Genomic DNA, 57,671 nt, shown 5'->3' with positions numbered 1-57,671 from the left:
AAACTTCAATCTCAGCCGACGATCGAACTCACTCCCTGTTGGTATCGTGCTTGTTAGTCAAAGCGTTCTGTCTGTCGGACTAATGTGAACTGCAATGAGTAAACCTTTCACGCGACCACTCGGATTTTGCAGAAAAGTCTCAACTAAGCTGCGACGGAGCGCCAAAATTTGGCTTCCCGCCTCTGTTATTGCAGGCTGCGTGATTGGACTCCGATTCACAGGCGCGCTCCAATCCTGGGAACTCGGCAGTCTCGACATCTTCTTTCGGTTGCGTCCGCTTGAAGCCGTAGACGATCGCATCGTCATTGTCGGCATTCGCGAAGAAGAGTTGCAGCGCTACAAATGGCCGCTGGGCGATCGCACGCTGGCAAGACTGCTGGAAAGCATTCAGTCTGCAAAGCCCCGTGCGGTCGGGCTAGATATCTATCGTGATGTCCGAGTTGATGATGGACACGCCGAACTGTTGACTACCTTTAGAGCGATGCCGAACCTGATTGGAATTCAGCAGATGCCCGATTCATCAGGACGAGGGGTTGCACCTCCGCCCGTACTGGAGGAGCTAAAACAGGTCGGTTTTAACAATGTGATCTATGATGCCGATCGCAAAATTCGGCGGTCGCTGCTGTACTGGTTTGATGCCGACAAGCGCAAGCATCGCAGCTTTGCAATGCAGTTGGCGCTGCTGTATCTCAAACAAAAGGGCATTCAAGAAGAAGGCGCAAAGCTCGATCGTAGACAGTTGCAGCTTGGACAGGCAGTATTTCAACGCTTTCAGTCTAGCGATGGCGTTTATGCGAATGCCGATGCAGGCGGGTATCAGATTTTGGCAAACTTCCGGGGTGGGGCGGGACGCTTTCGCACCGTTTGGATGCAGGACATTTTAGAAGGTAAGGTTCCGGCTGAGAAACTGCGCGATCGCATTGTGTTAATTGGTTCATTTGCCCCCAGCCTGAAGGATTTTTCCGCGACCTCGTATTCTGGCAGCATCAATCGCCCCCCGGAAGACGTGGCAGGAGTGGAGATTCAGGCGAATATTATTAGCCAGATTTTGAGTGAAACACTGGATGGGCGAACGCAGCTTAAATCCTGGAGTGAGCCGATCGATGCGATTTGGATCTGGGTCTGGTCGATCGTGGGTATCAGCGTGAGTTGGCATCTGCGGCTTCCTCAGCGAAATTTGATCGCTGTGTTTGTGATCGGTAGCGGTCTGTTTGCAATCTGCTACGGCTTATTTCTGGCAGGCTGGATTGTGCCATTAATTCCGGCAGGCATTGTACTGTCCGCCTCCACTGCTGCGGTGATTGCTGCGATCGCGCATTCTGAAGAGGAATTAAAGCGATCGAAGGAATTTTTACACTCGATTATTCAGTCAATTCCTGATCCGGTCTTTGTGAAAGATCAACAGCATCGCTGGATTGTGCTGAACGAGGCTTACTCGAAACTGCTCGGAAAGCCAATCTCCGAGGTGATTGAAAAGTCAGATTATGAAGTCTTTCCCGAACATGAAGCGGAAGTGTTTTGGCAGCAAGATGATCTTGTTTTCAAACATGGGAATGAAATAGAACACGAAGAAGAATTCACCAATGCGAACGGAATCACCTATAAAATTGCCACGAAACGATCGCTGCATAAAGATGTAGCGGGCAATTTTTTCTTAGTGGGTGTGATTCGAGATATCACACAGCGAAAAACGATCGAGGCTCAACTTAGACAAACCGCAGAAGAATTGTCTCAGTCGAACGCGCAACTCCGCTTAAGTCAAGAGCGATTAAACTATATTGCAAATCACGACGTATTAACCGGATTACCCAATCGCGCATTGCTTTACGATCGCATTAGTCAAGCTTTGGGGATTGCAAGATCAAGCCATCAAATTCTGGCATTGATGTTCATTGATTTAGATGGATTTAAACAGATTAATGATCGATTAGGTCATCCAATCGGCGATCTATTGTTGCAAGCAGTTGCGAAACGATTGACCGGATGTTTAAGAACGAGTGACACGGTTGCGCGATTGGGTGGAGATGAGTTTGTGGTGCTATTGCCCACGATTCCAGGGGTACAGGATGTCGCACAAGTTGGACGCAAAATTCTCAATACCTTATCGCAAGCCTTTGCGATTTCAGGAGAAACATTATCTGTTACGGCAAGCATTGGGATTGCCTTGTTTCCTAATCACAGCGATCGCTTAGAAGCCCTGATTGAACTGGCAGACAAAGCCATGTATGAGGCAAAAAAAACCGGAAAAGGTCGATTTGCATTTGCCGATCCGCTTCCGGTTGAAAATTCAAATGTGAGCGATCGTGATTAGCTAACGGTTCGCGTTAACAGCACCGGACAGTTTGCATACACTCGCACATAATCGGATAGCGATGTTCCCAACAGGCGATCGAGATCTGGCAGTCCTTTGGCAACCGAAGGTCTGCGATCGGGTGATCCGAGCATCAATAAATCTGCTTTTGTTTCATCAGCGACACGGCAAATTGCTTGACCTGCCTTACCGACTGCTGTAACTGTGCGATAGCTCACTCCGTACTGTTTCGCTTGAGCGATCGCTTCTGCAAAAACCGAATCTTTCTCGGCTTCGGCTCCGGTTTTTTCACTGGCTTTGGGATTAGAATCGATGTGGATGAGCGTCAACTGTCCGCCTTTGATATCCCGCAGTAGAGAGAGTGCTAAAGAGAGACATTGCTTTGAGGCTTCGGACTTGTCGATCGCCACTGCAATCCGATTGATTGCCCGCACGTAGATGTCATCTTTGACCAGCAGCATCGGACGTGACGAAAGCTGAAACACATACTGACTGACGGAATTTTCTAGGATCGAAACCAGTCGCTTGAGTCCTCGCGATCCCATAATGATCAAGTCTGCATTCACTTCGTCGGCAGCTTTTAGCACTTCCGTTTTGGGATCGCCCTGCCGCAGCATTGCCGAAACGTGATTCGGTTCTAGTTTAAGCGACTGTACCGCCTGTGCCAGCACTTTTCCGCCTTCTTCCCACTTTTCAGTCATCGCGTCTGCGCTAGTTTGCGGGGGAACGACGTGCAGCACTGTTACCATGGCTCGCTGGATCGACGGAATCGCCATCAGCGCTTTCAGCATATCCTCGGAACGTCCTGTACCCGAATCCGCTAATAAAATTTTTTCTATCATCGCTTCGCCTCGTTTCTGCGTAGACTTTAAAACTAGAGTGGTGTTTAGAGATCGAGAGTGATTTTTCTCGGTCTGCGCCTGTTTCAAGTCTAGGCGGTGGCGCTACTCTGTGTTCATTATGGTTTGTAAAGTACGATCGTGCCTCAATCTCCCCAGCTACCCCCTTCGGATCTCGTTCCTGCGTCGATCTCGCCTAATTGGTTTGATTATCCGATCACGGTCTATGCTCACCATACCGATTATGCTGGGGTTGTTTGGCACGGTAGCTATATTGCGTGGCTCGAAGAAGCGCGGATCGAGTTTCTCAAGTCGCGCGGAATTGATTTCGCGCAGCTTGTGGAAATGGGCTGCAATTTGCCTGTGATTGATCTTTCGATTCGCTATCATCAAGCGCTGCGGATGGGGATGAAAGCGATCGTGAGAACGCAATTGATGCCGATCGAGGGTGTCAAGCTTCCGGTTGGGTATGAGATTCGCTCGCTCGATCACACGGTGCTGTATGTCAGTGGTCGGGTGGTGCTGGTTGCGGTGGATATGGAAAAAGGCAAGATTTTAAGACGACTGCCGCCAACGGTTCAAAGTGCTTTAGCGATCGTGCGTTAATTTAGCATTCCTCTACTACGCTTTTACGAGGGAAGTGATGTGTCGCAGGACTTCTGGAAACTGCTATTACTCTTAACTCTGTACGGCTTGCGACTTTGAATTTTTGATAAAAAATTTTTATTATGGGCAGGTGAATGGTGATTTATAACAGTTCTTCATTCTTATAGTCAGAATCTGCGCGATGTTGGGGAAGTCTAGGGGGATACACCGGAAGTGCGTCTTTGATTTAAGAAGTTCTCATGAAGCAAGAATTCTACAGCCCTGAAGATCGTTACGCTGCGTTTCCGGCATCTGTGAATCCACCGGATGCCTTGGCTGAGTTTTGGGATGGACTCGATGAGGAGAATTTTGAAGACCCGCAGAGCAACAGAAACGAGACATTAACGATCGAGCGCGATGCTCAGGCGACGATCGAGCCACCGCCCGGACTGCCGGATGCGAAGCCCCGCTACATTCAAGGTGTTGTCATCGGGACACAAGCTCATCTTGTGACCAACTTACTAAAACAGGAATCGATCACCCTGAGACAGTCGCAGAGAGTCTGGACGATCGGGCGGAATCGATCGGCAGCGCTACCTCTGCAAGATCGCAAACTATCGCGTCGTCATGCGGTAATTCTGTATCGCGAGGGTCGGTTTTATCTAATCGATCTCAACAGTATGAATGGGTCTTACGTCAATGGTGTTCGGGTTCAACAGCGCCAGCCACTTCACGATGGAGATTGCATCTGTGTGGGAAGCACTCGATTTTTCTTTTTTGTGAGTGTTCAAGAACGGGTCGTTCAGGCGCTACATCCTGAAGTGCTGGAGCGGTTAAACAATGCAGAAGTGCGGAACGGTGCATTTATTGACTTTTCGGAACTCCAAGAAGAGATTTCGTTCAATCTGAATAAAACGGATTAGAATTGCCGCGTCCAATCTTGCCAGCGTTCGACAATCACTTTCGTTTGGGTGAAAAATTCGATCGCCTGCCAGCCCTGACCGTGGAGATCTCCGAAGAAGCTTTCTTTCCAGCCGCTAAACGGAAAGAAAGCCATCGGCGCGGCAACGCCAATATTGATGCCGATGTTTCCGGCTTCGGCTTCATAGCGGAATTTGCGGGCGGCGGCTCCGCTTGAGGTAAATAGCGATGCCATGTTGCCGTACTGACTGCGATTAATCAGGGCGATCGCGTCGTCGATCGAGTCTAAGTGAATTAGACTCAGCACCGGGCCAAAAATCTCAGTCTGAGCAATTTTCCCGGTCGGATCGATGTTTTGCAGAATGGTTGGGCGCACAAAGTAGCCGTTTTCGTAGCCGGAAATTCGCGGCGATCGACCATCGACTAGAATATTTGCGCCTTCGGTTTCAGCTTGATTGATGATTGTTTCGATGCGAGTTTTGCTTTGATCGGTGATAACAGGGCCCATTTGCACTCCCGTATCGAGTCCGAATCCGACTTGTCGAGTGGTAGCAGCTTGGGCGATCGCATCCGTAAAAGTGGTTTTGGCACTGCCGACGGTGATGGCGATCGAGGCGGCTAAACAGCGCTGACCCGCACAGCCAAAAGCGCTATCCGCCATAATTTTCGTAGTCATGGTAATGTCTGCATCGGGCAGAACAATCACCGGATTTTTGGCACCCCCTTGACACTGCGATCGTTTCCCGTTTGCGGCGGCTCGACTGTAAACATACTTCGCAACTGGGCTGGAACCGACAAAGCTAATGGCTCGAATGCTTGGATGATCGAGCAAGGCATCAACGACTTCTTTCGCACCATTGACTAAATTGATCACACCCCTGGGTAAGCCTGTTTGCTCGATCAGATTAAAAATTTTCTGCATCGTGAGCGGAACCCGTTCAGAAGGCTTGATGATGCAGGTATTGCCACAGGCGATCGCATACGGCATAAACCAGAAGGGAATCATGCCCGGAAAGTTAAACGGCGTAATGATTGCGGTGACTCCCAAAGGTTGCCGGATCATGTGTTCATCAATGCCACGGGCAATGTCTTCGGAGTTGTAGCCCTGCATCAGAATGGGAATGCCGCAAGCGACTTCAACGTTTTCGATCGCTCGTCGCATTTCGCCTTTGGATTCTGCGATCGTTTTACCGCATTCGAGGGTGATGGTTTGGGCGATGTCTTCAAAGTGTGCTTCGAGCAGTGCTTTGAGTTTGAAAAGGTACTGAACTCGCTCGGTCGCGGGGGTGCGTCTCCAGGCAGGAAAGGCAGTTTGAGCGGCGGTGGCAGCGCGATCGACTTCGCTTGCGGGAGAGAGAGGAACTTTGCTGAGGACTTCGATCGTGGCGGGATTGATCACTTCTAGATAGGTTTCGGCAGTCGGTGTAGACCATTCACCATTGATGTAGTTTTGAACGATCGAAGAAGATTGCGTCATGGTTTTTCCTCACTCTCAGCTTCGATCATAATGGGCGATCGCAATAAGCCAAAAATTGTGGATTGTTCGATGCAGTAATTCGGCGTTTCGGCGAATTCACGGTAGATTAAGAGCTTGCCCTCTCACGATGTGTTTATGCACCGAATCGCTGCGACTCCTGGAGGTTGGACTCCTGATCTCGAAGGCGTTGTTTTTATCGAGCAAGCTCCTGCCCCGATCGTGGTGATCACGGCAGCAGATACCGATATTCAAACGCTCTCCAGCGCGATTACTCAATTGCCCTCTGGATTTCCCGAAGTGCGGGGTGTGAATTTGCTTCAGCTTCAGCAGCAATTGACGATCGATACCTATGCAGAAGAGGTGTTAGAAGCAGCAAAGGTGATTGTGCTGCGGATTATTGGGGGGCGGTCGTATTGGTCGTATGGGTTGGAAGTCGTGCGCGAAACGGCAGAAAATTCGGGGGCGACTTTGATTGTGCTGCCGGGGGACGATCGACCGGATTTAGATTTGATGAGCCATTCGACGGTTCCGTTTGCTCAGGTTGAGCGAGTTTGGCGCTATTTCAACGAAGGTGGAGCCGAGAACTATCGCAATGCGCTTCAGTTTTTAGCGAAGACTTACTTAGGCGTTGAGGCTGAGTTCGCTGATCCACAGGTTGTGCCGCGTGTGGGATTGTATCGAACAGGCGAGCAGTGTAGCTATCGATCGGGTAAACGTTGCAGCGATCGCAAAGTTGGAATTTTGTTTTATCGCGCTCATTATCTTTCGGGTAATACTGCGGTGATCGATGACCTGTGTGCGGCGTTATGCGATCGTGATTTATGTCCTGTTCCCATTTTTGTTTCTTCGCTGCGTGATCCGGATGTTCAAAGTGAATTGCTGACTTATTTTCAACCGAAGGATCGATCGGGGATTGATATTCTGCTGAATACCACAAGCTTTTCGCTGGGTTCTACGATTCCGTTTGGAATGACTGCTGCTGCGGATGCACCCGAACTCTGGCAAACTTTAGATATTCCGGTGCTGCAAGTGATTTTAAGCGGTGGCACAGTGGAACAATGGCAGGCACAACTGCGGGGACTTTCGCCGCGAGATACTGCAATTAATGTGGCATTGCCGGAAGTGGATGGACGGATTATTAGTCGGGCAATTTCGTTTAAGGCGGTGCAAGCAAGACATCCGGAGTTGCAAACGGAAGTTGTAACTTATCAGGCGGTACGCGATCGAGTCGAATTTGTTGCAGCGTTAACTCGAAATTGGGTCGAATTGCGACGCAGTGAGAAGCGCGATCGTAAAGTTGCGCTGATTTTAGCGAATTACCCAACTCGCGATGGTCGCCTAGCCAATGGTGTTGGTTTGGATACACCTGCAAGCTGTATTGAAATTCTCAAAGCGCTACAACACGAAGGATATACGGTTGATAATATTCCTGAGAATGGAGATGAATTAGTTCTGCAATTAACGAGAGGTGTGACCAATGATCCAGAAGCGAGAGAATTACGCAATGTGAATCAGTCGCTATCGTTATCGGAATATCAAACATATTTTTCAACGTTACCGCCATCGGTTCAAGAATCGATCGTCGATCGCTGGAGTTCAGCCGCAGAACCGTTTGCGATTCCTGGAATTCAGTTTGGTAATGTGTTCGTTGGAATTCAGCCTGCACGCGGATATGATCTTGATCCGTCTTTGAACTATCACGCTCCAGATTTAGAACCTACGTATCAATATTTAGCGTTTTACTACTGGGTGAGAGAAACCTTTGGCGCACAAGCGATCGTTCACGTTGGCAAACACGGAAATCTCGAATGGCTTCCGGGAAAAAGTGTGGCGCTTTCTGAGAATTGTTTTCCTGAGATTGCGATCGGCGCTTTACCGCATTTCTATCCGTTTATCGTCAATGATCCGGGTGAAGGCTCCCAAGCTAAACGTCGCGCCCAAGCGGTCATTCTCGATCACCTTACGCCACCGATGACTCGTGCAGAGCTTTATGGTGGCTTGCAGAAATTAGAGGCGCTGATCGATGAATATTACGAAGCGCAAAATCTTGATCCATCCCGGTTAAATGTGGTTCGCGATCGCATTATTGATCTGGTTGAACAAGATAATCTTAAATCTGAACTTCCTAGCGATGCGGATTCGATTCTCGATTTGATTACGGATACCGATCGCTATCTCTGCGAATTAAAAGAAGCACAGATTCGAGATGGATTACATATTTTCGGAAAATGTCCAGAAGGGCGGCAATTAAGGGATTTGATTGTGGCGATCGCACGTCATCCGCAGCCCGATCGAGTTGGGTTAACCCGCGCCATTGCTGAAGAGTGGGGACTTGATTTTGATCCGTTAACGGCTGATCCGGCAGAGCGTTTAGACGAGTCGCTTGAAGTGATTCGCTGCGATGAGGAATTCGGAAAGCCCCCTAAGTCCCCCAGAATGGGGGACTTTGAGAGCGAGGAGGTTTTCCAACTGCAAGGGAATTCACGCACTTCAAAGTCCCCCACTCGTGGGGGATTTAGAGGGCAGAACTCACCCAACCGAAGCGCAAAATTCCGAACCGTCGGAGACGCGATCGCCGCGATCGAAACCGAAGCCGCAAACTTAGTCGATCGCCTACTCCAGCAAGACATCCCCCAAGACCGCGCCTACACCGCCGAACTCAACTGGATTCGATCCTTTTTGCTTCCAGCTTTGCAAAACACTCATCAAGAAATCGACTTTCTGCTGCATGGCTTAAATGGCGGTTACGTCCCCGCCGCACCATCAGGCGCACCCACGCGCGGACGACCCGAAGTTCTACCTACCGGACGGAATTTCTACTCGGTTGATATCCGATCGATCCCCACCGAAAGCGCATGGCAAGTCGGACGTAAAGCCGCAGAAGCGATCGTCGAACGCTACACCCAGGAAAACGGCGAATATCCCCGCACGATCGGGCTTTCAATCTGGGGGACTTCGACGATGCGAACAGGCGGAGACGATTTAGCAGAAGCCTTAGCATTACTCGGAGTTCAACCTGTTTGGGATGGCATTTCTCGCCGCGTGGTTGATTTTGAAATTCTGCCGTTATCGGTGCTGAGTCGTCCGCGTGTCGATGTCACTTTGAGGATTTCAGGATTTTTCCGCGATGCGTTTCCGAATTTGATTGATTTATTTGATCAAGCAGTAAGTGCGATCGCTCAACTCGATGAACCCCCCGATCAAAATCCCTTAGCGGCTCAGGTCAAGCAAGAATCAGAAGTTTGGCAAGCAGCCGGATTGAGTGCTGAACTTGCCGATCGTCGATCGCGCCATCGCATTTTCGGCTCAAAACCGGGTGCGTATGGGGCTGGACTCCAAGGATTAATTGAATCTCAGAATTGGGAAACCGATGGAGATCTCGCTCGCGCTTACATTAACTGGAGTAGTTACGCTTATAGTAGTTCCGGTGTTGCTCAATCTGCTCCTGAAGCATTCCAGAATCGATTAAACCAAATGCAAATCGTTCTGCAAAATCAGGATAACCAGGAACATGATCTACTCGATTCCGACGATTACTATCAATTTCAAGGTGGATTAACCGCAGCCGTTCGATCGACTCAAGGCAAAAATCCCACGACTTACTTTGGTGATCATTCCCTGCCTGAAAATCCGAAGATCCGATCGCTCAAACAACAAATTGCGCGAGTGTATCGATCGCGGGTGATTAACCCTAAGTGGATTGCAGGCGCGATGCGACACGGTTATAAAGGCGCATTTGAACTGGCGGCGACGATCGACTTTCTCTTTGCTTACGATGCCACGGCTCAATGCGTTGAAGACTATATGTATCAAGGGGTTGCCGAAGCGTATCTATTCGATTCGACTGTACAGAATTTTATTCAATCTAAAAATCCTTGGGCACTGCGAGATATGGCAGAACGATTGCTCGAAGCCAATCAGCGCGGATTTTGGCAACAAGCCAACGAGAAAACCCTAGAGCAACTAAGAGAGATTGTGCTTGAAGCAGAAGGCGTGATCGAAGGACAAATTTCCTAAAATCCCAGCAGCGATACCTTAATCCAACGGCGCGATCGTCCGGTTGAGGTCGCTTCTGAAACTTGCAGCGCAATCTTTAACTCGCTGAGGGGTTTAGCAGTCTGAGCGATCGGGGTATTGAAACAGAGGGCGATCGCAATCACTAACACTAATGTCCAAGACAACGGAAATTTAAACAAGGGCAAAGGGCGATCCATTATTTCAGTGCGAACAGCTTGATCATTATGGCTGAAATTCAGAATTCTGATTCACTAACCTCTTTGATCTATATGATCTATGGCACTCCTGTTTAAGTTGTGGACGCTGAAAGAATTAGGAAGTAGGGGATAAAAAGGGAACAACTCCCCACTCCACAACTGATTTAGGATCACTATAGTAAAATCGTACAGCACCGAATTCTCTTAGGCGATATGCCCGATCGCTATCTCCTGTTCTACAAACCGTACAACGTCCTGAGCCAGTTTACAGACGATTCGCCTCCTTCAGAACCCCGCCTGACACTCAAAGACTTTATTCCGGTTCCAAATGTTTATCCAGTCGGGCGGCTCGATCAAGATAGCGAAGGCTTGATGCTGTTAACAAACAATGGACAACTCCAGCATCGTCTCAGCGATCCAAAATTTCACCACACCAAAACCTACTGGGTACAGGTTGAAAACATTCCCACAGAGCGGGCGATCGCTCAACTGCGTCAAGGCGTGACGATTCAGAACTATCGCACTCGTCCGGCGATCGTCGATCGTCTCGATGAACCCGATCTACCCCCCCGCGATCCACCCATTCGATTTCGCAAAAACATTCCAACCGCTTGGCTCGAAATCACGCTAACCGAAGGAAAAAATCGTCAAGTTCGACGCATGACCGCAGCCGTGGGATTTCCCACGCTCAGACTGATCCGAGTTGCGATCGCCCAACTCCGCCTCACCAATTTATCTCCTGGACAATGGCGCGACTTAACCCCTGATGAACTGAGGTTACTCCGCACCCATTAACTTGCTCAAAAACTTGCTCAAATTTTTCTTCTAAAAGGTGTAGACAATTTGATATTACACTTGTAGTATGGAAACACAGATTTTTACTTAGGACTATGACTCGTTCCATCTCGTCATGCCATTTCAAACCGTCCGACTCGCCCAGACAAGGGTGTGCGGTATTGGCGCGGCTATGGATGATAACGGTATGGTTCAGAGTGAGTGTGCAGGCGATTCACTTCGTTAGCTTCGCTACACCAGCAGGTGTTCGTCCATTCGACCTTCACGGCAGCGAAGAACAAAAATTTAATCTATTCAACACAAAAAGCGGGTGGTGTTTCCGTCTAACACCAATCTGAGGCAGCACATCAGGATACAAAGTTCTGATAACCCCCGCTCAAACCACTGAGACGGGGGTTAATTTTTCGCCAATTTCAATGGAGCAAACGGATGTTAAAGCTCATCTACACCGAATCTGGACTGCACTTAGAGCGCGTCACGATTTCCTTAGAAGCACTGGTTTCCCAGCGAATCGTTCTGGCGCTGCGAACCGGACAAACGCTACATATCGAGCCAAGCCGAGCTGCATTTTTACTGTCGATCGCGGCTCCTGGGTTTGCAGAGTTAGAAAGGCTGGTGCGGTTAGAGCAGGTGCCAGTGTCGATCGTGCCTGTCGATGATCAGTTTGTCGAAGTTAGCGTCGAAGGAAGCTGGATTGCAACGACAGTGGAAGCACACGCCGGAATGTTTGTTACGGCGTTGAGCGATCGTACCGAGTTCTTTGTCTACAAGCTGTGGCAGGCCACTCAACTGCAAGCATCTCCGCTAGTGTAATCGGCGTGCAGGATTTGGAGATTCTCGAATCCTGCACGCCTACCGAATGTGAAATCCTTGCAGAAAGTCGATCGCCTCAGTCTGCGTTGGCGGTACAAAGGTCGCGGGCTGAGCCAGAAATGCGAACTCTGCCTCCGCTTCAGAATATTTAATTCGCCGTTTACCAAACTGTGGATTGTCATACAGCAAGATAGAGCGATTGGCTGAGTTGAATAACGTCGATCGCGTCGGAGCGCGAAAAAATCGGATTTTCTGAATCGCGATCGGAATTGCCCGTAAAAGTTTTGCGGTGTCCACTTTCTGAATCGACTGACTTAGCGTGGTTACAAGCGTCTGAAACATCTGTAAGCTTTCTGGGGTCTGGCTTACGGCTTGCATGGGAATCGATCGCACCAGCGTTGTTAATGCTTGCTGCGTCAAGTTCGCATCGGCAAACGGCAAAATAGCGATAAACGCAGTCCAAAACAGGTCTTGGTCGCGATCGAGTTGAAATCTTAGCACCGTTCTTTGTTTGTGGGTTTGGATCTGCGGCGGCACGATCGCGTTACCTCGTCGAGCGAATTGCTGATAAGCCACAGCTAACGCACAATGAGCATCCGGGCTGAGGCGATCGTCGATCACCACCTCGACGATCGGCGGCGTTTCATGAAAATACTCGCTCGGATCTTGGCTAATAAAGCGGTAGATTTGGCTTTGATCTCCGTTTTGACTCAAATCGATCCAGTGACAAGTGGCTCCAGTGGTTTTAATGCCATACGGAACAACGGCGTGAAGCTTTGCGCCTGTGAGATTTGAGCCGCTGAAATCTGCACCTGTCCAGTCAGCGAAGGCAAGGTTCGATCGGGATAGATCGACGTGAACTAAGGTAGCATCTAGCAGTGTGGCATGACTGAGATTGGCTCCCGTCAGATTCGCGCCGCTCAATTTTGCCCCACTCAAATCTGCCCAGCGCAAATCCGCCCCGCTCAAGTCTGCCCAGCGTAAATTTGCCCCTTGCAAGTTCGCACCTTGCAAATTTGCCCGATTGAGGGTCGCCTGTCGCAGTTCTGCCTGACGCAAATCGGTTCCAGACAAATCTGCACTGCTCAGGTCACAACTGCTGAGATTTGCCGAGTGTAAATTGGCAGAAATCAGCTTGGCGTACCGCACATCCGATCGATTCAGGTTGGCTCGATTGAGATTTGCGCCGCGAAGTTTGGCATCCCGCAGATCCGCGCAGCTCAAATCGGCTCCTTGTAAATTTGCAGCGCTAAAATCGGTGCGGGTCAGTTCTGCTTTGCTGAGGTCGGCTTGCTCAAGGTCAGTATGCCGGAAGTCTGCCAGGATAAGATTTGCACCATGAAATTTAGCCTTCTGGCAAATCGAGTAGCTAAAATCTGCGCTTGTGAGCTTTGCCGCTTTGAAGTTGGCATTCCGCAGGGTCGCTCGACTTAAATTCACGCCTGGAAGATGCACCCCACTCAGATTTAGCTCCGAAAATTCCCGGATATTATCAGCGTATTTTTCCAGCAGTTCCTCGACCTTCATGAGCTTGTTTTGATCCTTATCCTAGAAATTCGGGTGGCTTTAGCGTTAACGTACCCAGATGTAGGTCAGAGTAAAGCGTTAAGGAAGAGATGATGCAGATTGGAATCGTGGGACTGGGATTGATTGGTGGATCGCTGGGACTGGATTTGCGATCGCAGGGACATACGGTTCTGGGTGTGAGTCGAAGACCGAGAACCTGTGAGATTGCGGTGGCGCGGGGCGCAGTCGATACGGCGGAAACGGATGTGTCGCTGCTATCTGATACTGATGTGATTTTTATTTGTACGCCGATCGCTCAGATTGTTCCGACCGTGCAGCAATTAATTCCACATCTCACACCCAGCACCGTTCTAACCGATGTGGGTTCGGTGAAGGCTGCGATCGTGAACGAGATCGCACCGTTATGGAGCAATTTTGTCGGCGGGCATCCGATGGCAGGCACAGCAGATAGCGGAATTGAAGCGGCAGTGCATGGATTGCTTGTCGGAAATCCCTACGTTCTAACCCCGACTAACACAACACCCGAAGCCGCGATCGCACGAGTTGAATTGTTGTTGCGTCCGCTACAGGTGAAATTGTTTCATTGCGAACCTGAAGATCACGATCGCGCCGTCGCTGCGATTTCTCATTTGCCTGTGATGGTGAGTGCAAGTTTAATTGCGACCTGTTTAGATGAGCCAGATTCAAGGGTGTTAAAGCTGGCTGAAGCATTAGCAAGTTCTGGATTTCGAGATACTAGCCGCGTCGGGGGCGGTAATCCTGAATTGGGGCTAATGATGGCGCAGTACAACAAGCCAGAGGTGCTGCGATCGCTGTTGTCCTACTGTAAGCATCTCGATAACATCATTGATCTGATTGAACAGGAGCGCTGGACAGAGCTTAAAGCAGTCTTCAGCCGAACTCAGGCAGGGCGATCGGATTTTTTGTAATGCTCAATCTACAAGATTACAAATACTGCCATCCGGTACGCAGGGGCTTATTTTTGGTAGGTTAAGGGTGACGTTGTATGGGCAGGATCATGACGGCGGTAAGCACTCAACCCAATTGGCAAGCGATCGCACGCGACTTTGAAGCCATTGTTGGAAAGTCTGGAGTCGTGCGGAAACGCGAAGAATTGTTGGTTTATGAGTGCGACGGCTTGACTAGCTATCGAGAACGTCCGGCGATCGTCGTTCTGCCGCGCACGACTGAAGAAGTGGCGGCGGTGGTGAAAGTGTGCGATCGCGCTTCGGTGCCGTTTGTGGCGCGGGGGTCGGGCACGGGATTATCGGGGGGTGCTTTACCGATCGAGAACTGCGTTTTGATTGTCACGTCGCTGATGCGGAAGATTCTCAAGGTCGATTTGGAAAATCAGCGCGTCGTCGTTCAGCCTGGCGTGATTAATAGCTGGGTGACGCAGACGGTAAGCGGCGCGGGATTCTACTATGCGCCTGATCCATCGAGTCAGATCATTTGCTCGATCGGCGGGAACGTCGCTGAAAATTCGGGCGGGGTGCATTGCCTCAAATACGGTGTAACGACGAATCACGTATTGGGCGTGAAAATTGTCACACCCGATGGATCGATCGTCGATCTGGGCGGTGAAATTCCTGAAATGCCGGGATATGACTTAACGGGTGTGTTTGTCGGTTCGGAAGGAACGCTCGGCATTGCCACCGAAGTCACGCTCAAAATTCTCAAAACGCCAGAATCGATTCGCGTTCTGTTGGCAGACTTTACCAGTGTAGAAGCTGCAGGTGCAACCGTTTCCGACATTATCAGTGCAGGCATCATTCCCGGTGGGATGGAAATGATGGACAACATGAGCATTAATGCGGTCGAGGATGTAGTTGCGACCGGCTGTTATCCGCGCGATGCGACTGCAATTTTGCTAGTCGAAGTCGATGGATTGGAGGTCGAAGCCGAAGTCAACTGTCAGCGAGTCGCAGAAATCTGCAAGCAAAATGGGGCGCGTAACGTTACAGTTGCCACCGCAGCCGATGAACGTCTCACCATCTGGAAAGGTCGTAAGGCAGCATTCGCCGCAATGGGCAAAATGAGTCCTGATTACTATGTGCAAGATGGAGTCATTCCCAGAACGAAGTTGGAATATGTGCTGAGTGAGATTGAAGCATTAGGCACAAAGCATGGCTACAAAGTGGCGAATGTTTTCCACGCAGGAGACGGCAACTTACATCCGTTGATTCTGTACGATAATGCAATTCCCGGTGCATTAGAGCAAGTCGAAGAGTTAGGCGGCGAAATTCTCAAGCTCTGTGTCAAAGTTGGGGGCAGCATTTCTGGCGAACACGGTATCGGAGCCGATAAACGCTGCTATATGCCGGAAATGTTTACGCCTGCGGATTTGGAAACGATGCAATGGGTGAGACAAGCCTTTGACCCGAAAGGCATCGCCAATCCGACGAAGTTATTTCCGACTCCCCGGACTTGCGGAGAAGCAGCGAAAGCGTATGGACAAAAGACCTTTGAAAACGTCGATCGCTTTTAGGTTTTACAATTGAATACATGATGTATTGCGGATTGTGTCATGCAGGTCGCTTCTTCGATCGAGTCGGTTCCGGGACAGTATTGGAACTGGCGGAATGAGCCAGTTTACTATGTGCGAATGGGGGAGCGGAAAAATCGCCCCCCGTTATTGTTGATTCACGGGTTTGGAGCTTCTACCGATCACTGGCGCAAGAATGTGATTGGTTTAAGTTCCGAGTTTGAGGTTTGGGCGATCGATCTATTGGGCTTTGGGCGATCGTCAAAACCAGATTGGCGCTATAGCGGTGAGCTGTGGCGCGATCAGATTCACGAATTTATGAATGAGGTGATCGGCGCGCCTGCGGTGCTTGCCGGAAATTCACTCGGTGGATACGTCGCGCTCACGGTTGCCTCTCAACGTCCCGAATCCGCAGCCGGGTTAATTCTGATTAACAGTGCTGGCCCGTTTACGGATATTCAAGGCACCACCAAACCTGATCCGATTCGTCAGGTGATGGGTAGCTTTGTGATGACGCTGTTTCATCAAGATTGGGCGAGCTGGCTGCTGTTTCAGTATGTGCGGCAGAAGTCGGTGATTCGGAACACGCTGCAAAAGGTGTATCTGGATCAGAGCGCAGTTACCGATCGCTTAATCGAAGAGATTCAGCGCCCTGCCTTTGATACCGGAGCGGAAAAGGTGTTTGCCTCGGTGTTCCGCACTCCCCAAGGTGAAAAGGTTGATGTATTGCTGCATCAATTAACTCGACCGCTCTTAATGCTCTGGGGCGAAGGCGATCCGTGGATTAATGCCCGAGAGCGGGGTGCAAAGTTCCGCAGCTATCATCCGCAACTAACGGAATACTACCTGGATGCAGGGCATTGTCCACATGATGAAATTCCCGATCACGTCAACCAATTGATTCAAGATTGGGTGGTTGATCAGGTCATTCAAGCTTGAGAACTGTCAGCCGATTGGATTGCTTGGATTTGCTCGATCGAGAGCTTTGTAATCCGAGCAATCGCCTCGATCGCCATGCCTTCTTGTAGCATTGCGATCGCGACCTCTCTTTGCGCTTGTTCTCTTCCTTGTTCTCTTCCTTCTTCCATCAGTGCTTGGTAAGTGACAGATTCTTTCATAATGTCCTGCCGTAGAAGTCGTTGAACGATACTTTTATCTAATAGTAATCCAGCTAGGATAAATGCGGAGGCAGCGACATTTTGCTGCGTTTCTTTGTTTGGTATGCGCTCGATCACTTGGGCGACTTGCTGAAGCGCTTGAGTACGATCGCTCGTTTGACTCAGCGTTGCAAACGGTAAAAGTCCAGGAGACTGCAAGAAAAGATCTGTCGGTTGCTCCCAAAGCCGAATCACACCAAAATTATGCCGAGTTTCCTCTAGGACAAAGCTTGACTGTTGCACCAGTTCTGAAGTCGTGGGCTGAAGATAAATCACAAATTGACGCACCGTTTTACTCGGAAATCGGCGGTAGAGCCGAACGCGATAATCGAGCATTCTGAAGGGAATCGTTGCGCTGGGTTCGGTTTGAAATTCGAGATGCAGCACAGTTGCTTCAGATTGCAGCAAAATTAAGCTATCGACGCGAATCGGTTCGAGCGATAGCTCCGATGGACTGAGTTCGGTTAGCTCGATCGCTTCTCCCAAAAGCACGAGGCAAAATCGCTGGAAAAGGTTTCAGCTAGAAACTTGCAGATATTGTCGTACATACTTTACCTGAGTGAACCAGTTATCGAAGAGGATTCGCGGCTTGCTAGATTAGCGATAAGGGCTATCTCAATCAATCCCAGCAAGCGGCTTCCAATTTGTAGCTTTGGCTACGAGTGAATCGAGACTTTCTGTAGTTGGTCTTAAAGAACTCCACGGTTAAGAAATGCCTTCTTAAGATAGAAGTAAGCACTCTCTTGTCTTGACTACGCTACAGAGAGTGTGAATGTGAAAACCCTGAATCTCAGGGGAGGAAACTCGAATGGTCGATGCTTATCCGCAGCTTACTGATCGCGACACTCTGCTCGATCGAGACTGCACGACTCTCTCGCGTCATGTGCTAGAACAACTCCACAGTTTTTCAGCCGAGGCACAAGATCTCAGCGCCATCATGACGCGCATTGCGCTTGCTGGAAAGCTGATTGCGCGTCGCCTCAGTCGAGCTGGACTGATGGAAGGGGTTCTAGGCTTTACGGGCAATACCAATGTGCAAGGCGAATCCGTTAAACGGATGGATGTTTATGCCAACGAGGTATTTATCTCTGTATTCAAGCAAAGCGGTTTAGTCTGCCGTCTCGCTTCTGAAGAAATGGAGCAGCCTTACTACATTCCAGAAAACTGCCCGATCGGGCGCTACACCTTGCTGTATGACCCGATCGATGGTTCCTCGAATGTCGATATCAACATCAACGTGGGATCAATCTTTGCGATTCGGCAGCAAGAAGGCGAGGACACCGACGGGCAAGCGCAGGACTTGTTGCAGAGTGGACGCAATCAGCTTGCTGCAGGCTACATTCTGTACGGGCCGAGTACGATGCTAGTGTATTCGATCGGCAATGGGGTTCACTCATTCGTGCTTGATCCCAGCTTAGGCGAGTTCATTCTGGCAGACGAAAACATTCGCATTCCTGATCACGGGCCGATCTACAGTGTGAACGAAGGGAACTTCTGGCAGTGGGAAGAGTCGTATCGCGATTTTATTCGCTATGTGCATCGGCATGAAGGTTATACCGCCCGCTACGGTGGCGCATTGATCGGGGACTTTCATCGCATTCTCTATCAAGGCGGTGTATTCCTTTATCCCGGCACTGGAAAGCAGCCGGACGGTAAGCTGCGGCTGCTGTACGAAGCCTCACCTTTAGCCTTTTTGGTTGAGCAGGCAGGTGGACGGGCTAGCACTGGAACTCAAGACATTCTTGATTTTGTGCCCGATCGACTTCATGCCAGAGTGCCGTTGATTATTGGCAGTAAAAATGATGTTGCGCTGGTTGAATCATTTGTAAAAGAGCGCATTCGAGAAAAAGCCGTTTTGTAAAGCGTAGTTCACCACACACCTTAAATAGGAGCAGATTCCCAATGACAAACCATCTCTTAGAAATCAAAGATTACGGTCAAAGCATTTGGATGGACAACTTGACCCGCGATCTGATTCAGTCGGGCGAACTCAAGCGCATGATCGACGATCGAGGCTTGCGCGGCATTACTTCCAATCCTGCAATCTTTGAAAAAGCAATTAACGGCAACAAGATTTACGATGCGGACATTGAGGCAGGCATCAGCGCTGGCAAGCCACTGCTTGACATCTATGAGTCGCTGATTTTCGAGGATATTCGCAATGCGTGTAACATCTTTGCTGGAATCTACGAAGAGTCGGGTGGACTGGATGGCTATGTCAGTATCGAAGTTCCGCCCAACATCGCAAACGACACTGAGAAAACAATCAGCGAAGCTCGGCGCTACTACACAGAAATTGGTCGTCCGAACGTGATGATCAAGATTCCGGGAACTTCAGCAGGTTTACCCGCCGTTGAACAAGTGATCTCAGAAGGCATCAACGTTAACGTTACTTTGCTGTTCTCAGTTCAAAGCTATATCAACACTGCATGGGCTTACATTCGTGGACTAGAGAAACGAGTCGAAAAAGGTGAAGACATCAGCAAGCTTGCGTCAGTTGCCAGCTTCTTCCTCAGCCGCATCGATAGCAAGATCGATGAAATGATCGATGCGAAACTAGCTAAGGGCGCAGATATGTTGCAAGAAGAAGCCAAACTGGCTGCAGTTAAAGGCAAGGTGGCGATCGCAAACGCCAAAGTCGCCTACCAAGAATACAAGAAGATCGTGGCTGATCCCCGTTGGTTAGCCCTGAAAGAAAAAGGCGCAAACGTACAGCGACTGCTCTGGGCAAGCACCAGCACCAAGAACCCCGATTACAGCGACGTGATGTATGTCGATGAACTGATTGGAGCCGAGACGGTGAATACCTTGCCGCCGAACACGATCGAAGCTTGTGCTGATCATTGTGATGTAGCTCCCCGAATTGATACCAGAGTCGAAGAAGCCTACAACTTGATTGAAAGCTTGAAAGATCCGGACATTGATATCAACTTGGATCAAGTCATGAGCGACCTGCTCGAAGACGGCATTGATAAATTCGTCCAGCCGTTCAACTCGCTGATGAGTTCAATGCAAGAAAAGGTTGATCGGCTCGCTAAAGTCTAGAAACTCTGTTCTCACCCCAGCCCTCTCCCACGGGGAGAGGGAGCAAGAGTCCGGCTCCCCTTCTCCCACGAGGAGAAGGGGTTGGGGGATGAGGGCACACCACCACACAGGCTACTCTCCACCCCTTCACTATGGTCACTCTCCTACAAAACCCGCTCCGTGTTGGACTCCAACAGCAGCGGATGCCCGAACCGAATATCATTGTGTTTTTTGGTGCGTCCGGTGACTTAACCAAACGCAAGCTCGTTCCCGCGCTGTATCACCTCAAGCGAGAGCGCAGACTACCGCCTGAATTAACGATCGTCGGGGTTGCCCGTCGCGAATGGAGTGACGATTATTTTCGGGAGCAAATGCGCGAAGGAGTCGAAGAATTCTCTGATGGAGTCGGCTCTGAGGCGCTGTGGCAAGATTTCGCCCAAGGATTGTTCTACTGTCCTGGAGACATTGACAATGCGGAAAGCTATCAAAAGCTGAAACAGCGACTAGAAGAAATTGATAATATACGCGGCACCAGAGGCAATCGCGTTTTCTATCTGTCTGTTGCGCCCAAGTTCTTTCCCGAAGCGATTCGGCAGTTGGGCGATGCAGGAATGCTGAAAGATGCCCAAAAGACGCGGCTTGTGATCGAGAAACCCTTTGGTCGCGATCTCAGCTCGGCTCAGAACCTCAACCGCGTGGTCAACAAAGTCTGTCAGGAAAATCAGGTTTATCGGATTGACCACTACTTAGGAAAAGAAACGGTTCAAAACTTATTGGTGTTCCGATTTGGCAACGCCATCTTTGAACCCCTATGGAATCGCCAATTCATTGATCACGTTCAAATTACGGTGGCTGAAACCGTCGGTGTCGAAGATCGGGCGGGGTACTACGAATCTTCTGGAGCATTGCGCGACATGGTGCAAAACCATTTGATGCAACTGTTCTGTCTCACCGCAATGGAACCCCCGAACTCACTCGATGCCGATAGTATTCGGACTGAGAAGGTGAAGGTAATTCAGGCAACTCGACTGGCAGATACTAATCGCCTAGAAAATTCGGCCATTCGCGGGCAATACTCTGAAGGCTGGATGAAAGGCAAGGAGGTTCCCGGCTATCGGCAAGAACCCGGAGTCGATCGGAACTCCACCACGCCAACTTATGTGGCAATGAAGTTTTTAGTGGATAACTGGCGCTGGCAGGGTGTGCCCTTCTATCTGCGAACCGGAAAGCGATTGCCGAAAAAAGTGAGCGAGATTGCCATTCAATTCCGCGATGTGCCGTTTTTGATCTTCCAGTCGGCGGCAAAACAAGCGAACGCCAATGTTCTCGTCATGCGAATTCAACCGAACGAAGGCATCGGAATGCGGTTTGAAGTCAAAATGCCGGGAGCAGATTTGAGAACCCGATCGGTCGAGATGGATTTCAGCTACGGCAGTTCGTTCGGTGTGACTGGGGGAGAAGCCTACGATCGCCTCTTACTCGACTGCATGATGGGCGACCAAACGCTGTTTACTCGCTCTGACGAAGTAGAAGCTGCTTGGCGCGTAGTGACTCCCGCGCTCACCGCTTGGGAAGCTCCCACTGATCCCAGCTTGATCCCGCAGTACGAAGCAGGAACCTGGGAACCCGCCGAAGCCGAGCAACTGATTAACCGCGATGGTCGCCGTTGGCGCAGACTCTAGCCATTTTGGATTTTAGATCAGCGATGTGATGCAAACGCTAAAAGCCAAAATTTAACCCCTAAAATCTAAACCCCTACTCTCTTATGGCTACTAAAACCGCCCCGCTCGTTTCCCTCCAAGCCCCAAAAGATGTCTCACTGAACGACATCGAGCAGGAACTCAATCAGATCTGGCAGTCCTACAGCGCGACAGGCGACGGCTCATCCATGGTCGCGACTCGTGCGACATCATTTACCCTGGTGGTTTATGAGCCAGAAGAAACCCAGCAATTGCTTGCGATGATGGGCTTTTATACCGGGCCTGTCGATGGTATTGATGGCCCTCGCACCGAAGCCGCACTTCATGCGGCTCAAGCGGCTTACGGCCTACCGATCGATGGCAAGTCCAGCCCCGGACTGCTGACAAAGCTGCGTGAAGATCTGGCTAAACGTAAGGGTGAACCGATCGGAGATAGCAACGCACCCCGCTATGTATCTGATGCTGCTGGAAGTGGAATTGCTGATGTAGTTGCCAGCCAGAATCCTTGCCGCATTATTTCGCTGTTTCCGATTGCAGGCGAAGATGAAGGCGTTTCGGCTCAGGTCTCGGCGTACTGTCCGATTAATAAATCAAATCACGGAACGCTGGTGTGCTGCGAATACATCATGCTCCGGGGAACGGAATCTGCGCTTGAGCGAGTAGGCAATCTCACTTCGTCGCTGTTGATTAGTGAATTGCCCAGAATTATCTGGTGGAAGGGTACGCCCAATCTTGACCAAGCGTTGTTTCAACGGTTGGCAAAGTTCTCGAGCCAAGTCATTTTCGATTCGAGCCGATTTACTGCGGATACCGAGGGCGACCTGCTGAAGCTGTCCGCGCTGATTGACGATGGTGTTTCTGTGATCGACTTGAACTGGCGACGGTTAGCCGCTTGGCAAGAACTTGCGGCAGAGACGTTCGATGCACCTGGACGACGCGAGGCAATTTGGGAAGTCGATCGCGTGGTGATCGACTACGAGAAGGGCAATCCGGCACAAGCGCTGATGTATCTCGGCTGGTTGGCGGGTCGGCTCGGCTGGGAGCCGAATTCTCGTGAACACGAAGGAGATATCTACGATTTACAACGGGTATATTTTACGGCTTCAAACGGTCGCAAGATTGAGGCGGAATTAGCCGGAATTCCGACGGCTGCGCTCGGAGAAGTCAAGGGCGATATGGTGAGCCTGAAGCTGTCTTCGACGAATCCGAATGTGGATTGCTGTACGGTCTTGTGTTCTGGCACAACGGGCTGTATGCGAATGGAAGCGAGCGGCGGCGCACAGTCTTGTCGAATCAATCAGGTGACACCACTGAATGATCAAAAGGCAGAAACGCTCTTGAGTGAGCAGCTTCACCGAGTCGGTCAGGATGTGCTGTACGAAGAAAGCATGGCAGTAACAGCAAAAATCATTAAGCTGTAGGTTGGTGTCAGTGCGATCGGTTTCACTGCGTTTTGAGTTATCGTGTCCCCCAAATCCCCCTGAGTGGGGGATTTGGGGGCAACTCGAACTTATGATCGAAGCGAACAACTGACATCAATATAGTGTTTTGCTCTAAAGTATGACGTTTGTAATTGCAGGGGAACGGAGCGGAGCCGGGAAAACCACAGTCACGTTAGCGCTGTTAGCGGCTCTGAAACGGCGAAATTTGCAGGTACGATCGTTTAAGGTCGGGCCTGATTATATTGATCCGATGTTTCATCGCCATGTCACCGGTCAGGCTTGTTACAACCTTGATCCGAGGCTGACTTCGGAAGTGTATGTGCAGCAGTGTTTTTCCCAAAAGGCGGGAAATTGCGCGATCGTTGAAGGCGTAATGGGACTATTCGACGGTGCAGCCGGACAAAAAGATTTTGCCAGTACCGCTCACATTGCTCGACTGCTCGATTTACCGATTTTACTGGTGGTCGATTGTAGCCGTTTGTCGTATTCAGTTGCCGCGATCGTGCATGGATATCGCTCACTCGATCCCCGCTTGAAATTCGCAGGGGTCGTACTGAATCGAGTCGGCAGCGATCGACATTTAGAATTGCTCAAATCTGCTCTAGAACCGTTAGAAATTCCGATTTTAGGAGTATTAAGGCGACAGAATGCGATAGAAATTCCTGATCGCCATCTCGGTTTAGTCCCGACCGACGAGCTACCCGGATTAAATGAACTCATCGATCGCTTAGCTCACCTCGGCGAAACCTGTTTCGATTGGGCAGCATTAATGCCCCTAACTTCCGTTCAAAGTCCCCCACAAGTGGAGAATTTAGGGGGCAGCGATCAACCCAAACGTAGCCAAACGTATCGAATCGCGATCGCCCGTGATGCCGCTTTTAATTTCTATTACGAAGACAATCTAGAACTTCTCAAACAATCCGGTGCAAGCTTGATTGAATGGAGTCCTCTAAACGACGATTTCCCCGAAGACATCGACGGTTTGTATTTCGGTGGCGGCTTTCCTGAAATGTTTGCCGCAACGCTAAGTGAAAATCAAGCGACACGCAAAGCCATCCAAACTGCAATTCAATCGGAAATGCCTACGTATGCAGAATGTGGTGGATTAATGTATCTGAGTGAAAATATTGTGGATTTCTCCGGCGATACTTTTCCAATGGTTGGAGCAATTCCCACAACAACAGTCATGCGATCGCGTCTGACACTCGGTTATCGTCGCGCCATGACGCTGGAAGACACACCGATCGTCGCTCAAAATACGATCGTTCACGGACACGAATTTCATCGCTCCACCCCCACCTCTCCACCTCCCCACCCCCTATTCCAATTCACCGAAACCGAGCAATTCGACGGCTGGCGATCGTCCAACTTACACGCCTCCTACCTGCATTTACACTGGGGCGCAACTCCAGAAATTCCCAAACGCTTTGTGCAACACTGCGCTAAATTCAACCGCGATCGCTATCCTAAAAAAGAATAGGGATTAAAACATTAAACATGGCTGGATCGATCGAACAAATTACACAACAGCTTGCCGCCCTCGACCAAAAGATCGAGGCAATGGGCGACACCTTCACCGAAACCTATCGCGGCTATCTCAAGCAGCTTGGGCAAACCGTCAGGCAGCAAATCATCCTGTCGTGCTATCGGATTTGCACCGAAAACTATCCCACCCGCTTCTTATCGCTTTCCCTCAATCAGCGGCAGCAGCTCCAGGAAAACCTGCAAGCCCTAGCGCGTCAAACCATAACCGACCTCAACGATCTGCTCATCCCGATCGCCCAAATCACCCTTGAACCCGAATCCGAAGATCTCCCTGATGAACTCGAAGCCCTCTTGTCCGAAACGGACTACGACTTGCCCAGCGAATCTTCGCTCACGCCACTCGAAGCCCTTACCATCTGGCAAGAACAGCTAGAGCGATCGATTAATAAAACCCTAAAAACTGCCTCCAGCGCCGCCAATCGCCTACTCCAAGACGCTGAAATCCTACCCAAGCGCCTCCCACAAGCCGTCCTGGATGCCGCAGCAAAAGCAGAAGGCAGCGACTCCAACGCAGCCAACCTGCTTAACGTTCTCGTCAACGCCAGTGAAAAAACCGAGGACGCGGAAACTTCACAGCCCGTCATTACCGCCCTAATGCACGTTGTTGCCGTCAATCTGCGGGTTTCAGAACTCGAATTTAATGACCCAGCCGTTTCATCCTGGCGCAACAAACTGCGCGATCTCAAGCAGCAACTCCAAGGAATGGCGCGGGACTACCAGAAGAAACGCCGCGAACAGTCGATCGCTCAAGCCCAGCTCGCCTGGAAATCTACCTGGGTAAAGGACGAAGGCTGATCCTTAGATCTATGCCAAATTTACCTACCCCGCCTATTCTAGAAACAGAGAAAACAAGGGAGAACGGAAGGTGGCGAACCAGACAATCAAATTAGCTGCGATCGGTGATGTTCACGACCGATGGGAAGCTGAAGATGAAGCAGCGCTTAAATCCCTCGGCGTTGATCTGGCATTGTTCGTGGGCGACTTTGGTAATGAATCAGTCAATATTGTCAAGTTGATCGCCGAAATGCAGATTCCCAAAGCCGCCATTATGGGAAATCATGATGCTTGGTACACAGCAACCGACTGGGGAATTAGTAAATGCCCTTACGATCGCAAAAAAGAGGATCGGGTGCAGCAACAATTAGATCTACTGGGTGAAGCGCACGTTGGGTATGGCAAGCTTGATTTTCCGCAGTTGAATCTCAGCGTGGTCGGGAGCCGCCCGTTTAGCTGGGGTGGCTCTGGCTGGAAAAATGAGAGATTCTATCGGGAACGCTACGGAGTTGAGAGCTTTGATCAGTCGGTCGATCGTATCCTTGATGCAGTTGATCAAACTGAAACCGACACGATCCTTTTCATCGGTCACAACGGCGCGAAAGGTTTGGGAGATCGCCCCGAAGATCCCTGCGGTCGAGATTGGCAGCCGATCGGCGGTGATCATGGTGATCCTGATTTCGCAGAAGCGATCGTTCAAACCCGCGATCGCGGAAAATTGGTGCCGCTAGCGGTGTTTGGGCATATGCACCATTCGCTGAGACACACCAAAACCGAGCTACGCCGCCCGATTCACGTGGATGCTGCTGGAACGGTTCATCTCAATGCTGCTAGGGTTCCAAGAATTATTGAGCAAGACGGCGATCGCCTGCGAAACTTCTCGATCGTCACCTTACAAGACAGCAGCGTCATAGAAGCATCGCTAGTTTGGTTGAACCAGAGTTTTGAAGTTGTCCAAGAAGAGATTTTATATCGATCAAAAGATGCCGCCAAAGCGATCGCGTAATTGAGAAGCATGATTTAATTCACGCCCGGGTCTGCGGTGAATCACAAACATCCTCTAATGCCAGATTGATCTTTAATCGCTACAGATCTTGCAAGCCCCCTAAATCCCCCACGAGTGAGGGACTTCAAGCAAAAGAAGAATTGGATTCTCAAAGTTCCCCAGAATGGGGGATTTAGGGGGCGAAGGATCTGTAGCATTAAAAAATTGATTGGGTACAAGATTTTGCAGCGCGATTAACCGCCGAAATTTTGCGCTGCTGCGTTCCGCGTTGCATTCTGCGCGTCCCAAATCGCTTGATAGCGCATTAAAACGGCTCGACTATATGACGCAATACTGGGATAGCGGTGTCCGTTATAAAACTGTGTAGTCGTTGAAGTGTATTTCTCTGGTCTGCCGCTGTACCACCATGCCGCGACTCGCTGAATTGCAACCGCAACATTTCCGTTACTTGCTGCAAATGATCTCTGCCAATATTGGTTTAATTTGTAATCGACGATCGCGATTTGCAAATCAGGACGCGCTAAAAACTCTTTTCTTGAAACTACATATCCAAGGGCTTCTTTTGACCATCTCGGCAAGTTTTCCGGCATGATTTGTGCATAGCCCAATGCACCAGAATGTGGATTAACCGCCCTAAAATTCGCGCCACTTTCCTGACCAATAATGGCTTGCCGAATCAGGATAACTTCAGGGGCGATATCACTTTGGGTCTGAAAAATTGCAGCAGTTTCCGGAATCGCAAATGTTCTTCCTGGAGCTACAGTAGCAGCGCAAATCGGAATCCCAATCGTAAGGACGATCGCGCTTGTAATTTTAGACAAATGAAACCGGGCGAAAATCCCTTTCGCTTGCAAATTAAAAGTCATTCAAGTAATGATGAAACGAACTTTGAAGAGTGTACCTTCGTTCATTGCATTTACTTAATGCGATATAAATATCTAATCGACTTAGCTTAATAAATCTGAGCTCTGCTAATACATTCCTGTTTATTTCAAGGAGCGAAATTATAATAATTTATCGATAAAACTGTTACTTAATAGGCTTCAGCAAATGCACTTAAAAAAACTGAATAAAAAAACTGGGTAGCGGTGAAACTACCCAGTTTTTTTATTCAAGCTTCTAGCTTAGACTGCTGCTGCGGTTTTGGTCACAGCGTTCAGTTCGCCTTTCTTGTACTTCACAGCGAAGATCTCCATCGAGTCTTGCTTGATCGAGCTTGCTTGACCTGCTGCACCAAACTGGTTATAGCGATCGGCACAAACCTTCTGCATGTACTTGATCGACGGCTTCAAGAAGTGGCGCGGATCAAATTCTTTCGAGTTCTGCATCAGCGCTTCACGCACGGCTGCAGTGATCGCCAAACGGTTATCGGTGTCGATGTTGATCTTACGCACACCTGACTTGATGCCCTTTTGAATTTCTTCAACCGGAACACCGTAGGTTTCAGGAATCGTACCGCCGTATTGGTTGATGATTGCGATCAGGTCTTCAGGAACCGAAGAAGAACCGTGCATCACCAAGTGGGTGTTCGGCAAGCGGCGGTGGATTTCTTCGATGCGGCTGATTGCGAGGATTTCTCCGGTCGGTTTGCGGGTGAACTTGTATGCACCGTGGCTGGTTCCGATCGCAACTGCCAACGCATCCACTTGAGTCCGCTCAACGAAATCAACCGCTTCATCGGGATCGGTGAGCAGCATCGAGTGATCCAATTCACCTTCAAATCCGTGACCGTCTTCTGCTTCGCCTTTTCCGGTTTCGAGCGATCCAAGACAGCCCAGTTCACCTTCGACCGAAGCTCCGATCGCGTGAGCCACTTTCACAACTTCTGCGGTGACTGCGACGTTGTACTCGTAGCTGGCGGGAGTTTTCGCATCCGCTTCGAGTGAACCGTCCATCATGACGCTGGTGAAGCCGTTCTTCATTGCTGAATAGCAGGTTGCAGGCTCGTTACCGTGGTCTTGGTGCATCGCGATCGGAATATGAGGATAGGTTTCCGCCGCTGCCAAGATCAAGTGGCGAAGGAAATTTTCGCCTGCATAGTTTCGAGCGCCACGGGAAGCTTGCAGAATGACTGGGCTATTGGTTTCGTGGGCAGCCAGCATGATCGACTGGATTTGCTCCATGTTGTTGACGTTAAATGCAGGGATGCCGTAACCGTTTTCAGCCGCGTGATCCAGCAATAGCCGCATCGGGACAAGCGCCATATCAAGTTCTCCTGGTTATCTCAGCAAGTTCTATGTTCACAAACTTAATTGTTACGATAATCTTAAGGCAATTTTCGCCCGGATTGCTGTCAAATTTGGAATTTTGTTAGGTAAAAATAGCTATTAATTATCCTGATTGAATCTATGGAGACTCATAAGATAAAAAGCGGAGGCTGAAAATCCCTCTAAAGCTCTCGAAATTCGTACAGCACAGTCCCCGTTTCTGGGTCGTTGCCGATCTCGACATATCCACTCTTCAGCATCTCTGATAGCAGCGTTTCAACTTGCTTGAAACCCAGCCCCGTTGCCATTACTCCTTGGGTCACTGAAAGCGTTCCGCCTCTTGCTTCTGCCGCCTTGAGAAGCGCGATCGTGGCCTGTTGTTGAGAAATCGGCGGCGTTGAATCAATCAGTTTCGGGGATTTGACCCCTGTAAATTTTGAGGGTCGGAGCGTGATTTGCCCAACGGTTAGCGCATTGCCTTTGGCACACGGATACGTGCCCGGGTTTTGCTCTAACAGGGGCTTGTATTTTTCACTTAATCGCTCGTTATGTACCTGAACCATTTTTGGAATCAAAATCAGATCCAACAATTGCCCAAAGCCAAACAGTCCAAAGGTTCCCAACCAGAGCAAGCCCGTTTTTTTCTCACCATTGTACAAACGATGTAGCCCAGATAAGCCGAATAAACCGCCCAGCCAGAGAACGTAAGCTACACCTACCTTGTTCATAACGCATCGATCGACCGATTTGGATACCGCTATCATAACGAATCACTAAGCTTGAATCAGCGCCACTAACTCCGCTTCCGAGAGAATTGTGATTCCTAATGCCTGAGCTTTTTCGAGCTTTGAGCCTGCTTCTTCACCCGCCACGACATAATCTGTTTTCTTACTGACAGAATCGCTAACTTTACCGCCTGCTTGCTGAATCAGCGCCTTTGCCTGATCGCGTTTGAGCGTCGGTAATGTTCCAGTGATCGCGAAGACTTTGCCTGCGATCGCTGTGTCTTGCACCACCGGAGCCGCTTCGCCTTCGAGTTGAACGCCCGCTTGACGTAAGCGATCGATCAATTCCTGATTTCCATGATTCTGAAACCACTGGTACACCGATTGAGCAATTTCAGATCCAAATCCAGGTACGGCTTCAATCTGTTCTGGTGTGGCTTGCGCGAGTAGCTCAACTTTCGGAAAGGTTCCGGTGAGTGTTTGAGCGTTGACGCTGCCGATATGCCGAATGCCCAAGCCGTAGAGAACCCGCGACCAAGGTTGAGATTTTGAGTGCTGGATCGCTGCGACAATTTTCTCAGCCGACTTTTTGCCCATGCGCTCCAGGGTGAGCAGTTTTTCGATCGTCAAACCATATAAATCTGCAACTGAATGAACAACATTACTATCAACCAATTGTGCAACCAGTTTCTCACCGACACCGTTAATATCTAAAGCATCACGACTGACCCAATGCGTGATCGCTCCGCGTAAAATTGCTGGACAGGAAGCGTTAATACATCGAGTTACCGCTTCATCTTCAGGTTTAACCACAGGTTCGCCACACTCTGGGCAATGCGAGGGCATTTGATACGGTTGCGCTTTAGGGGGTCGTAACTCTGTAAGAACGCGCAGCACTTCAGGAATGATTTCACCTGCTTTGCGAATGATAACAGTATCACCAATTCGGCAATCGAGTTCGGCAATTCGATCGCGATTATGCAAAGTCGCCCGTGATACAGTCGTTCCAGCTAACTGTACCGGACGAAGTTCTGCAACAGGTGTAATCGCTCCGGTGCGTCCCACATTGACGCTGATGTTTTCTAAAATCGTTGGAGCTTCTTCAGCAGGGTACTTGAGCGCGATCGCCCAGCGTGGAAATTTTTGCGTAAATCCTAATCTTTCTTGTAGCGCGAGGGAGTTAATCTTAATCACAACGCCATCAGTCATGTAACGTAGTTTGGTGCGATCGATTGCCCAGCGATCGCAATACTCATGCACTTCCTGTAAGTTGGCACAGAGCGATCGCTCTGGATTCACGCGAAATCCCATTTGTTTGAGGGTTTCTAATGCTTCTGCCTGCGTTTTTAATTCACCAGGAAAATGCAGCGTGTAGGCAAAAAAATCAAGTTGACGCTGAGCCACAATGCGAGAATCTAGCTGGCGTAACGTTCCCGCCGTTGCATTTCGGGGATTTGCAAACAGAGATTCTCCGGCTTTTTCGCGATCGCGGTTAATTTGCTCAAAGGTATCAAGCGAGAGAAACGCTTCACCCCGGACTTCTACAATCTCAGGTGGATTTTCTAGATTGAGGCGAAGGGGAATCGATCGGATGGCTTTCACATTTTGGGTAATTTCCTCGCCTGTAACGCCATCACCGCGAGTTGCGCCCCGCACTAGAACACCCTTTTCGTAAGTGAGCGCGATCGCATTTCCATCGATTTTCAGTTCACAAATATAATCAAACTCGCTGACCTCTGGCGCAACTTTGCGCCATCGCTGTTCCCAGCTGGCTAAGTCTGCATTTCCGAAAGCGTTCTCTAAACTATAGAGTGAGATATTGTGCTTGACCGAAGTAAATTGACTGGCAGGACGTTCACCCACACGCTGAGTCGGACTGTCCGGTGAAATTAATTCTGGGTACTGTGTCTCAAGGGTTTGAAGTTCGCGATAAAGCTGATCGTAAACCGCATCGTCGATCGTCGGCGCGTCCAGCACGTAATATTCGTAACTTGCTTTCTGTAACAGACGTTTGAGTTCTTGTACGCGCTGTTGAATCTCCGGAGTGAGACGTGCGACTGAATCCATTACTCTATATCCTTGTCCCTTAAACAGAGCTTAGTGTACTGCCGAAAATCACTCCTCTACCAAAAAAGTGATTTCGCTGGTGATTTTAGTACGCTAGAACTATTTAAGCAAGAAGAAATCGATCGTCGGAACACGATTTAGGATCGTAATAGTTAGGATTGTGATAGCCGATTGAACTCCGACGATCGTCTCGATTAAATGCCTGCTTGTTGCCGATCCAAGTTAAACAATACCTCCAGCGTTTCCATCGCCTGCCGCCGCGCTTCAATATCCTGCTGCGCTCTCAATTGCACCATCGGATCATGCAGAATCTTATTCACAATTCCTTTGGTCAGCGCTTCAATCACCTCGCGATGTCGATCGCCAAACTCCGTCCCCAGTCTCGATAGCGCCTTCTCCAGTTCCTGCGCCCGAATTGCTTCTACTTTGTCGCGCAGACAGCTAATCGTCGATACGGTTTCAAGCGATCGCCACCAAGCTTCAAAGGTTTCGACCTCTTCCTCTAGCAACGCTTCCGCTTCCATCGCCATCTGCCGCCGACTTTCCTGGTTTTGGGCAACTACCGCCTTGAGGTCATCCACGTTAAAGGCTCGAACCGTCGGTAATTCGTTCACATCGGCTGCAACGTTCCGGGGCACAGCGATATCAATCACCATCAAAGGCTGATTCGGATCGAGAACGGCTTCAAGACTGGCACGATCGAGAATCGGCTCCGTCGAAGACGTACTCGTAAATACAATGTCCGACTGCGCGATCGCGTCCATCATGTCGTGAATCGGCAATAGTCTTAGATGAGCGTCCGGGAACAGATTCGCTAATTCTCGCGCTCGATCCATCGATCGATTCAAAATTACAATGTTGGTTGCACCTTTTGACAACAAGTGCTGCACGAGCAACCGCGACATCTTCCCGGCACCAATGATCGTCACGCGCTGATCCGCAAGCTGATCGACCTTCATCTGCGCCAGTTCTACCGCCGCCGAACTGATCGACACGGCACCCGTTCCGATGCTCGTCTCCGTCCGCACCCGTTTTCCAGCGCTAATGCCTTGTTTAAACAATTGATTGAGAATGCGTCCGATACCGCGATGCTGTTGTCCAAGCTTATGACATTGTTTCACCTGGGCGAGAATCTGACCTTCTCCCAACACCAAACTATCTAACCCTGCCGACACTCGCATCAAGTGCATCACCGCATCCTGATGCAGCAAGGTAAATAAATAGGGACGCAGACGCGCACTCGGTAACTTACTGTGTTCTGATAAAAACTGATTAACTTCGCGAATTCCTTGTTCAGTGTCAGAAGTCACCAGATAGAGTTCCAGCCGATTGCAGGTACTCAAGACTGCGACTTCTTCAATATGCGGGTAGCTACAGAGTTGTGCGATCGCTTTATCGCACACAGGTTCCGGAATGCTCAACTTCTCACGAACTTCGACCGGTGCAGTTTTGTGAGTCAGCCCAACAACAGCAATGTTCATATTAAAAGACGCTCTAATAAGTCGATCAGGGTGAAGGAGAAGAGATGGGGAGTGGGAAAGTGGGAGTGGGGAGTCAGATGCTTCTACTATTATCGCTCGACTCTCCACTCCCTACCCCGACTCCCCACACTCAATTAGTGCAATTGAACGATCTTCGGTTGATCAAACATATGGATCGTGTCCACAAATCGAGCCGTCTTCGATTGGCTGGAAATGACCAGCGTTTGAGTTCTTGCGCCACCTTTGAAGAAGCGCACTCCGTTCATAATGTTACCCGGAGTGATGCCCGTTCCCGCGAACAGCACCGTTTCACCGGATGCCAGTTCTTCGGCAGAATACACTTTATCCGGGTCATTGATGCCCATTTCTTTGAGTCGAGCAATGTTCGCTTCTTTGCTTTCTCCGATTAGTCCGGTTTTGACAACTTCCGGGTCGTAGATCAGTTGCCCTTGGAAGTGTGCGCCCAAACAGCGGAGTGCTGCCGCCGAAATTACGCCTTCAGGAGCCGCACCAATACCCATTAGCGCGTGAATATTGGTTCCAGCAAAACCGCAGTTAATCGCTGCACCGACATCGCCATCGCTGATCAGTTGCACTCGTGCGCCGGCTTCCCGGATTTCTTTGATCAAGTCGTTGTGGCGTTCGCGCTTCATCACGACGACCACGAGTTCATCGATCGAGCGATCAAGACATTCGGATAAAATCTTCAGGTTTTCGGTTGCCGATTTGGTGATGTCTACTTTTCCTTTTGCAGCCGGAGGAGCAGCCAGCTTCTTCATGTAGAAGTCAGGAGCCGCAAACAGACCTCCTTTTTCCGAAATTGCCAATACTGCCATCGATCCGGGCTGACCGTAGGCACAGAGGTTAGTTCCCTCGCAGGGGTCAACGGCGATATCGATTTCGATCAATTCATCGACGTTACAGTAATTTGCAGCATCTGGCTGAGAGCAAATTCCGACTTCTTCGCCGATGTAGAGCATCGGTGCGTCGTCGCGTTCTCCTTCTCCGATTACGATCCGACCGCGCATATAAATTTTATTCATACGTTCGCGCATCGCTTCGACTGCCACGCGATCGGCTTCATTCTTGTCGCCTTTTCCCATCAGACGAGCCGAGGCGATCGCCGCCTGTTCTACGACTTCAATGATTTCTAAACCAAGCGTGTTTTCCACGTAATAAGTCCTCCAACTGCTGATTTGTCGCCGTTTTGATGGGCAATCTCAGTTATCAATCCTACCAAAAGGCGGTTCTTCAAAGTGGATTGACTCTTTATTAAGTTTTGCCAAGCTGAATTTAAGCGAGAAATCATGGGCAAAAAGCCATCAAGTTAAAATTGAGATGGAAATGAGTTTCTCAGAATTGCGATCGTATCGTAATGTTTGCAAAAGACCGCTTTCACGGCATTGTAAAAACCGCACTGCAAAAGGAGAGTTGGACAATCACTCAGGAACCGTACACGCTTCCGATCCCAGGCCTTACCAGTCTCTTCTTTGATCTCGGCGCAGAAAAGCTAATTATTGCTGAACAAGATCGGCGAAAAATTGCAGTTGTGGTCAGCAAAGCTAAACCATGTGCAACGTGCTTCTAATTGAATTACACTAAGCATTCACCATTGCGCTAGCTCATGTCTGCTTTTGCAACCCTGATCGGTCAGTCTCAAGCCGTTGAACTGTTAGAACGAGCGATCGCAGTCGATCGTCTCGCGCCCGCTTATCTCTTCACTGGAACTGCGGGCATCGGAAAGCGCCTTGCGGCTGAATGCTTTCTCGAATCGCTGTTGTCGTCTTCACGCGCTCGGATTCTCAGTCGCAATCATCCCGATTTACTTTGGGTTGGGCCGACTTACTTGCATCAAGGAAAACGACTGAGCGCGATCGAGGCTGAAGCGGCTGGAGTCAAGCGCAAAACGCCGCCGATGATTCGATTAGAGCAAATTCGGGAAGTGAGTCAGTTTCTCAGTCGTCCGCCGCTAGAAGCTCGACGATCGGCGATCGTGATCGAACAAGCAGAAACGATGCCGGAAGCCGCCGCAAATGCGTTACTAAAAACGCTCGAAGAACCGGGAAGAGCAACGATTATTTTATTAGCAACCAGTGTAGATTCGGTTTTGCCGACGATTGTGTCTCGCTGTCAACGCATTCCGTTTGCGCGACTCGATACTGATTCAATGGCGCAAGTCCTGAAACAAGTGGGACACGCAGAGATTTTATCGAAACCGCAATTGTTAGCCTTAGCACAAGGCAGTCCGGGAGCGGCGATCGCTCATCAACAGACGCTCGAATCGCTTCCACCAGAACTGATTCAATCCGTGGTCAATCCTCCGAAGTCGTTGAGGCAAGCTTTAACCGTGGCAAGAACGATCGCAAAAACGATCGATGGTGAAACGCAGCTTTGGCTAATTGATTATTTGCAGCAGGTGTATTGGGCACAGAGCCGTAGTTCTCGATCAATTCAATTGCTTGAGAAAGCAAAAGAACAATTGCTGGCTTATGTGCAACCGCAGCTAGTTTGGGAAGTGATGTGGATGGAGCTTTGCACTTAGATTGCGGGTTCAGTATTCAGAATTGCATCTAAAAGCAGATCTGCTCCAAATCGAACGGGATCGGTACAAGGTAAGTTTGTTTCTGTCTGAGTTTGTGCGATCGCTCGTTCTGCTGCTTCTTGATCCAGATGAGCGGTATTGAGCGCGATCGCCGCAACTTTACACGGTGCAAACGCTCCACCCGCCGCTGCAAATGACTCATAAACCTGAACCGCAGTTTTCAGGGGTGGAATCGGGACGTGAGGAAAGTTGCGGATGTGTGTTTGTCCGGCTCTGTGTACCAGAATTAAATGCGTAGGCTGGGAACCTCGAATCAAGGGTAAAGTTGCAGTCGAAGCGGGATTAAAGATTGAACCTTGTCCTTCAATGTGGAGCAGATCAAAGTCCGCAGAGCGCATGACTAACTGTTCAACGGCTCCAGAAGCAAAGTCTACTCGAATCGCATCTAAAGGAATGCCATCGCCGGAAATCATCATGCCTGCTTGACCCGTACCGAGAAACTTCGATCGTATCCTCCGTTTTTGAGCCACGCGATCGAGTTCCAAACTGGTAGACATCTTACCGATGCTCATATCAGTTCCCACGGTTAGCACTCTCAAGCAGGGGAGCGATCGCGCTGCACCACTTCCAACTTTTAGTCCGATCGGCTCTTGGCGAATATCCCAGCTCCATTGTCCAGACTGTAAGCGATCTTTTAGTCTGGGCGTGAGTTTTGTATGAAGTCCATTCACGATCGACAGTCCCGCATCAACCGCTTGCTCAATCTCTGTTAACCAAGCATCCGGTAACACCCCGCCCGATGGTGCAATTCCAATTAACAGCACAGTTGGCTGATACTTAAGTGCTTCAACTATCGAACTTACAATCGGGGCATCACACGCGATCGAGGTTAATGCTCGAAAAGATTGTCCTGCACAGTCTTGATCAATGATTGCAACTACTGCATCAGAACGATAGCGAGTAAAAGTGAGTCCTGTTTTTCCCTGTGTGCCCTGAATGCCCTTGTGTAAAAGCACTGCAACCCGATCGTTCGATCTCAGCATCATCTCTCTCCTCTGAGGACAACTCCTAACCCTGAACGATCACTTGGAATGACGCGCCCGTTTTGAAAGCTTGCACCGACAAATGGATCATCAATCAAATTCAAATGACTATCGAGGTCTAGATAATCTGCTAAAGGAGATAACTGTGCGATCGCGCTATTCAACAATGAACTATCTGAATAACAGCCAAACATCACTTGGAGATTGTGTGCTTTAGCGACATAAATCATTCGGAGCGCTTCGCTCAAACCGCCTGATTTCATCAGCTTAATATTGATACCGTGAACCCGATCGCTCAACGCTGGAATCGATCGACTATCAAAACAACTCTCATCAACAAAAATCGGCAACGGTGAAAGATTGAATAGTTTAGGTAATTCAGCTTCTTGTCCTTTCGCTAAAGGTTGCTCGATGTAAGTGACATTGCGATCGTTTAACCAATGCGCCATCTTCAGCGCTGTTTCAACTGTCCAGCCCCCATTCGCATCGACACTAATCTGATTAATGTTTGGAGCCGCTTCTCGCACCGCTTCAAACATAGCTTGGTCTGCTGCAATTCCTTCAGGGCTGCCGAGCTTGACTTTCAGCGCTTGAATATCGTGCCAGGGAGATTCGACCGTTCCTTGACCAAGCCAGTCTTTAACTCGTTGTTTTGCACCTTCAGGCGTGTTAATTCCGATCGTCACCGAAGTTGGCACAATCCGGTCGCGCTCCAAGCCCCACAGTTTCCACAGGGGTAGATTGGCTGACTTTCCTAACCAATCGTGTAAAGCAAGATCGATCGCAGCACGAGCCGCAGAAGGCAGTTTTGATTGAGCCAAAAGCTGATCAATTCGCTGACGTTCGAGCGGATGAATCGCTTTGAAGAGAGGCGCGATCGCTTGCAAAGAACGGGCAATGATTTCGGTTGTTTGCGGTTGTTCGCCGATCGAAAACGGGGATGCTTCGCCCCACCCTTCGATTCCATCCTGCTCAATTTTGATCCAGACATTAGTGGTTTGAGCCGTTGTGCCGCGACTAATTTTAAGCGCGAACCGTTTATGAACTGTGAAGGTCTGAATCTGAACTTGCATAGCCCTGAGTAAGCAGCACTGTTCAGCTTACTGGTAAAACCGATTCTATGGACAGTGTTTCACCGAATTTATGTTTTTGCAATCGACGGCAAGAATCCCACAATTCCCGGAAATACAATGATCAACACCAATACCAACAATTGCAGCAAAATAAACGGAACCACGCCTTTATAAATGTTGGTAGTGGTTACGCCTTCGGGCGCAACACTCCGAAGATAAAACAGTGCAAATCCAAACGGTGGAGTGAGAAAGGAAGTTTGCAGATTTGCGCCCAACACTACCCCATACCAAACGAGATCCAGATTTAACTCCCGCGCCACCGGAACAAATAGCGGTACAACGATAAAACAAATCTCAAAGAAATCAATAAAAAATCCTAGCAGAAACACCACAAGCATGCTGACCGCTAGAAATCCTACTTCTTCGCCCGGTAAGTTTGTCAGCGCATCAAACACAAAGCGATCGCCATCCAATCCCCGAAATACCAAACTAAACGCAGTTGAACCAAACAAAATAAACACAACCATGCTGGTATTTCGCAGCGTCACATCGCACACGCCTTTGAGCGATTCCCAACTCAATTGGCGGTTTAACGCTGCCAGCACGATCGCGCCTAAACTTCCGACTGCCCCCGCTTCGGTCGGGGTGGCATATCCGAAGAAAATACTGCCTAAAACAAGCAGGATTAAAACCAGAGGAGGCACGATCGCGCTAAACACCCGCTGCAAAAACCCTTTTCCGCCAAAGTCTTTCCGCACTGCTTCGGGCAAGGCAGGCGCAACATCGGGACGAATCCAAGCCACAATCAAGACGTGCAGCGCAAACGCTCCCGCCATCATCAATCCAGGAATCACCGACCCGACGAACAAATCCCCGACCGACACCCCCAACTGATCGCCCAACACCACCAGCACCACACTCGGCGGAATAATTTGCCCCAGCGTTCCCGATGCTGCAATTACTCCGGTTGCTAATTCTTTGTTGTAGCCATACCGCAGCATAATCGGCAGCGATATCAGTCCCATTGCCACAACCGTTGCCGCGACGACTCCGGTGGTTGCCGCCAACAATGCGCCGACTAACACCACCGCTAAGGCTAAACCGCCCCGTAACTTTCCGAGCAAAATTCCAACGGTTTCGAGCAATCGTTCTGCAATGCCCGATCGCTCTAACATCGATCCCATGAAGATAAAATAGGGAATCGCCAACAGCGTATAGTTTGACATCGTGCCAAAGATCCGTTGAGGCATTGCCGTGAGAAACACCGGATCAAATACGCCTAATACAATCCCGGTAATGGCAAAGACGATCGCAACTCCCCCCAGCGCGAACGCCACCGGATAGCCAAACGACAGCAGCACCAGCGCCCCAACAAACATCAGCGGCCCCAACCACTCCGAATCGAAAACAATCTCGTATTGATTCCAGAAGTCCATTACTCGCGCTCCTGTAGATGTCCGCGATAAATTGCCCAGTTCTTGATTAGTTCCGAAATGCCCTGCACGATTAACAGCGTAAAGCTGACAATAATCATCGTTTTAATGGGATAGCGTGCTAAGCCACCCGGATCAGGAGAACCTTCGCGCGTGATCCACGATTCCACGATCGTCCCCCAGGAAAAATAAATCACCAGCCCACAAAACGGAATCAAAAAGAACAGCGTCCCTAAAAAATCAGCCAGTGCTTTCGTTTTGCGGCTCCAACGGCTGTAGAACACATCCACCCGAACGTGCTCATCGTGCTTTAGCGTGTAGGCGGCTCCGAGCAGAAAGACCAAATCAAACACATACCACTGACCCTCAATTAAAGAGTTCGAGGTGAGATTTTGCCCGATCGCTTTGCCCACATACCGTCCAATGACGTTCCACACGCCGAGCGCAACCATCAGCAAAACGAGCCAAAGCGTCAAGCGTCCGATCACTTCGTTGAATCGGTCGATCGCGCTGGAGAGTCTGAGTAAACGGTGAAGGGTGGGGGGTTCTGATACCATGAAGCTTGCCTCGATCGCGGTTTTTTCATTTGACCATACTCCGCTGTCTGATTGATGATTTAGCAATTTTGAGAAATATCTTGCAAAGATCGCTGCTTTGTTGTTATTATTGTTTTCGCAAGAGAGCGCAATCCTCAGTAGCTCAGCGGTAGAGCGATCGACTGTTAATCGATTGGTCACAGGTTCGAATCCTGTCTGGGGAGTTTAAATGAAGAATCAGTTTTTGCAGTTTTGGTCACTTGATCCGACCTGCACATTTTTGAATCACGGATCGTTCGGAGCCTGTCCGATCGCGGTTCTAGAAGTGCAGCAAGAATTTCGCGCAAGGCTAGAACGGCAGCCGCTCCGATTCTTAGGTCGCGAATTTGAAGGGCTATTGGATCAAGCGCGAGAAGCACTAGCGGCGTTTGTTGGGGCAGAGGTTGAGGAATTGGTATTTGTGCCGAATGCGACAACGGGCGTGAATGCGGTGTTGCGATCGCTCACCTTCTCTCCAAGCGATGAACTTCTCACCACGAGCCAGGAATACAACGCCTGTCGAAATGCGCTCGATTTTGTGGCGGCGAGATCAGGGGCATCGGTTGTTGTGGCAGAGGTTCCCTATCCGATCGAGTCCCCGGAGCAAGTGACTGAAGCAGTGCTTTCTAAAGTGAGCGATCGAACGCGACTCGCTTTAATTGATCATGTGGTGAGCCAAACGGGGATGGTTTTTCCGATCGCACAGATAGTTCGGGCTTTGTCCGATCGTGGAATCGATACGCTCATCGATGGTGCTCATGCTCCTGGCATGGTGGATTTGAATCTAACCGAACTGGGCGCAACGTATTACGCTTCGACTTGTCATAAGTGGATGTGTGCGCCGAAAGGGGCAGCTTTTCTGTACGTGAAAAAGGAGAGACAAGCTGAGATTCGACCGCTCACGATCAGTCATGGCGCGAATTCTCCGAGGCGCGATCGTTCTCGGTTTCAGCTTGAGTTTGATTGGATGGGAACCGATGATCCAACGGCTTATTTATCTGTTAAGGGCGCGATCGAGTTTATGGGTTCGCTGCTTCCGGGCGGCTGGGCAGAACTGAGAGCGAGAAATCGATCGACCACGATCGCGGCTCGAACTCGACTTTGTGAACTGCTGGATGTCGCGCCACCTTGTCCTGAAGAAATGGTCGGCTCACTGTCAACGATTCCGCTCCCCGATGGCTCTTATGTTGAACTCCAGGATGCGCTATTCGAGAAATTTGAGATCGAAGTGCCGATCGTACCGTTTCCCCAAGCCCCGCATCAGTTAGTTCGCATTTCTGCTCAGCTTTACAACACCCCTGAGCAATACGAGTATCTAGGAAAATCTTTGCTGTCCCTATTACACGCTGATTCTCTCATTAAAATTACTGATCTTTGGGAGTGAAGCGCTCAAGCAGAATCCGCAATCCTTACCAGGAAAGTTAGGGGGCAAGTTTGTCATTCTAGAACCAGTAGACGACTCAGGGGGCGAAGTTTTAACTTCCTCAGTGTCGCCCTTCACTTGGTACTTTCATCATGGCTGCTCATGTTAAAACTTCGATTCCCGCTTTGGCAATATCTTAATCAGCCAATTTTTCACATCGCTTGCCCGTTAATTCTAAATCCGCGACGCTATTCGTATTATTACCGCGTTGCATTGCTAGAACGCTGTTTGATGCAAGGCTGCGAGTCTCAAGAACATCGAGATTAGATTTAGATTGATAAGAAACAATTTTTCGACGATCGCACTACTCGGATACTTTTAACGCCTTACCGACATTAGAATGTGCGATCGTCTTTTGGTTTTTAAACTGCATCAAAAGAGATGCCTTCATAGATTTTAGATAATGTAATTTCAGCGTCGATCGTGCCAAATTTAAAAGTTTTTTCGATCGATTCATAGCTGCGATAAATCCAAAAGTCTTGATCTGTTTTTGTGTATTGCTGCACATCTGCAAAATACTGGCTTACCAAAATATATTCTTGAAGTTCGGGAATCGATCGGTAATATCTAAATTTGTCATTCATGTCATAGTCCTGTGTTGATTTCGACAGAACTTCGATAATCACTTTAGGATTGACCACGGTATCAACTCGATTTTGGTAGAGAACAGGTTCACCCTCAATCACCATTACATCTGGGTAAACGAACTTACGATACTGCGGAAGCCACAATCGAACATCACTAGGGAAGAAACGACATCCTTGACGGCGCAACAGAGGCTTTAAGGCGCACAAATTTGTGATAACTTCGTTGTGATTCAGTGATCCGCCCGTCATTGGGATGATTTCTCCATCATGATATTCACTTTTAAATTCGGCTGTCTCTTCTAGAGCTAGGTACTCTTCAGGTGTGTAGCGTGCAACTTCAGTAGATTGCATAATAATTTCCTGCAATGTGCTGCTTATAAGATAGCAAGCGAGGCGCGATCGCAAACTTGTGCATCAAGATACCAACGTTGGAACCTCTTCTTCATCGATACTCCAATCAGGCTCAGAAATACCAATTGTTGCTAAGATTCGCCTACAGTAAACGATGTGTTGTTTAGCAGAGCTAGAGTGATACATCCAAACACCATTCGAGAGACGATACCAGTCTCTCGGATAGTTTTTGCCTTCAATGCTGTCATCAAAAATACCGATCGCGTCCCTGACCTTGTAAAAGTCCTGTGGTCGTTTTTGCAGAATCCACTCCACTGTTAGAATACGAACTTGCCTCCAAGTTTTATTAGGAATCTCAATTCGATTTCCCAGGATTGTAATTGCTACTGGTTTTCCGTGTACAACTTTTTCTATTGAGGTTGGTTCTCCCAGCGCTGACCACACTTCAAGAATGTTTTCTGACAAGAACTCTGCGCGATCGAGGATTGTTTGCTCATTCCATTGATCAATTTCTCTAGAAAAATAGTCTTTATTGAGCCGCAATTCATGTTTTTCAAGTATTTGTTTCTTGTGTGAGAATGGTGAATTTGATAGTGCAGAGTTCCATCCTTGTGTAACTAACGTCAAATTGCCTAAAGTATTTAGATAGTCTTGGTAAACACGCTCAAAATTTTCTCCTAGCGATAATTTCCATTCTTCTCGTAGAGTCTGTGGCATCAAATGTTCGATCGTGGCTTTACCGTCTAGAACTGTGAATCCCTCTGCATCTTTTGAAAGATGCCGATTAATAGACTCTAGAATTAAGCAAATCTTTTCGCGGCTACGATCGTCGTAGATATTGATCGAGCGAATCGATTGCTGAACTCGATGATTGGCTGGATAGTTCTTAGAAACCAAAATCTTTTTCAACGCATCGACAAATGTGATGTCTCCAGCATTCACTTCATCTTGAATATCTCGCCAAAGAGACGGAAACACTTTGTTAAGGTCATTTGTTTGCTCCCGGCAGACATACCGCCGGACCATGTAGTTCTCTAGAATCGCTAGGATTTGCTTAAATTGTTCAAGCGTTAAAATACCCTGCTCATACTCGTCATAAACCATGAGTAGAAAAGGATAAGCAGTTTGAATTTCTAATATATTCAAACGAGACAACGCACTGCGAATCTCCAAACTCTTCTCGTATTCCGGTCGCAAAAGTTTGTTGTAATGCTCAGCAAAGCGGCGCAATAGAGAAATTTCATGAATGAATTCTGCATCGCTGTGAAGAATTTCACAGCGATCTCGGAATCTAGCATAGGTATGTGCCTCACTGCACAATCCTCGCGATTGAGTTGCAAGATAATGCCTGAGGAAAGCAGTCAATTCACCAATCCGGGATTTACCAACAGTTCTACTTTCCTGCAACAGATTCTCAATCTTCTCCCAATGCTCCGTAAATACTTTCTCCTGCTTTGCTGTAGGCAACCTCATCGCGACATAGTTTCGCACTAAATCTGCTTGAGAAAGGGGCTTTCCCTTTGCATTTAAACTCTCAAATATTTTGTAGGGGCTTTCATCTTTATTGAGTTCAATGAAAACAACTTGAAAGCAATTAGAAAGTACCAAAAGAAACTTCTCTGGCTCAACTACTGCACCTTTAAAGAGTTTGTCTAGCTCTTTATATAGATATTGATATGCAAGCAGAATTTTTGACTCGGTTTCGCTGAGGGCTTCTCTTTGAATTAGTGAGATATATGCTTGACGATCGCCATACTTGTTCGTTGGCAATAGTTTGAAATAAGCTTCACCTTCTGCATCTGAGTTTACTAGAAGCTTTTGAATTCGATTGATCATTCTTGATTCAGCTGAGTCAATTAAATCTCGAAAAGCGCATAGCAGAAGAGAAATTGTCGTTAATCTTTGCTGTCCATTAACTAAGGTGAAAGCTGTAATAAAGCCATTTTTAGTTCCATCATTAATGACAACGAGAGAGCCTAGAAAATGTTCAGGCTCTTTGCTAGGGCTATACTCTTCGTAAATTGCTATCGCATCATCCAGCAGGGTCTGCCAGTTTGACTTGTCCCAACTGTACTGACGCTGGAAGTGGGGCAGGACGTAGTGAATTTCGCCACCACTGCTAAAGACTTTTGAGATTTTGTAACTATCAGCCTTCATTTCGTAGCTACCTGCCTAAAATCTACTTTTAACAGGATAGTTTAGCTTCTTTGAAACGAGTAAATTTTTACTCAGTAGATAGGGTAAGTAGATTGTCTATAGGCTTCGATCGTCAGATTTCGGAGGCGAAATGCGACGATCGCACCTCGCCAATCCTAAAATCGATCGCTTCCTACGCGCTGAAGTATTTCGCAGTCGGGTGATAGACCATAAATGCCGTCGTCGATTGTTCTGGATAAAGCTGCTCACTTTCATCCATCGACATTCCGATCCGCTCTGTGTCCAATAGCTCTAACTGCTTGAACTGATCAGACACATTCGGGCAAGCCGGGTAGCCGAAGCTATAGCGCGACCCTTGATAACGCTGCGCTAACATATCACGAATGTTATCGGGTTCGGAATCACCGTAGCCCAACTCGCGACGAATTCGAGCGTGTGCCCACTCTGCCAGCGCTTCCGCCATCTGTACCGCCATACCGTGGAAGTAGAGATACTCGGTGTAGTTGTTTGCTTTGAAAAGTTCTTGTGCCACTTCGGTGGCAATATGTCCCATTGTGACGGCTTGCATCGGCAGAACATCGAACTGATTTTCGGCGATCGGGCGGAAGAAGTCAGCAATGCATAAACGGCGGAGTGACTTCTGGCGCGGAAACGTCCAGGTGACGAGCGGAGTTGCAGCTTCAGGCGTTAAGCCTTTCTCAATTACAACCGGATCGTAAACGTGAACGGAATTGCCTTCGGCAACGCAAGGGAAATAGCCGTAGATCAATTGAGGATGCAAAAGATTTTCGGTGCAGATGCGCTGCTTCCAACGATCGAGTACCGGATAAACTTTCTCAGCCAGAAACGCATCGTATTCTTCACGCGATTGGTCTTTTGGCTTGCGGAATTGCCACTGCCCCACCACTAGCGCTTGCAGATCCAAATGCCAGAAGAGTTCATCGATCGGAAGATTTTCAGGATTGAGAACCTTCGTTCCCCAGAAGGGCGGCTTTGGGCGCGGAACGTCGATCGCGACCGCCTCCGATCGCACTAAATCGATCGCTTCCGGTTCGTCCGATTTCTGCTTTGGTTCACCGTTCAATTCGCTTTCGGCTTGTTCGATCGCTTTACGACCTTTCTGATTAAACTGAGCGTAATCTCCTTGAAAGCCTTCGGTCTCACTCCAGAACCCTTCTTTCTTCGCAGGCATCAATCGATCCATAAAGGTCAAATCTGCGAACGCATCTCGACCGTAGATCACTTGACCTTTGTAAACATTCTGGCAGTCCTCATAGACAAATTTTGGAGTCAGTGCCGCACCCCCCAAAATCACCGGAACATTGATCCCTTTTTCGTTGAAAATTTCCAGATTTTCCTTCATGAATGCGGTAGATTTCACCAGCAAACCACTCATCGCAATACAATCGGGTTGATGCTGAACGTAAGCATCAATAATTGCGTCAACAGGCTGTTTAATACCTAAGTTAATCACTTTGTAACCGTTGTTAGTCAAGATAATGTCAACGAGATTCTTACCGATATCGTGAACATCACCTTTAACCGTTGCAATCAAGAACTTACCTTTACCACTGTCATTGCTCTCGGTTTTTTCCATGAATGGTTCGAGAAATGCTACAGCAGACTTCATCGTTTCCGCAGACTGCAATACGAACGGTAATTGCATTTGACCAGAACCGAACAACTCACCGACGACTTTCATACCATCAAGCAAGAAGGTGTTAATGATGTGCAACGGTGCATAGGTTTCTAATGCAATCTTCAACGCATCTTCTAATCCAATGCGTTCACCATCAATAATGTGCTGCTTCAGGCGTTCTTCGATCGGTAAATCTGCCAAAGTATTATTCGATCGCGCATCTTTCGCGCTCACGCCTTCAAACAGTTCGGTCAGCTTCGTCAGCGGATCGTAAACGCAGATATCTCCTTCAAAGCGGCGACGATCGTAAATCAAATCCCGACAAACTTCTTGATGTTCGCGGTCAATTTTCGCGATCGGCAAAATTTTTGCTGCCGAGACGATCGCGCCGTCCATTCCTGCGATCGTGGCTTCGTGCAGAAACACAGAATTCAGTGTAATCCGAGCGGCTGGACTCAACCCGAATGAGATATTCGAGACACCTACCATGAAATGCACACCCGGCAAATTCTCGCGGATCATCCGAATCGACTCGATCGTCGCTTTGGCATTCTCACGGTCTTCTTCGATCCCCGTTGAAATCGGCAACGCTAAGGTATCGAAAAAGATTTCATGCGGCGGAATGCCGAACTCTAGCGCATCCCGATAAGCCCGTTGAGCAATCTGGAATTTCTTCTCCGCCGTTCTCGCCATGCCTTCTTCGTCGATCGTTCCAATCACGACACCTGCGCCATATTCCTTGGCAAGCTCTAACACTTTGAAGAATCGCTCATCACCGTCTTCGTAGTTGGTCGAGTTGAGAATGCACTTACCGCCCGCGACTTTCAGCCCTGCCTCCATCTTTTGCCATTCGGTCGAGTCAAGCATCAGGGGGATCGTGACATTTGTAACTAAGCGCGACACCAATTCTTTCATGTCACGTTCGCCATCGCGTCCGACATAATCGACGTTGACATCGAGAACGTGAGCGCCTTCTTTGACTTGGGATTTTGCGATCGCAATTAATCCATCCCAATCATCCACATTCAACAATTCGCGGACTTTCTTTGAGCCGCTAGCGTTCAATCTTTCACCGACGATCAAGAAAGAATTATCTTGCTCATAGGGTTGTGCTGTGTAAATTGATGCTGCTGAAGGTGTGTATCCGAGCGTTGGTCTGGGTGTTTTAGATTCAAAGACCTGACCATTCATCCAAGCGCGTTCACTGACTCGAACTTTACGTTCCTTCGGTGTCATCGTCGCGGCTGCTTCTGCCAATGCTTTGATGTGGTCTGGACGAGTGCCACAACAGCCACCGATCACTTGAACGCCCCAATCTTCAATGAATTTATGCAGCGCCATTTGAAGTTCAATAGGCGTTAATTTGTAGTGAGCATGACCGCCGATATTTTCGGGTAAGCCTGCGTTGGGGATACAGGAGACAACAAATGGCGCATTTTCAGTTAGATATTTAATGTGTTCTGCCATGCGATCGGGCCCGGTCGCACAGTTCAAACCGAGAATATCGATCGGATACGGCTCTAAAATCGCTAACACACCGCTAATATCGGTTCCGACGAGCATCGTGCCCTGAACTTCCATCGTGACCGAAACCATCAAAGGACGACGCTCTCCTTTTTTGGCAAACACCGCTTCTACTGCGTTTAATGCTGCTTTAATTTGCAGTACATCCTGACAAGTTTCGATGATGAATAAATCCACGCCACCGTCAAACAAGCCTTCTGCCTGAATCGTAAAGGCTTCTTTGAGTTCGTCGTATGTAATGTGTCCCAATGTTGGCAGCTTTGTTCCAGGGCCCATTGAACCCGCAACAAATCTAGGTTTCTCCGGAGTTGAAAACTCTGCTGCACAGTGTTTCGCCAGTTCTGCGGCTTTTTTGCTCAAATCATACGCTTGATCCTGCAATCCATATTCTGCTAACACAAACGGACTGGTACCGAACGTATCGGTTTCAATTACGTCTGCGCCTGCTGCTAGAAAATCACAGTGAACTTTGGCGATCGCTTCTGGTTTTGTTTGCACTAAATACTCATTACAGCCCTCGTACTCTGCCCCTCCAAAGTCTTCAGCCGTTAAATTCTGTGACTGGATATTTGTTCCCATTGCGCCATCAAATACAATGACAGGGCGCTCAGGACTATGAAGGCGGGTTAGGAAGGCACTATTCATAACAGAAACTTCAGCAACTAAACAACAGATTGAGTAAAAACCCTGAGCTCTTTTTAAGTTGAATCTGGTGACGAAGAAAAGCTGCCACCGTGACACTTCACAATAGCTACATATTTTAACTTTGACACATTTATTTCGTTTTTGGAGGGAGCGAATTGATTCGCCCCACTAAGACTCAACCCAACATTAAAAGGCGCTCTTCATTTGAAGAACGCCTGTTTAACTTTAATTCCAAAATTTCTGCTCAGCTTAAGCCGACGTTGCTGCGATCGTAGCCTTCGAGGTTCGTTGTTTTGTTGTGAACCACTTGCGCGGATTCTGAAGGCATTCCAATTTCATTTGCTTGACGAGTCAACATGGACTGTTCGCGGTTCCGCGCCATTTGACGATGACGCACCATTAATGCCCGTGCTTGATCTTGAATCGACATACTCTGTTCTCCTTTTTGTCTATATGACTAATATAACAGATAAATTCTGTATCTAAGACTACAAAATATTACTTTGTCATAAGTTCCTGACAATAGATTAGCGTTCCGAAACGCGGTAAGCTCACAGGAAAGCGCAGGAGGAACCCGTATGGAGTCAGGCAAGCGAATTGAGGTCGGATCGCTGAATTGGTTTTACCGTGAGGCAGAACCGACGAATGACAGCGCTCGCACTCCGGTCATTTTGCTGCATGGCTTAGTTTCTCAGGGTTACAGCTGGCGCAATGTTTTACCCGTTCTAGCAGAACAAGGATTTAGAGCGATCGCACCCGATTGGATCGGCTGTGGGTATTCGAGTATGCCGGATCGCCGCGACTTTGCTTATACGCCCGATGCGTTTATCGCAGCACTCGAAGCTCTAATTGCTCAGTTTGGATTTGAAAAGGTGTCGATCGTCGCGCAAGGCTTTCTCGGCTCGGTCGGAATTCAATACGCACTTAGACATCCTGAGCAAGTTGAACGATTGGCGATTTTTAACTGTCCGATCGCTGAGGGCGCAAAACTTCCTTGGAAGCTACAGCAAATGGGCATTCCATTGGTGGGCGATATGATGACGCAAGATCCGCTTCTGGTTGATCGCACCTTAGAAGGCGGTGGTGGCTACCGGATCGAAGATGCGGATCTCGATGTGTATCGTCGTCCGTGGTTAAAGACTTCGGATGTGGGTCGATCGCTGCTGGCGATTCTTCAAAACTTACAGCTTAAGCAAGCGACCGCAGAAATTGAGGCAGGCTTGGCGACTTGGAAAAATCCACTCCTGATCGGCTGGGGAATGCGTGATCCTTGGTTGTCGATCGCTCCGGCACGATCGCTCAAAGCCGAACTTGCTGAGCTTGATGAAGTGGGACATTACCCGCAAGAAGACTGGCACGAAAAAGTGTGCGAAGCCCTAATTCCATTTCTGAAAAGACAAGCAGTTTAGCCCAATGTGAAACAACCCAGTGCTAGACTCGTCCAACAATCGGCAGCACTATATTGATCAAGCTATGCAGTACCGTGGGTGGCTCCTTGCTGGAATGTTGAGTTTTGGAATGATGCCGCTGGCTCAGTCGGCTGAGGCGGGCTGTCCGGCTCCGGCTCTATCTCGTATGGCGCGGCATACCGTTAAATCTGGAGAAAGCTTAGAGTCGATCGCATCCCGCTACAATCTAATCCCCGCAACCCTTATGGGATTGAATCCGAGTGTACGATCGGCAAAAGCCACGGTGGGACAACAACTGATGATTCCTCCCTACAACGGAATTCGCGTAGAAGTGCCCTCTGGACAGAGCCTAAAGGATTTGGCAGCGCGGTATCGAGTGCGTCCAGATGTGCTGTATGAGGTAAATGGCTGTCAGCGATCGCCAAAAGTGGTATTTGTTCCGGGTGTGAACTGGTCGCCGAATGAAGCAACCGCACCAACCTTGGTGGGAGTTTCCAGCGTTTTATCGGGTTCACCTTTGTCGGGATCAGCCCCGATCGCGCTCGGTTTTGGCTGGTACTTGCCGAATGGAGCGACGAAACCTGTGTTTCACAGTGGGATTGATTTACTGGCAAGTCTGGGAACTCCGGCTCAAGCGATCGGCGAGGGTACCGTTGCGTTTGCGGGTAATCAAGGCGCATATGGAAACCTGGTTGTGATCAATCACCAGCAGGGCTATCAAACGCGCTATGCTCAATTGGCAAGAATTAACGTCAAAGTGGGGCAAAAGATCAAGCGCGGTACGACGATCGGAACCGTTGGACAAACTGGAACCCCAACGACCTCGCAACCTCATTTGCATTTTGAAGTGCGATCGAACTCCAAATTAGGGTGGGTGGCAGAAGATCCGATCGCTTTTATTCGGAAATGATTGCAGGAACGCTATTTTATGTCAGGTAAAGTCTTCCTTGTTGGATCAGGTCCTGGCGACATCGGCAATTTAACCATGCGAGCTTATCAACTGCTTACTCAAGCAGAAGTCCTCGTTTACGATGCGCTAATCGATTCGCAATTTCTAGAACTTGCTCCAGAAACTTGTCTCAAGCTCAATGTGGGCAAACGGGGCGGACAACCGAGCATGAAACAGGAAGAGATCGATCAACTCCTCGTTGAACAATGTCAGCAAGGTAAGCAAGTCGTCCGACTCAAAAGCGGTGATCCGTTCATTTTCGGGCGAACCACCTCAGAAATTCAGGCACTCAAATCTGCAAATTGCGCTTACGAAGTCGTTCCGGGAATTTCTTCAGCATTAGCGGCTCCATTGTTTGCCAACATTCCGCTTACCGATCCCGTCCTAAGTCGTGGATTTACGGTGATCACTGCCCACGAACCAGAACGGCTCAACTGGCAGAATCTTGCCCAACTCGATACACTTGTCATTCTGATGGGAGGAAAACATCTGCCTCTGATTGTCGAACAGCTACGTCATCAGGGAAAATCAGAACAGACCCCGATCGCGATTATTCGCTGGGCGGGTCATCCACAGCAGGAGATCTGGAGCAGTACACTCTCGGAGATTCTAGAAGAGGTCAATCCGCAACGATTGTCGCCTTGTGTGATTGTGATTGGGGAAGTTGTTAGGCTACGATCGTTCTTATGAATTTGCCTTTATTTGGAAAAACCATTGTCGTCACTCGTGCAGCAGGGCAGTCGAGTCAGTTTTCGTACTCGCTGCAAAATTATGGTGCAAAGGTGATCGAGATGCCGACGATCGAAATTGTGCCGCCGTCGAGTTGGGATCAATTAGATCAAGCGATTACAAGCCTGAGTGATTTTGACTGGCTGATTTTGACTTCTACCAATGCCGTGGATTACTTTTTCGAGCGGTTAGCGTCTCAGCTCAAAGATTTGCGTGGTCTAGCAGCGATTAAGATTGCGGTTGTGGGAGAAAAAACGGCGCAGCGCCTAAGACAGCGGGGATTGCAGCCCGATTTTATTCCGCCTGAGTATATTGCGGATGCAATGGTGGTGAATTTCCCAGAGTCGATCGATGGGAAAAAAATTCTCTTCCCCAGAGTCGAAACAGGTGGACGCGATGTGCTGGTGAGAGCATTTAGCGATCGTGGTGCGATCATCACTGAAGTTGCCGCTTATCAATCGACTTGCCCAAGAATTCCCGATGCCAAGTCGATCGCTGTGATTCAAGATCAAGCAGCCAACCTGGTCACGTTCGCCAGTTCCAAAACGGTGAAACATTTCTGTGAACTGTTGCAACAGACGATCGGGGATCACTGGGTTGAATCGCTCAAGATTGTTAAGTTTGCGTCGATCGGCCCTCAAACTTCAAAAACCTGTCGCGCTCTGCTTGGACGCGTGGAAATCGAAGCAGAAGAATTCACTTTGGATGGATTGATTAAAGCGATCGTTGCTCAATCGAGCCTGCTTTGATTCAGTTGTCCCCAAATGGGTCACGGTAAGATGAGGAGTTAAGGTAAGCTAAATTTAGTAAAATCGTACTATTTCATGTCTGTTTCTCCGACTCAACCTGATCCAACTCAAGGGGTGCCCGATCGCTTAATCAAGCATTCGGTTCGATACGCTGATCATCGTGCCGTTAAGCGTGAGCATCTCACGCCGATGATGCGGCACTATGCAGATCTCAAAGATCAATATCCTCATGCGATTTTGGTGTATCGAGTGGGGGATTTTTATGAAACGTTCTTTCAAGATGCGCTGATTGTTTCCCGTGAATTAGAGATTGTTCTGACTTCAAAAGATGGCGGCAAAGAAGTCGGGCGGGTTCCATTGTCCGGTATTCCGCATCACGCGCTCGATCGCTATTCTGCCCTGTTAGTCGAAAAAGGCTATGCGATCGCGGTTTGTGATCAGGTTGAAGATCCGTCTGAAGCCCAAGGATTAGTTCGTCGTGAAATCACGCGAGTGATTACTCCGGGAACCATTCTCGAAGAAGGAATGTTGAACGCGAAGCGCAATAATTTTTTGGCAGCAATTGTGATTGCTGGAAATCATTGGGGATTATCATACGCAGACATTTCAACAGGAGAATTTTTAACCACGCAATCAACTGGATTTGATCAGCTCAGCAGTGAATTGATGCGGTTACAGCCTGCGGAAGTGCTAATTCCGACGAATGTACCCGATTTAGGCGGACTGCTGCGACCCGGAGAACGATCGCCTCACATTCCTGCATCTCTACCCACGCAATTTTGCTACACACTACGATCGCAGACTCCGTTTTCTCAAGCCGAAGCCCGACAGCGATTGCTAGAACGCTTCAAGGTGAGATCGCTTGAAGGGATGGGCTGTGAACATTTGCCGTTAGCGGTTCGGGCGACGGGTGGATTGCTGGAATACATCGAATCAACTTCAGAACGCAATGTTCTCGACACCACAAAATCAAAAATTCCGGAAGCGACCCAAGTTCCCCTCCAGCACATTTGCACCTACACAATTACCGAATATCTCACGCTTGATCCGCAAACTCGACGTAACCTAGAAATCACTCAAACTGTTCGAGATGGCACGTTTCACGGATCATTGTTATGGGCAGTCGATCGCACTGAAACCCCAATGGGTAGCCGCGCCCTCCGACGCTGGTTATTACAGCCCCTGCTTGATATTGCTGAGATTGAAACGCGCCAAGACACGATCGAGGAACTGGTAAAAGATGGGGTTCTGCGCGAAGATCTCAAGCAAATGCTGCACCAAATCTACGATCTAGAGCGTTTAGCAGGTCGAGCCGGATCGGGAACTGCAACCCCCCGCGATTTAGTACATATCGGAGAATCGCTGAATAAACTGCCAGAATTGGCGCGTTTGGTAGCGCGTGCAAACTCTCCGCATCTCCGCGCTTTGCAAACCGTTCCGCCTGTTCTAGAACAGTTGGGACAAACGCTGCTCACGCATTTTGTCGAACGTCCCCCGATCGCCGTCAAAGAGGGCGGACTGATTCGATCAGACAGGGTGGCTCAACTCGACGAAATGCGATCGCAAGCCGCAGAAGACGAAAAGTGGCTGGCAGAACTAGAGAAAAACGAACGCGATCGTACCGGCATTCAAACGCTCAAAGTCGGCTACAACAAAGCCTTTGGCTACTACATCAGTATCTCTCGCGCCAAAGCCGGACACCCCCCGGAAGGCTACGAGCGCAAGCAAACCTTAACCAACGAAGAACGCTTTACCACCGACGAACTGAAGCTGCGCGAAAACCGCATCATGAATGCGCGGCGAGAAATCAGCGAACTGGAATACGAGATTTTTGTCGGACTGCGATCGCAAGTCGGAGAACACGCAGAACTGATTCGCAAAGTCGCTCACGCAGTCGCGGCAGTCGATGCCCTTACGGGACTCGCTGAACTAGCTGTATTCAAAAACTACTGTCGTCCCAAACTCTCACCGGGGCGGGAGATTTCGATCGTCGAAGGTCGCCATCCCGTCGTTGAACAGTCGATTCCTGCGGGCTTCTTTGTCCCCAACTCGGCAGAACTCGGAACCCCTGCACCCGATCTAATCGTCCTGACAGGCCCCAATGCCAGCGGTAAAAGCTGTTACCTCCGGCAAATCGGCTTAATTCAACTGTTAGCTCAGACCGGAAGCTTCGTCCCGGCAGAATCCGCCCGTTTAGGAATTTGCGATCGCATCTTTACCCGCGTCGGTGCAGTCGATGATCTCGCGACCGGACAATCCACGTTTATGGTGGAAATGAACGAAACCGCAAACATTCTCAATCACGCAACGGATCGCTCGCTCGTTCTGCTCGACGAAATCGGACGCGGGACAGCCACCTTTGATGGATTGTCGATCGCCTGGGCAGTCGCCGAACATCTCGCCGCCGAAATCCGCGCCCGCACCATTTTTGCCACGCACTACCACGAACTCAACGAACTCGCCTCGATCCTGCCCAACGTGGCAAACTATCAAGTTACGGTACGTGAAATGCCAGAGCAGATCATCTTTCTGCACAAAGTCCAGCCCGGAGGAGCCGATCGCTCTTATGGCATCGAAGCCGGACGGCTCGCAGGCTTACCCAGTTCGGTGATCGATCGAGCGCGGCAAGTCATGGCACAAATCGAAAAACACAGCAAAATCGCGATCGGTCTGCGAAAAAGCAAAGCGAAACCGAATGAACCCGTGAAAGATCCCACCCAACAACTCGATATCTTTAGCGAACTTTGATAAATGCGCCGAAAAGATCGCGCTAAGCATCTTCAGCTAATCGACTGCTGGTAGGCAAAGTCTGGCTCAGGTGCAAAAAGGGTTGGGACTGCACAATCAGTTTTTCTGCATCCCTCTGAGGCACTGGCTCCGAAAACAGAAACCCTTGAGCATACTCACACTTCAGCGCTTTTAGCTGTGTCAGTTGCTTCATGGTTTCTACCCCTTCCGCAACCACATCCATGCCCAAATTCCAAGCGAGGGTAATAATGGTGCGAACCAGTTCGAGCTTCTCTCCATCCACATCGACCCGACTGATAAAAGACTGATCGATTTTCAGCACATCCATTGGGAAGCGGTAGAGATATCCCAGTGAAGAATATCCGGTGCCAAAGTCATCCACCGATAGCTGAATGCCCATTGCTTTGAGTTGCAGCAGCATATCCATAGCAAATTTGGTGTTTTCCATGATCGCGCTTTCGGTAATTTCGAGCTTTAAGCAGCGAGCATCGACTCCTGTTTCAGCCAAAATTTTCCGCACTTGGTCGATCAAATAGGGCTGTGAAAACTGTCGGCTCGAAAGGTTAACGCTAACGCTCAGCGGTGGCTCTGATGCAAATTGGTCTTGCCATTGCTTCAGTTGCCGGCAAGCTTCGCGCAGTACCCACTGTCCCAGCGGAATCACCAGTCCAGTTTCTTCGGCGATCGGCACAAATTTTGCCGGAGAAATCGTGCCCTGCTCCGGGTGCTGCCACCGCACTAGCGCCTCAAACCCCGTAATTCGCCCATTGGCAAGCTCGATAATCGGCTGATAATACAACTCAAATTCCTGCCGCTCGACCGCTTTGCGTAAGTCATTCTCAAGCTGCATCAGCGCGACGACATGCGTGTGCATATCAGTGTCAAACACTTCATGACACGCTTTCCCCTGTGCTTTGGCGCGATACATGGCAATATCTGCACCCCTGAGCAAATCTTCTGGACGATCGAACTCAGTTGAAGAGAGCGTAATCCCAATACTCGCAGAAGTAAACACCTCATGCCCACTCAGATTAAACGGCGCTGAAAGGGCTTGTTGAACTCGTTCTGCAATCTTTTCCGCATCGCTATCTTGCTGAATGTTCTCTAGCAAAATCGTGAATTCGTCGCCGCCGAGCCTTGCGACCATATCTTCCTGTTTGAGGCAGCCTTCGAGCCGGCGAGCGATCGCAACTAGCAACTGATCCCCCAGCATATGTCCGAGACTGTCGTTGATCACCTTGAAGCGATCGAGATCCAAAAACAGCAGCGCAAACTGATAAGACTCATCTTCATGAGCACGCTCAACCGTTTGGGTTAAACGCTCCATAAACAGCAACCGATTCGGCAAGCCGGTCAGCGAGTCGTGAAACGCATTGCGGCGCAGTTGTTCTTCGACAATTTTGCGTTCGGTGACTTCCCGCATGACCGAAACAAAGTGGGTCACCTGTCCTTGCTCATTGCGAATCGGCACCATGTTGACATCGACCCAAAAATGAGTGCCGTTCTTGCGGTAGAGAACGACTTCAGCCCGTACAGGTTGATAGCTTCTTAAGGCTGTACGGATGCGATTCACTTCTGCCATTGAGGTTTTTTCGCCCAGCAGCACCAGCGCTGATTTCCCGATCGCTTCGCCAGAGGAATAGCCTGTGGTGCGTGAGAAGGCATCATTGACATAGATAATTCTTAAGCTGAGTGGGTCAGCGACCACTTCTTCAGTCTGCGAAATCATCACGATTTCATTTGCGTTCACCACCACCGACTCCAACAGGCGCAGGTATTCTTCAAGCCATTTGCGCTCAGTGATGTCTTTGACGGTAATCAGGGTTGCGGTCGCTGATCCGGCTGCATCTTCGAGTTGGGTGACGTTTACTTCTGCCCAGAACTTGCGACCATCTTTGCGGCGTAACTGTCCTTCTTTCCAGCCATAGAACGGTTGTGGTTCGGCAGCGTCCTGAAAATCGCGCCATCCTTCAATTTCATGAAAAAAGTCATGGGCAGGTTTACCCACCATTTCTGCGGCGGAACATCCCACCAGTTTGGCAAGACGTGAGTTGACGTAGAGTACCTGATCTTGCAAATCGGTGATCACAACTCCGTCGCTGAGATTTTCCACAACGGTTTGCAGCAACCACTCAGATTCTTGAATCAGCGCGGATGCAGGGCTGGGATCGGTTGCTGCGGGCTGGTTAGAGCACTCCGGATCGATCGACTTTGCCATGCCTGCTACCTTGAAGAGATAATGCAATTCAGAAGGAAACACACCTTATTAAATTTGTTGTGTGAATGAGTTCGATTTTTCACGTCAACTGATAAAGCGTGATCGCAATATTCTGCACCAGAATACAGGAAATGCGACGGTACTGTATTTATCTTGCCCACAATCGTATCGGGATAAACGGTTACGTCAGGGACAGACACCAGGCGGATAGCTGTGCAGCGAGTTCAGGGGCAAATTTCTGCGGTAGGCTGTGGTCAGCATTGGGCAGAATCACCAACTGGGCGCTGGGGATTTGATTGGCGTAGGTCTGACTATGCCAGAGCGGGATTGTTTCGTCTTGGTCGCCTGTAATTACCAGGGTCGGAACGGTTAAGCGATCGATCTCTTTTTCCACCGTGTCGATCGCGTCTTCAGGACGCATCCGATCGACGAGAAACGATCGGGCGGCGGGTTGAGTATTCAGTTCGCGGCGTATCCAGGCGATCTGGGCGATCGTTTTTTCTTGGGCGATCAGGGGTGCGATCGGTTTAATTAAGCCTAGTGCCCAGTCGATCACCGGAGTCTGCCACAAGATCGGGCGGAGGTGATCGTATCGTCCCACAAAACTGTCGTCGCGAATTCCGGCGGGAGCCGCAAGAATCAATCCTTTGAGCGAGTCCGGATACTTCAGTGCATAAGCCGCAGAGACCCACCCGCCAAAGGAATGGCCCATCAAATAAAACGAGTTTAAATGCAGGGCTTCGACGACTTGCCGCAAAAAGGCGACTTCTTTAGCAATGTCG

Annotated in this window: 45 protein-coding genes and 1 tRNA gene (1 of these 46 only partly in view); 25 read left to right on the top strand and 21 right to left on the bottom strand. The window is 49.2% G+C overall.

Translation table 11 applies throughout. The features are described 5' to 3' along the window. The first annotated feature begins 94 nt into the window (after positions 1-94). Positions 95-2,311: a CHASE2 domain-containing protein gene (locus NC980_RS04515; protein ID WP_190379920.1), complete on the top strand. Its 2,217-nt coding sequence runs from the start codon at positions 95-97 to the stop codon at positions 2,309-2,311. Here NC980_RS04515 and NC980_RS04510 read toward each other — a convergent pair. After that, positions 2,308-3,153 carry a universal stress protein gene (locus tag NC980_RS04510; RefSeq protein WP_190379919.1) on the bottom strand — a complete coding sequence of 282 codons (846 nt, stop codon included), beginning with the start codon at positions 3,151-3,153 and terminating at the stop codon, positions 2,308-2,310. The genes NC980_RS04515 and NC980_RS04510 overlap by 4 nt on opposite strands. A 138-nt stretch (positions 3,154-3,291) precedes the next feature. Here NC980_RS04510 and NC980_RS04505 point away from each other — a divergent pair, with 138 nt between their 5' ends. Together NC980_RS04505 and NC980_RS04500 are read left to right on the top strand one after the other, a co-directional pair. Continuing rightward, positions 3,292-3,756 carry a thioesterase family protein gene (locus tag NC980_RS04505; RefSeq protein WP_190379918.1) on the top strand — a complete coding sequence of 155 codons (465 nt, stop codon included), beginning with the start codon at positions 3,292-3,294 and terminating at the stop codon, positions 3,754-3,756. Between the two features lie 239 nt (positions 3,757-3,995). Beyond that, positions 3,996-4,658 (top strand): FHA domain-containing protein, encoded by a 663-nt coding sequence (locus NC980_RS04500; protein ID WP_190379917.1) that lies wholly within the window; start codon positions 3,996-3,998, stop codon positions 4,656-4,658. On the opposite strand, the gene NC980_RS04495 is transcribed toward NC980_RS04500, so the two are convergent. Further along, positions 4,655-6,133, bottom strand: coding sequence for a CoA-acylating methylmalonate-semialdehyde dehydrogenase (locus tag NC980_RS04495; RefSeq protein WP_190379916.1), 1,479 nt, complete (start codon positions 6,131-6,133; stop codon positions 4,655-4,657). The two genes, NC980_RS04500 and NC980_RS04495, sit on opposite strands and share 4 nt — an antisense overlap. Positions 6,134-6,268: 135 nt before the next feature. Here NC980_RS04495 and cobN point away from each other — a divergent pair, with 135 nt between their 5' ends. Further along, entirely contained in the window at positions 6,269-10,150 is a 3,882-nt protein-coding gene (cobN, locus tag NC980_RS04490) for a cobaltochelatase subunit CobN (RefSeq protein WP_190379980.1), read from the top strand. Here cobN and NC980_RS04485 read toward each other — a convergent pair. Further along, the gene (locus tag NC980_RS04485; RefSeq protein WP_190379915.1) at positions 10,147-10,347 is read right to left on the bottom strand and encodes a hypothetical protein; all 201 of its coding nucleotides are present in this window, start codon (positions 10,345-10,347) and stop codon (positions 10,147-10,149) included. The two genes, cobN and NC980_RS04485, sit on opposite strands and share 4 nt — an antisense overlap. 213 nt (positions 10,348-10,560) lie before the next feature. On the opposite strand from NC980_RS04485, the gene NC980_RS04480 reads away from it, so the two are divergent. Both NC980_RS04480 and NC980_RS04475 read left to right on the top strand, forming a co-directional pair. After that, entirely contained in the window at positions 10,561-11,142 is a 582-nt protein-coding gene (locus NC980_RS04480) for a pseudouridine synthase (RefSeq protein ID WP_190379914.1), read from the top strand. Positions 11,143-11,571: 429 nt separating this feature from the next. Beyond that, positions 11,572-11,955 (top strand): alr0857 family protein, encoded by a 384-nt coding sequence (locus tag NC980_RS04475; RefSeq protein WP_190379913.1) that lies wholly within the window; start codon positions 11,572-11,574, stop codon positions 11,953-11,955. Positions 11,956-11,994: 39 nt separating this feature from the next. Here the strand turns inward: NC980_RS04475 and NC980_RS04470 are convergent, their stop codons facing one another. Beyond that, positions 11,995-13,482: a pentapeptide repeat-containing protein gene (locus NC980_RS04470; protein WP_190379912.1), complete on the bottom strand. Its 1,488-nt coding sequence runs from the start codon at positions 13,480-13,482 to the stop codon at positions 11,995-11,997. Between the two features lie 92 nt (positions 13,483-13,574). Between NC980_RS04470 and NC980_RS04465 the strand changes: the two genes are divergently transcribed. The 3 genes from NC980_RS04465 to NC980_RS04455 all read left to right on the top strand — a co-directional run bounded on the left by NC980_RS04465 (position 13,575) and on the right by NC980_RS04455 (position 16,906). After that, positions 13,575-14,411: a prephenate/arogenate dehydrogenase gene (locus tag NC980_RS04465; protein WP_190379979.1), complete on the top strand. Its 837-nt coding sequence runs from the start codon at positions 13,575-13,577 to the stop codon at positions 14,409-14,411. Positions 14,412-14,500: 89 nt separating this feature from the next. Further along, positions 14,501-15,970, top strand: coding sequence for a glycolate oxidase subunit GlcD (gene glcD, locus NC980_RS04460; RefSeq protein ID WP_190379978.1), 1,470 nt, complete (start codon positions 14,501-14,503; stop codon positions 15,968-15,970). A gap of 39 nt (positions 15,971-16,009) precedes the next feature. After that, positions 16,010-16,906 (top strand): alpha/beta fold hydrolase, encoded by an 897-nt coding sequence (locus NC980_RS04455; RefSeq protein ID WP_190379911.1) that lies wholly within the window; start codon positions 16,010-16,012, stop codon positions 16,904-16,906. Here the strand turns inward: NC980_RS04455 and NC980_RS04450 are convergent. Continuing rightward, positions 16,897-17,616, bottom strand: a complete 720-nt coding sequence (locus NC980_RS04450) for an Rpn family recombination-promoting nuclease/putative transposase (protein ID WP_347273442.1) — start codon at positions 17,614-17,616, stop codon at positions 16,897-16,899. The two genes, NC980_RS04455 and NC980_RS04450, sit on opposite strands and share 10 nt — an antisense overlap. Positions 17,617-17,932: 316 nt before the next feature. Between NC980_RS04450 and fbp the strand changes: the two genes are divergently transcribed. From fbp to NC980_RS04415, 7 genes are all read left to right on the top strand, one after another. Further along, entirely contained in the window at positions 17,933-18,985 is a 1,053-nt protein-coding gene (fbp, locus tag NC980_RS04445) for a class 1 fructose-bisphosphatase (protein ID WP_190379910.1), read from the top strand. Positions 18,986-19,026: 41 nt separating this feature from the next. Continuing rightward, positions 19,027-20,169 carry a transaldolase gene (gene tal, locus NC980_RS04440; protein WP_190379909.1) on the top strand — a complete coding sequence of 381 codons (1,143 nt, stop codon included), beginning with the start codon at positions 19,027-19,029 and terminating at the stop codon, positions 20,167-20,169. Between the two features lie 131 nt (positions 20,170-20,300). Continuing rightward, positions 20,301-21,830 carry a glucose-6-phosphate dehydrogenase gene (gene zwf, locus NC980_RS04435; RefSeq protein WP_190379908.1) on the top strand — a complete coding sequence of 510 codons (1,530 nt, stop codon included), beginning with the start codon at positions 20,301-20,303 and terminating at the stop codon, positions 21,828-21,830. An 83-nt stretch (positions 21,831-21,913) separates the two neighbouring features. Further along, a complete protein-coding gene (gene opcA / locus NC980_RS04430) occupies positions 21,914-23,269 on the top strand; it encodes a glucose-6-phosphate dehydrogenase assembly protein OpcA (protein WP_190379907.1) in 1,356 nt (451 codons plus the stop codon). 139 nt (positions 23,270-23,408) lie between these two features. Next, entirely contained in the window at positions 23,409-24,770 is a 1,362-nt protein-coding gene (locus NC980_RS04425; protein WP_190379906.1) for a cobyrinate a,c-diamide synthase, read from the top strand. A gap of 17 nt (positions 24,771-24,787) precedes the next feature. Further along, the gene (locus NC980_RS04420; protein ID WP_190379905.1) at positions 24,788-25,630 is read left to right on the top strand and encodes a hypothetical protein; all 843 of its coding nucleotides are present in this window, start codon (positions 24,788-24,790) and stop codon (positions 25,628-25,630) included. A gap of 70 nt (positions 25,631-25,700) precedes the next feature. Next, positions 25,701-26,615: a TIGR04168 family protein gene (locus NC980_RS04415; protein WP_190379904.1), complete on the top strand. Its 915-nt coding sequence runs from the start codon at positions 25,701-25,703 to the stop codon at positions 26,613-26,615. A 233-nt stretch (positions 26,616-26,848) separates the two neighbouring features. On the opposite strand, the gene NC980_RS04410 is transcribed toward NC980_RS04415, so the two are convergent. The 6 genes from NC980_RS04410 to glpX all read right to left on the bottom strand — a co-directional run bounded on the left by NC980_RS04410 (position 26,849) and on the right by glpX (position 34,267). Next, entirely contained in the window at positions 26,849-27,481 is a 633-nt protein-coding gene (locus tag NC980_RS04410) for a lytic transglycosylase domain-containing protein (RefSeq protein WP_190379903.1), read from the bottom strand. 258 nt (positions 27,482-27,739) lie between these two features. After that, positions 27,740-28,819 carry a class II fructose-bisphosphate aldolase gene (fba, locus tag NC980_RS04405; RefSeq protein ID WP_190379902.1) on the bottom strand — a complete coding sequence of 360 codons (1,080 nt, stop codon included), beginning with the start codon at positions 28,817-28,819 and terminating at the stop codon, positions 27,740-27,742. A gap of 185 nt (positions 28,820-29,004) precedes the next feature. Beyond that, positions 29,005-29,550 carry a TM2 domain-containing protein gene (locus tag NC980_RS04400; RefSeq protein WP_190379901.1) on the bottom strand — a complete coding sequence of 182 codons (546 nt, stop codon included), beginning with the start codon at positions 29,548-29,550 and terminating at the stop codon, positions 29,005-29,007. Positions 29,551-29,595: 45 nt separating this feature from the next. Continuing rightward, entirely contained in the window at positions 29,596-31,614 is a 2,019-nt protein-coding gene (gene ligA / locus NC980_RS04395; protein WP_190379900.1) for an NAD-dependent DNA ligase LigA, read from the bottom strand. Positions 31,615-31,808: 194 nt separating this feature from the next. Then, positions 31,809-33,095: a glutamyl-tRNA reductase gene (locus NC980_RS04390; protein WP_190379899.1), complete on the bottom strand. Its 1,287-nt coding sequence runs from the start codon at positions 33,093-33,095 to the stop codon at positions 31,809-31,811. Positions 33,096-33,229: 134 nt separating this feature from the next. Continuing rightward, the gene (gene glpX / locus NC980_RS04385; RefSeq protein ID WP_190379898.1) at positions 33,230-34,267 is read right to left on the bottom strand and encodes a class II fructose-bisphosphatase; all 1,038 of its coding nucleotides are present in this window, start codon (positions 34,265-34,267) and stop codon (positions 33,230-33,232) included. Between the two features lie 203 nt (positions 34,268-34,470). Between glpX and NC980_RS04380 the strand changes: the two genes are divergently transcribed. Beyond that, positions 34,471-34,683, top strand: a complete 213-nt coding sequence (locus tag NC980_RS04380; protein ID WP_190379897.1) for an element excision factor XisH family protein — start codon at positions 34,471-34,473, stop codon at positions 34,681-34,683. 36 nt (positions 34,684-34,719) lie between these two features. Beyond that, positions 34,720-35,637: a DNA polymerase III subunit delta' gene (locus tag NC980_RS04375; RefSeq protein WP_190379896.1), complete on the top strand. Its 918-nt coding sequence runs from the start codon at positions 34,720-34,722 to the stop codon at positions 35,635-35,637. Here the strand turns inward: NC980_RS04375 and NC980_RS04370 are convergent. The 4 genes from NC980_RS04370 to NC980_RS04355 all read right to left on the bottom strand — a co-directional run bounded on the left by NC980_RS04370 (position 35,634) and on the right by NC980_RS04355 (position 39,743). Continuing rightward, positions 35,634-36,680, bottom strand: coding sequence for a DUF1611 domain-containing protein (locus NC980_RS04370; protein WP_190379977.1), 1,047 nt, complete (start codon positions 36,678-36,680; stop codon positions 35,634-35,636). The two genes, NC980_RS04375 and NC980_RS04370, sit on opposite strands and share 4 nt — an antisense overlap. Continuing rightward, positions 36,680-37,753, bottom strand: coding sequence for a dipeptide epimerase (locus NC980_RS04365; protein WP_190379895.1), 1,074 nt, complete (start codon positions 37,751-37,753; stop codon positions 36,680-36,682). Before NC980_RS04365 ends, NC980_RS04370 begins: the two co-directional genes overlap by 1 nt. Before the next feature lie 68 nt (positions 37,754-37,821). Next, positions 37,822-39,189 (bottom strand): TRAP transporter large permease subunit, encoded by a 1,368-nt coding sequence (locus NC980_RS04360; protein WP_190379894.1) that lies wholly within the window; start codon positions 39,187-39,189, stop codon positions 37,822-37,824. Further along, positions 39,189-39,743 (bottom strand): TRAP transporter small permease subunit, encoded by a 555-nt coding sequence (locus NC980_RS04355; protein WP_190379893.1) that lies wholly within the window; start codon positions 39,741-39,743, stop codon positions 39,189-39,191. The genes NC980_RS04360 and NC980_RS04355 overlap by 1 nt, the downstream gene beginning before the upstream one ends. Before the next feature lie 131 nt (positions 39,744-39,874). Here NC980_RS04355 and NC980_RS04350 point away from each other — a divergent pair. Together NC980_RS04350 and NC980_RS04345 are read left to right on the top strand one after the other, a co-directional pair. Continuing rightward, a tRNA-Asn gene (locus NC980_RS04350) sits at positions 39,875-39,946 on the top strand. Positions 39,947-39,951: 5 nt separating this feature from the next. Beyond that, positions 39,952-41,145 (top strand): aminotransferase class V-fold PLP-dependent enzyme, encoded by a 1,194-nt coding sequence (locus NC980_RS04345; protein WP_190379892.1) that lies wholly within the window; start codon positions 39,952-39,954, stop codon positions 41,143-41,145. A 401-nt stretch (positions 41,146-41,546) separates the two neighbouring features. On the opposite strand, the gene NC980_RS04340 is transcribed toward NC980_RS04345, so the two are convergent. The 4 genes from NC980_RS04340 to NC980_RS04325 all read right to left on the bottom strand — a co-directional run bounded on the left by NC980_RS04340 (position 41,547) and on the right by NC980_RS04325 (position 48,517). Further along, the gene (locus NC980_RS04340) at positions 41,547-42,122 is read right to left on the bottom strand and encodes a Uma2 family endonuclease (protein WP_190379890.1); all 576 of its coding nucleotides are present in this window, start codon (positions 42,120-42,122) and stop codon (positions 41,547-41,549) included. A 63-nt stretch (positions 42,123-42,185) separates the two neighbouring features. Next, on the bottom strand, positions 42,186-44,279 hold the full coding sequence (locus NC980_RS04335) for a DUF262 domain-containing protein (RefSeq protein ID WP_190379889.1): 2,094 nt from the start codon (positions 44,277-44,279) through the stop codon (positions 42,186-42,188). Positions 44,280-44,451: 172 nt separating this feature from the next. After that, a complete protein-coding gene (metH, locus tag NC980_RS04330) occupies positions 44,452-48,087 on the bottom strand; it encodes a methionine synthase (RefSeq protein ID WP_190379888.1) in 3,636 nt (1,211 codons plus the stop codon). Positions 48,088-48,331: 244 nt separating this feature from the next. Further along, positions 48,332-48,517, bottom strand: coding sequence for a hypothetical protein (locus NC980_RS04325; protein WP_190379887.1), 186 nt, complete (start codon positions 48,515-48,517; stop codon positions 48,332-48,334). A gap of 148 nt (positions 48,518-48,665) precedes the next feature. Between NC980_RS04325 and NC980_RS04320 the strand changes: the two genes are divergently transcribed. From NC980_RS04320 to mutS, 5 genes are all read left to right on the top strand, one after another. Beyond that, a complete protein-coding gene (locus NC980_RS04320; protein ID WP_190379886.1) occupies positions 48,666-49,496 on the top strand; it encodes an alpha/beta fold hydrolase in 831 nt (276 codons plus the stop codon). 19 nt (positions 49,497-49,515) lie between these two features. Further along, positions 49,516-50,406, top strand: coding sequence for a M23 family metallopeptidase (locus tag NC980_RS04315; protein WP_348253903.1), 891 nt, complete (start codon positions 49,516-49,518; stop codon positions 50,404-50,406). 18 nt (positions 50,407-50,424) lie between these two features. Next, positions 50,425-51,135 carry a uroporphyrinogen-III C-methyltransferase gene (cobA, locus tag NC980_RS04310; RefSeq protein ID WP_190379884.1) on the top strand — a complete coding sequence of 237 codons (711 nt, stop codon included), beginning with the start codon at positions 50,425-50,427 and terminating at the stop codon, positions 51,133-51,135. Further along, positions 51,132-51,923: a uroporphyrinogen-III synthase gene (locus NC980_RS04305; protein WP_190379883.1), complete on the top strand. Its 792-nt coding sequence runs from the start codon at positions 51,132-51,134 to the stop codon at positions 51,921-51,923. The genes cobA and NC980_RS04305 overlap by 4 nt, the downstream gene beginning before the upstream one ends. A 75-nt stretch (positions 51,924-51,998) precedes the next feature. Beyond that, positions 51,999-54,671, top strand: coding sequence for a DNA mismatch repair protein MutS (gene mutS / locus NC980_RS04300; RefSeq protein WP_190379882.1), 2,673 nt, complete (start codon positions 51,999-52,001; stop codon positions 54,669-54,671). A 22-nt stretch (positions 54,672-54,693) separates the two neighbouring features. Here mutS and NC980_RS04295 read toward each other — a convergent pair whose 3' ends face one another. Together NC980_RS04295 and NC980_RS04290 are read right to left on the bottom strand one after the other, a co-directional pair. Next, the gene (locus NC980_RS04295; protein WP_190379881.1) at positions 54,694-56,889 is read right to left on the bottom strand and encodes a bifunctional diguanylate cyclase/phosphodiesterase; all 2,196 of its coding nucleotides are present in this window, start codon (positions 56,887-56,889) and stop codon (positions 54,694-54,696) included. Positions 56,890-57,070: 181 nt separating this feature from the next. Beyond that, positions 57,071-57,671 carry the 3' portion of an alpha/beta hydrolase gene (locus NC980_RS04290; protein ID WP_347273429.1) on the bottom strand. The gene runs 251 nt beyond the window's last position, so the window shows 601 of its 852 coding nt (coding positions 252-852); the start codon falls outside the window, past its right edge — the gene reads right to left on this strand; it ends in the stop codon at positions 57,071-57,073.

Source organism: Leptolyngbya sp. AS-A5 (genome assembly GCF_039962495.1).
GTDB lineage: Bacteria > Cyanobacteriota > Cyanobacteriia > Leptolyngbyales > Leptolyngbyaceae > Leptolyngbya.
The sequence above is the reverse complement of the archived record's forward strand: the minus strand, read 5'-3'. Positions and strand labels throughout refer to the sequence as shown.

Bases quoted from the DNA above. Each gene is read 5' to 3' on its own strand.
- fbp (WP_190379910.1), top strand. From the start codon at position 17,933: ATGGTCGATGCTTATCCGCAGCTTACTGATCGCGACACTCTGCTCGAT.
- NC980_RS04340 (WP_190379890.1), bottom strand. From the start codon at position 42,122: ATGCAATCTACTGAAGTTGCACGCTACACACCTGAAGAGTACCTAGCT.
- NC980_RS04480 (WP_190379914.1), top strand. From the start codon at position 10,561: ATGCCCGATCGCTATCTCCTGTTCTACAAACCGTACAACGTCCTGAGC.
- cobA (WP_190379884.1), top strand. From the start codon at position 50,425: ATGTCAGGTAAAGTCTTCCTTGTTGGATCAGGTCCTGGCGACATCGGC.
- NC980_RS04360 (WP_190379894.1), bottom strand. From the start codon at position 39,189: ATGGACTTCTGGAATCAATACGAGATTGTTTTCGATTCGGAGTGGTTG.
- NC980_RS04335 (WP_190379889.1), bottom strand. From the start codon at position 44,279: ATGAAGGCTGATAGTTACAAAATCTCAAAAGTCTTTAGCAGTGGTGGC.
- NC980_RS04345 (WP_190379892.1), top strand. From the start codon at position 39,952: ATGAAGAATCAGTTTTTGCAGTTTTGGTCACTTGATCCGACCTGCACA.
- fba (WP_190379902.1), bottom strand. From the start codon at position 28,819: ATGGCGCTTGTCCCGATGCGGCTATTGCTGGATCACGCGGCTGAAAAC.
- NC980_RS04365 (WP_190379895.1), bottom strand. From the start codon at position 37,753: ATGCAAGTTCAGATTCAGACCTTCACAGTTCATAAACGGTTCGCGCTT.
- NC980_RS04375 (WP_190379896.1), top strand. From the start codon at position 34,720: ATGTCTGCTTTTGCAACCCTGATCGGTCAGTCTCAAGCCGTTGAACTG.
- NC980_RS04470 (WP_190379912.1), bottom strand. From the start codon at position 13,482: ATGAAGGTCGAGGAACTGCTGGAAAAATACGCTGATAATATCCGGGAA.
- NC980_RS04410 (WP_190379903.1), bottom strand. From the start codon at position 27,481: ATGACTTTTAATTTGCAAGCGAAAGGGATTTTCGCCCGGTTTCATTTG.
- NC980_RS04515 (WP_190379920.1), top strand. From the start codon at position 95: ATGAGTAAACCTTTCACGCGACCACTCGGATTTTGCAGAAAAGTCTCA.
- NC980_RS04420 (WP_190379905.1), top strand. From the start codon at position 24,788: ATGGCTGGATCGATCGAACAAATTACACAACAGCTTGCCGCCCTCGAC.
- zwf (WP_190379908.1), top strand. From the start codon at position 20,301: ATGGTCACTCTCCTACAAAACCCGCTCCGTGTTGGACTCCAACAGCAG.
- cobN (WP_190379980.1), top strand. From the start codon at position 6,269: ATGCACCGAATCGCTGCGACTCCTGGAGGTTGGACTCCTGATCTCGAA.
- NC980_RS04295 (WP_190379881.1), bottom strand. From the start codon at position 56,889: ATGGCAAAGTCGATCGATCCGGAGTGCTCTAACCAGCCCGCAGCAACC.
- ligA (WP_190379900.1), bottom strand. From the start codon at position 31,614: ATGGATTCAGTCGCACGTCTCACTCCGGAGATTCAACAGCGCGTACAA.
- NC980_RS04370 (WP_190379977.1), bottom strand. From the start codon at position 36,680: ATGCTGAGATCGAACGATCGGGTTGCAGTGCTTTTACACAAGGGCATT.
- NC980_RS04390 (WP_190379899.1), bottom strand. From the start codon at position 33,095: ATGAACATTGCTGTTGTTGGGCTGACTCACAAAACTGCACCGGTCGAA.
- NC980_RS04325 (WP_190379887.1), bottom strand. From the start codon at position 48,517: ATGTCGATTCAAGATCAAGCACGGGCATTAATGGTGCGTCATCGTCAA.
- NC980_RS04485 (WP_190379915.1), bottom strand. From the start codon at position 10,347: ATGGATCGCCCTTTGCCCTTGTTTAAATTTCCGTTGTCTTGGACATTA.
- NC980_RS04380 (WP_190379897.1), top strand. From the start codon at position 34,471: ATGTTTGCAAAAGACCGCTTTCACGGCATTGTAAAAACCGCACTGCAA.
- NC980_RS04475 (WP_190379913.1), top strand. From the start codon at position 11,572: ATGTTAAAGCTCATCTACACCGAATCTGGACTGCACTTAGAGCGCGTC.
- NC980_RS04465 (WP_190379979.1), top strand. From the start codon at position 13,575: ATGCAGATTGGAATCGTGGGACTGGGATTGATTGGTGGATCGCTGGGA.
- NC980_RS04355 (WP_190379893.1), bottom strand. From the start codon at position 39,743: ATGGTATCAGAACCCCCCACCCTTCACCGTTTACTCAGACTCTCCAGC.
- NC980_RS04320 (WP_190379886.1), top strand. From the start codon at position 48,666: ATGGAGTCAGGCAAGCGAATTGAGGTCGGATCGCTGAATTGGTTTTAC.
- tal (WP_190379909.1), top strand. From the start codon at position 19,027: ATGACAAACCATCTCTTAGAAATCAAAGATTACGGTCAAAGCATTTGG.
- NC980_RS04500 (WP_190379917.1), top strand. From the start codon at position 3,996: ATGAAGCAAGAATTCTACAGCCCTGAAGATCGTTACGCTGCGTTTCCG.
- mutS (WP_190379882.1), top strand. From the start codon at position 51,999: ATGTCTGTTTCTCCGACTCAACCTGATCCAACTCAAGGGGTGCCCGAT.
- opcA (WP_190379907.1), top strand. From the start codon at position 21,914: ATGGCTACTAAAACCGCCCCGCTCGTTTCCCTCCAAGCCCCAAAAGAT.
- glcD (WP_190379978.1), top strand. From the start codon at position 14,501: ATGACGGCGGTAAGCACTCAACCCAATTGGCAAGCGATCGCACGCGAC.
- NC980_RS04425 (WP_190379906.1), top strand. From the start codon at position 23,409: ATGACGTTTGTAATTGCAGGGGAACGGAGCGGAGCCGGGAAAACCACA.
- NC980_RS04495 (WP_190379916.1), bottom strand. From the start codon at position 6,133: ATGACGCAATCTTCTTCGATCGTTCAAAACTACATCAATGGTGAATGG.
- NC980_RS04510 (WP_190379919.1), bottom strand. From the start codon at position 3,153: ATGATAGAAAAAATTTTATTAGCGGATTCGGGTACAGGACGTTCCGAG.
- metH (WP_190379888.1), bottom strand. From the start codon at position 48,087: ATGAATAGTGCCTTCCTAACCCGCCTTCATAGTCCTGAGCGCCCTGTC.
- NC980_RS04305 (WP_190379883.1), top strand. From the start codon at position 51,132: ATGAATTTGCCTTTATTTGGAAAAACCATTGTCGTCACTCGTGCAGCA.
- NC980_RS04455 (WP_190379911.1), top strand. From the start codon at position 16,010: ATGCAGGTCGCTTCTTCGATCGAGTCGGTTCCGGGACAGTATTGGAAC.
- NC980_RS04400 (WP_190379901.1), bottom strand. From the start codon at position 29,550: ATGAACAAGGTAGGTGTAGCTTACGTTCTCTGGCTGGGCGGTTTATTC.